Annotated in this window: 44 protein-coding genes and 2 riboswitches (1 of these 46 only partly in view); of the genes, 14 read left to right on the top strand and 30 right to left on the bottom strand. The window is 40.8% G+C overall.

What is annotated here, in order from left to right; all coding sequences use genetic code 11:
• Window positions 1–902: 902 nt before the first annotated feature.
• Together ACED20_RS08940 and ACED20_RS08935 are read right to left on the bottom strand one after the other, a co-directional pair.
• A complete protein-coding gene (locus ACED20_RS08940) occupies window positions 903–3,005 on the bottom strand; it encodes a TonB-dependent receptor (RefSeq protein ID WP_378104221.1) in 2,103 nt (700 codons plus the stop codon).
• 105 nt (window positions 3,006–3,110) lie between these two features.
• Window positions 3,111–3,201: riboswitch (TPP riboswitch) on the bottom strand.
• 345 nt (window positions 3,202–3,546) lie between these two features.
• The gene (locus ACED20_RS08935) at window positions 3,547–4,317 is read right to left on the bottom strand and encodes a WG repeat-containing protein (RefSeq protein ID WP_378104220.1); all 771 of its coding nucleotides are present in this window, start codon (window positions 4,315–4,317) and stop codon (window positions 3,547–3,549) included.
• Between the two features lie 323 nt (window positions 4,318–4,640).
• Here ACED20_RS08935 and ACED20_RS08930 point away from each other — a divergent pair, with 323 nt between their 5' ends.
• Together ACED20_RS08930 and ACED20_RS08925 are read left to right on the top strand one after the other, a co-directional pair.
• Window positions 4,641–7,424 carry a bifunctional aconitate hydratase 2/2-methylisocitrate dehydratase gene (locus tag ACED20_RS08930; protein ID WP_378104219.1) on the top strand — a complete coding sequence of 928 codons (2,784 nt, stop codon included), beginning with the start codon at window positions 4,641–4,643 and terminating at the stop codon, window positions 7,422–7,424.
• Window positions 7,425–7,735: 311 nt separating this feature from the next.
• Window positions 7,736–10,006 carry an aconitate hydratase gene (locus ACED20_RS08925; protein ID WP_294198256.1) on the top strand — a complete coding sequence of 757 codons (2,271 nt, stop codon included), beginning with the start codon at window positions 7,736–7,738 and terminating at the stop codon, window positions 10,004–10,006.
• A gap of 324 nt (window positions 10,007–10,330) precedes the next feature.
• On the opposite strand, the gene ACED20_RS08920 is transcribed toward ACED20_RS08925, so the two are convergent.
• Together ACED20_RS08920 and ACED20_RS08915 are read right to left on the bottom strand one after the other, a co-directional pair.
• Window positions 10,331–11,017, bottom strand: a complete 687-nt coding sequence (locus ACED20_RS08920) for a LytTR family DNA-binding domain-containing protein (protein WP_345766711.1) — start codon at window positions 11,015–11,017, stop codon at window positions 10,331–10,333.
• Window positions 11,004–12,032, bottom strand: coding sequence for a sensor histidine kinase (locus ACED20_RS08915; RefSeq protein ID WP_378104218.1), 1,029 nt, complete (start codon window positions 12,030–12,032; stop codon window positions 11,004–11,006). Before ACED20_RS08915 ends, ACED20_RS08920 begins: the two co-directional genes overlap by 14 nt.
• A 96-nt stretch (window positions 12,033–12,128) precedes the next feature.
• Between ACED20_RS08915 and ACED20_RS08910 the strand changes: the two genes are divergently transcribed.
• The 4 genes from ACED20_RS08910 to ACED20_RS08895 all read left to right on the top strand — a co-directional run bounded on the left by ACED20_RS08910 (window position 12,129) and on the right by ACED20_RS08895 (window position 19,105).
• Complete coding sequence (locus ACED20_RS08910) at window positions 12,129–14,318, top strand: TonB-dependent receptor domain-containing protein (RefSeq protein ID WP_378104217.1); 2,190 nt, start codon at window positions 12,129–12,131, stop codon at window positions 14,316–14,318.
• 192 nt (window positions 14,319–14,510) lie between these two features.
• Complete coding sequence (locus tag ACED20_RS08905; RefSeq protein WP_378104216.1) at window positions 14,511–16,748, top strand: outer membrane beta-barrel protein; 2,238 nt, start codon at window positions 14,511–14,513, stop codon at window positions 16,746–16,748.
• 163 nt (window positions 16,749–16,911) lie between these two features.
• On the top strand, window positions 16,912–17,601 hold the full coding sequence (locus tag ACED20_RS08900) for a DUF1345 domain-containing protein (RefSeq protein WP_378104215.1): 690 nt from the start codon (window positions 16,912–16,914) through the stop codon (window positions 17,599–17,601).
• 523 nt (window positions 17,602–18,124) lie between these two features.
• Complete coding sequence (locus ACED20_RS08895; RefSeq protein WP_378104214.1) at window positions 18,125–19,105, top strand: IS110 family transposase; 981 nt, start codon at window positions 18,125–18,127, stop codon at window positions 19,103–19,105.
• A gap of 106 nt (window positions 19,106–19,211) precedes the next feature.
• Here the strand turns inward: ACED20_RS08895 and ACED20_RS08890 are convergent, their stop codons facing one another.
• The 13 genes from ACED20_RS08890 to ACED20_RS08830 form a co-directional block, all read right to left on the bottom strand.
• Window positions 19,212–19,922: a HesA/MoeB/ThiF family protein gene (locus ACED20_RS08890; protein ID WP_345766721.1), complete on the bottom strand. Its 711-nt coding sequence runs from the start codon at window positions 19,920–19,922 to the stop codon at window positions 19,212–19,214.
• Window positions 19,923–20,216: 294 nt separating this feature from the next.
• A complete protein-coding gene (gene thiH / locus ACED20_RS08885; protein ID WP_378104213.1) occupies window positions 20,217–21,335 on the bottom strand; it encodes a 2-iminoacetate synthase ThiH in 1,119 nt (372 codons plus the stop codon).
• 9 nt (window positions 21,336–21,344) lie between these two features.
• Window positions 21,345–22,121 (bottom strand): thiazole synthase, encoded by a 777-nt coding sequence (locus ACED20_RS08880; protein WP_294198242.1) that lies wholly within the window; start codon window positions 22,119–22,121, stop codon window positions 21,345–21,347.
• A gap of 19 nt (window positions 22,122–22,140) precedes the next feature.
• Complete coding sequence (gene thiE / locus ACED20_RS08875; RefSeq protein WP_294323824.1) at window positions 22,141–22,773, bottom strand: thiamine phosphate synthase; 633 nt, start codon at window positions 22,771–22,773, stop codon at window positions 22,141–22,143.
• A gap of 27 nt (window positions 22,774–22,800) precedes the next feature.
• Complete coding sequence (locus ACED20_RS08870; RefSeq protein ID WP_345766722.1) at window positions 22,801–23,541, bottom strand: hydroxymethylpyrimidine/phosphomethylpyrimidine kinase; 741 nt, start codon at window positions 23,539–23,541, stop codon at window positions 22,801–22,803.
• On the bottom strand, window positions 23,514–24,101 hold the full coding sequence (locus ACED20_RS08865) for a thiamine phosphate synthase (protein WP_345766723.1): 588 nt from the start codon (window positions 24,099–24,101) through the stop codon (window positions 23,514–23,516). The genes ACED20_RS08870 and ACED20_RS08865 overlap by 28 nt, the downstream gene beginning before the upstream one ends.
• Entirely contained in the window at window positions 24,098–25,909 is a 1,812-nt protein-coding gene (thiC, locus tag ACED20_RS08860) for a phosphomethylpyrimidine synthase ThiC (protein WP_378104212.1), read from the bottom strand. The genes ACED20_RS08865 and thiC overlap by 4 nt, the downstream gene beginning before the upstream one ends.
• A 19-nt stretch (window positions 25,910–25,928) precedes the next feature.
• On the bottom strand, window positions 25,929–26,135 hold the full coding sequence (thiS, locus tag ACED20_RS08855; protein WP_294199388.1) for a sulfur carrier protein ThiS: 207 nt from the start codon (window positions 26,133–26,135) through the stop codon (window positions 25,929–25,931).
• 56 nt (window positions 26,136–26,191) lie between these two features.
• Window positions 26,192–26,289, bottom strand: a riboswitch (TPP riboswitch).
• A 202-nt stretch (window positions 26,290–26,491) separates the two neighbouring features.
• Window positions 26,492–27,079 (bottom strand): glycoside hydrolase family 19 protein, encoded by a 588-nt coding sequence (locus ACED20_RS08850; RefSeq protein ID WP_345766724.1) that lies wholly within the window; start codon window positions 27,077–27,079, stop codon window positions 26,492–26,494.
• Window positions 27,080–27,571: 492 nt separating this feature from the next.
• Window positions 27,572–28,249: an RluA family pseudouridine synthase gene (locus tag ACED20_RS08845; RefSeq protein ID WP_294236312.1), complete on the bottom strand. Its 678-nt coding sequence runs from the start codon at window positions 28,247–28,249 to the stop codon at window positions 27,572–27,574.
• Between the two features lie 3 nt (window positions 28,250–28,252).
• Window positions 28,253–28,579, bottom strand: a complete 327-nt coding sequence (locus ACED20_RS08840; RefSeq protein ID WP_378104211.1) for a hypothetical protein — start codon at window positions 28,577–28,579, stop codon at window positions 28,253–28,255.
• A gap of 3 nt (window positions 28,580–28,582) precedes the next feature.
• Window positions 28,583–29,398, bottom strand: a complete 816-nt coding sequence (panB, locus tag ACED20_RS08835) for a 3-methyl-2-oxobutanoate hydroxymethyltransferase (RefSeq protein ID WP_149247258.1) — start codon at window positions 29,396–29,398, stop codon at window positions 28,583–28,585.
• A 62-nt stretch (window positions 29,399–29,460) separates the two neighbouring features.
• Window positions 29,461–30,174, bottom strand: coding sequence for a Crp/Fnr family transcriptional regulator (locus ACED20_RS08830; protein ID WP_294201497.1), 714 nt, complete (start codon window positions 30,172–30,174; stop codon window positions 29,461–29,463).
• An 89-nt stretch (window positions 30,175–30,263) separates the two neighbouring features.
• Between ACED20_RS08830 and ACED20_RS08825 the strand changes: the two genes are divergently transcribed.
• From ACED20_RS08825 to ACED20_RS08790, 8 genes are all read left to right on the top strand, one after another.
• Window positions 30,264–32,639, top strand: a complete 2,376-nt coding sequence (locus ACED20_RS08825; protein ID WP_295213411.1) for a heavy metal translocating P-type ATPase metal-binding domain-containing protein — start codon at window positions 30,264–30,266, stop codon at window positions 32,637–32,639.
• 109 nt (window positions 32,640–32,748) lie between these two features.
• Window positions 32,749–32,973 (top strand): cbb3-type cytochrome oxidase assembly protein CcoS, encoded by a 225-nt coding sequence (gene ccoS, locus ACED20_RS08820; RefSeq protein WP_294201495.1) that lies wholly within the window; start codon window positions 32,749–32,751, stop codon window positions 32,971–32,973.
• Between the two features lie 5 nt (window positions 32,974–32,978).
• The gene (ccoN, locus tag ACED20_RS08815; RefSeq protein ID WP_294201494.1) at window positions 32,979–35,237 is read left to right on the top strand and encodes a cytochrome-c oxidase, cbb3-type subunit I; all 2,259 of its coding nucleotides are present in this window, start codon (window positions 32,979–32,981) and stop codon (window positions 35,235–35,237) included.
• Window positions 35,238–35,254: 17 nt separating this feature from the next.
• Complete coding sequence (locus ACED20_RS08810) at window positions 35,255–35,455, top strand: CcoQ/FixQ family Cbb3-type cytochrome c oxidase assembly chaperone (protein ID WP_146940745.1); 201 nt, start codon at window positions 35,255–35,257, stop codon at window positions 35,453–35,455.
• 7 nt (window positions 35,456–35,462) lie between these two features.
• Window positions 35,463–36,344 (top strand): cbb3-type cytochrome c oxidase N-terminal domain-containing protein, encoded by an 882-nt coding sequence (locus tag ACED20_RS08805; protein ID WP_294216219.1) that lies wholly within the window; start codon window positions 35,463–35,465, stop codon window positions 36,342–36,344.
• 96 nt (window positions 36,345–36,440) lie between these two features.
• Window positions 36,441–37,895 carry a cytochrome c oxidase accessory protein CcoG gene (gene ccoG, locus ACED20_RS08800; RefSeq protein ID WP_294231063.1) on the top strand — a complete coding sequence of 485 codons (1,455 nt, stop codon included), beginning with the start codon at window positions 36,441–36,443 and terminating at the stop codon, window positions 37,893–37,895.
• Window positions 37,896–37,960: 65 nt separating this feature from the next.
• Complete coding sequence (locus ACED20_RS08795; RefSeq protein ID WP_294312498.1) at window positions 37,961–38,413, top strand: FixH family protein; 453 nt, start codon at window positions 37,961–37,963, stop codon at window positions 38,411–38,413.
• A complete protein-coding gene (locus ACED20_RS08790) occupies window positions 38,404–39,171 on the top strand; it encodes a sulfite exporter TauE/SafE family protein (RefSeq protein WP_295213407.1) in 768 nt (255 codons plus the stop codon). Before ACED20_RS08795 ends, ACED20_RS08790 begins: the two co-directional genes overlap by 10 nt.
• Window positions 39,172–39,363: 192 nt before the next feature.
• Here ACED20_RS08790 and ACED20_RS08785 read toward each other — a convergent pair whose 3' ends face one another.
• The 13 genes from ACED20_RS08785 to ACED20_RS08725 all read right to left on the bottom strand — a co-directional run.
• Window positions 39,364–40,479 (bottom strand): CocE/NonD family hydrolase, encoded by a 1,116-nt coding sequence (locus ACED20_RS08785; RefSeq protein WP_378104210.1) that lies wholly within the window; start codon window positions 40,477–40,479, stop codon window positions 39,364–39,366.
• Entirely contained in the window at window positions 40,442–41,596 is a 1,155-nt protein-coding gene (locus ACED20_RS08780) for a CocE/NonD family hydrolase (RefSeq protein WP_378104209.1), read from the bottom strand. Before ACED20_RS08780 ends, ACED20_RS08785 begins: the two co-directional genes overlap by 38 nt.
• Window positions 41,597–41,749: 153 nt before the next feature.
• Entirely contained in the window at window positions 41,750–42,448 is a 699-nt protein-coding gene (locus ACED20_RS08775) for a hypothetical protein (protein ID WP_345766729.1), read from the bottom strand.
• Between the two features lie 63 nt (window positions 42,449–42,511).
• Complete coding sequence (serS, locus tag ACED20_RS08770; protein ID WP_294220847.1) at window positions 42,512–43,780, bottom strand: serine--tRNA ligase; 1,269 nt, start codon at window positions 43,778–43,780, stop codon at window positions 42,512–42,514.
• Window positions 43,781–43,848: 68 nt separating this feature from the next.
• Window positions 43,849–44,352, bottom strand: a complete 504-nt coding sequence (locus ACED20_RS08765) for a hypothetical protein (protein ID WP_294234329.1) — start codon at window positions 44,350–44,352, stop codon at window positions 43,849–43,851.
• A gap of 38 nt (window positions 44,353–44,390) precedes the next feature.
• A complete protein-coding gene (locus tag ACED20_RS08760; RefSeq protein WP_378104208.1) occupies window positions 44,391–45,647 on the bottom strand; it encodes a polysaccharide biosynthesis C-terminal domain-containing protein in 1,257 nt (418 codons plus the stop codon).
• A gap of 9 nt (window positions 45,648–45,656) precedes the next feature.
• Window positions 45,657–46,784 (bottom strand): glycosyltransferase, encoded by a 1,128-nt coding sequence (locus ACED20_RS08755; RefSeq protein ID WP_378104207.1) that lies wholly within the window; start codon window positions 46,782–46,784, stop codon window positions 45,657–45,659.
• Between the two features lie 111 nt (window positions 46,785–46,895).
• Window positions 46,896–47,384 carry a hypothetical protein gene (locus ACED20_RS08750; RefSeq protein ID WP_294203447.1) on the bottom strand — a complete coding sequence of 163 codons (489 nt, stop codon included), beginning with the start codon at window positions 47,382–47,384 and terminating at the stop codon, window positions 46,896–46,898.
• A gap of 25 nt (window positions 47,385–47,409) precedes the next feature.
• Entirely contained in the window at window positions 47,410–48,570 is a 1,161-nt protein-coding gene (locus tag ACED20_RS08745; RefSeq protein WP_294203446.1) for a hypothetical protein, read from the bottom strand.
• Window positions 48,571–48,584: 14 nt separating this feature from the next.
• Complete coding sequence (locus tag ACED20_RS08740; protein ID WP_378104206.1) at window positions 48,585–49,370, bottom strand: (Fe-S)-binding protein; 786 nt, start codon at window positions 49,368–49,370, stop codon at window positions 48,585–48,587.
• Between the two features lie 61 nt (window positions 49,371–49,431).
• Window positions 49,432–50,769 carry a (Fe-S)-binding protein gene (locus tag ACED20_RS08735; protein WP_294203444.1) on the bottom strand — a complete coding sequence of 446 codons (1,338 nt, stop codon included), beginning with the start codon at window positions 50,767–50,769 and terminating at the stop codon, window positions 49,432–49,434.
• Between the two features lie 9 nt (window positions 50,770–50,778).
• Window positions 50,779–51,729, bottom strand: coding sequence for an MlaD family protein (locus ACED20_RS08730; protein ID WP_378104205.1), 951 nt, complete (start codon window positions 51,727–51,729; stop codon window positions 50,779–50,781).
• Window positions 51,730–51,856: 127 nt separating this feature from the next.
• Window positions 51,857–53,047 carry the 3' portion of a peptidylprolyl isomerase gene (locus ACED20_RS08725; RefSeq protein WP_294234339.1) on the bottom strand. Its footprint extends 957 nt past the window's final position, so only the last 1,191 of its 2,148 coding nucleotides appear in the window; its start codon lies off the right edge, out of view — the gene reads right to left on this strand; the stop codon is at window positions 51,857–51,859.

Genomic DNA, 53,047 nt, shown 5'->3' with positions numbered 1-53,047 from the left:
AAGAAAATTTAACTCAAACAGCTTCTTAAATTTAATAATGACAGGAACCCGAATTACAAACCGTACTAAAAAAGGCTGGAAGATGGGTGCAGGATGCTGGAAGCAACTTCGGTTAATATATTACCACGAATTTTGAAGATCAACCATGATCTGTGAAAACCTGCGTAAACCTGCAGTTACTATTCAACCGCAAAAAATTTCACCACAAAAGGCACAAAAGATATGGATTCTNCATGATCTGTGAAAACCTGCGTAAACCTGCAGTTACTATTCAACCGCAAAAAATTTCACCACAAAAGGCACAAAAGATATGGATTCTGCTTAGAGCCTGTTTAAATTTACCTTTTATATTTTAACATTAAGAATTTAAGGTATTTTAGCTTAAAAAAATCAATATGCCGATTGCCCGGCGATATTCAATTAAATCAATTGAAATCATCATATTAAAGTGAAGAATAAACAAAGTTTATTTAATTCAGAAAATTAAGAGAAATGACGGAAAGTTTGCTGAATTAAAATTTAAACAGTCTCTTAGTAAAGTTTAATTCCCAGTGCTAAAATAAGTGCACAAAAGTCTTAAAAAATCAAAGATTTTATATAGTGCTATTAATCAAAAGCAATTACGGCGGCTGAGCGGAACCGAGACCGTCATCTGTGCAAATCTATGGTTACTATCGACTTTCTCCACCAAGCTAAAGTCAAACGACAATAAGGATCACCACTGCCCTAGCCGCGATAGCAACGGAATCCTTTTTTGTGGCGGATGGAGCAAAGCGGAGGCCGCCGCAAAAAAGATACAGTGGATAGCGCGATCAAGCTCCTGATAAAAATAAAAAAGACTGCCGGGGCAGCCTTGAAAAATCTAACTTTTTACTTACTATAATTTGTTTAAATATAGCCTTTTACCGGATGGTCCAGCTGATCCCGAACATAAAATTGGTCCCGGCCTGTGAGAAATAATACGGTTCGCCGTCCCACACCGCGCCGTTGTTCACATACTTTTTATTGAAAATGTTATTCACCAGAAGTTTCAGTGCGATATCGTTATTTTTGATTTTAAACTGATACTGCGCATTGAAATCGGTTAAAAAATAATCTTTCAGCTGAAGGTTTTCGTCTTCCGAGTTATCTAAATACTGTTTTCCTACATATTCGTTCATGAGGGAAAACTGGAAATTTTTATTCGGGTTGAATTTCAGGGCCAGGTTGGCGATGATGTCCGGCGAGAAAGAAATTTGGGTATTTCCGAGATCCTGGATGCCTTCCGTGTTTTCGATTTTAAAATCCAGGTTCCTATTGTTGCTGAAGCTCACATTTCCGTTGATCTCCCATTGCTTTGAAATTTTAGCCAATGCTCCCAGCTCGATCCCGCTCCGGTAGCTTTTCCCGGAATTGGTCCGGATGAAAGCGCCTACATTATTCAGCTCTCCGTTCAACACCAGCTGATTGACGTAATACATATAATAGAGGTTTGCCGTAAACGAAACGATGCCGAACTGTTTTTCCACTCCTGCTTCAAAATCATGGAGTTTCTCTGCCTTTACGTTGTTGTTGGCCAATAAATCGTCACGGTTCGGTTCACGTTGGGCGTGCGCGTAGGAAAGGAAGACCTTGCCATTTCCGATACGGTAGTTGATCCCGGCTTTCGGATTGAAAAACAGCCAGTTCTTTTTCAGGTCTGCTCCTTCACCGTCGCCGGCAGTGATAATTCTGGTATCATAGTCCACATTTCTGAGCTGAAGATCACCGAAGATCTCAAAATCGTTCAGTTTAACCAATGCTTTGGCAAATCCTGAGACTTCATTTTTCACGGAACGGTTTCTGTAATATTCGTATTCATTGATCTGCGGCAGGAAAACGCCGGTCACGTTCCCGAAATGCCTGCCGTAATACTGATTGGCCACAGCCCCGAAGTTAAGATCTACCATTCCCAATTTCCCGTATAATGTGGAAACGATGCCATAGAAATCATTATTCAGCCATTTTTTACGGATGAAATCGGAAGAATCGTCACCGTTCACATCCGGCAGATTATATCTTGAAAAAGGATCGCCCTGCTTGTAGTTTTCGTAATAGCCTTTTCCTTTGGTATAATGCAGCGTTGTCTCGAGGTTCCATTTCTCATTGAATTTCTGTTCCCAAAGCAATTGATAATGGTTCTGCCTGTAATTGTCCGTCTCATTGTTGTAAAAGCCGGAAATATTTCCGTCGGCATCATAGATCGCTCCTGAATAATTAAATTTCGGATCGGTTTCCCAAGTCTTGCGGTCGATCCCGTTCCAGGCCTGATAGGTTTTTTCCTTTCCGCCAAAAGCCATGAGCCGGATTCTTGTTTTTCCTTCCTCAAATAAAGCCGTGAAATTATAAGAATTCAGTTTTGAAAAGGCCCTGTCGATGTAACCGTCGGAATTGATGTGCGTATATCTTCCCATCACCGACAGCCGGTTGCCCCAGAACTTCCCGGAGCCTACCTCAGCAGAATATTTGTACGTATTGAATGAACCGTAGCTATCATCGGTTTTCACATAAAACTTTTCTTCAGGATCTTTGGAAAGCACATTAACACTCGCTCCGAATGCTGCTGCTCCGTTATTGGAAGTTCCAACACCTCTCTGAATTAAAATCTGTGAAGCGGAACTCGTAAGGTCCGGCACGTTTACGAAGAAGGTCCCCTGACTTTCAGAATCGTTGTAAGGAACGCCGTTCATCATCACATTAATCGCCGTTCCCGAAACACCCCGGATCCTGAATCCGGTATATCCTACCCCGTTTCCGGCATCGGAAGTGGAAATGACGGAAGTCTGGTTTTTCAGTAAGATCGGAAGATCCTGCCCCAGGTTCCGGCTGTCGATATCTTTCCGGACATTAATGATTTCTTTGGCAACGGGAAGCCTTTTGGTAAAATTGACGGCTTCAATCGGCCTTGTCTGTATGGAATCGGTATCCTGAGCCTGTACGAAGGCAAATGCGCCGACGGTAAGCCCTAAAAAAAATAATCCTTTCATTCTATAAATTTTAACATTTAATGAATAAAAGGGGCGGATTAATAATGTAACAATGTATTCGGTTTACCAATTTAACAATAAGCATTGGCACATTGCTAGATTTTCACATTGGTACATTTAAATTCCCTAAACGGCATTACCCGTTCCAGGTTCATTGGGTATAATCTCAGCTTGTGACAGCACCCCTTTATTTCAGCGGCAAAATTAAGAAAAATTTATGAGATTTATGGCTTATGGCTTATGGCTTATGGCTTATGGCTTATGGCTTATGGCTTATGGCTTATGGCTTAAATTTACGATGCAATTAAATGACAAACAAAATTTTTGTTTCAATATGATCTGTAAAAACCGGTGAGCCCCAACGGGGCGGCTTAAATCAGCATCGGGTGCAACCCGATGTGATGCAGTCCGAATGAGACAAAAGACCTGAATCGATGAATGAACGTGCGTCAATAAATCCCGGTAAAATTAAGCACAAACGGGATGGCTTAAACCATTATCGGCGCAACCTAATTTCACATAAATCCTATAAATATTAAATTTAATACGCTTTATTCCGCTGGTCGATGTAAAAATAGTTTTTCCCATCTTTGGAAACCTCGAACATCCGGCCGAGCTTCCAGCTGAAATTCCTTTTGATGTCGGCATACTCAAATGGAATGATGACATTTCCATTGATATCGATGACTCCGAATACATTATTTTTAGAAGCAACAATCATCGGATTGGCAACATCATCGCCTTCCAGGATAAACAGGTAATCGTATTGCGGATAAATTTTGAACTGCTTATAATCCTGCGGATTCGTGAATGTCGATTTTTCGATCAGTCCGAAAAACCCGTTCATCGTGTAGACCTGAAAAAGCTGCTGTACATATTCCTTATGGAAACACTTTCCAAGATCGGCCTGTTTGTATTGATAAACCCTTTTCCCTTTCTGATCGATCCGGTAGGAGATTTCGTTTTTTTCCACCGTTGCGTATTCGGCAGTACCAAATTTCCGGAGCTTTTCGTTGGGTGAATTTAATAGATTGCAATCCTCATAAAAAAATACGGCGATATGATATTCAGGCTGAATGATGAATTTCCCTTTCTGGTTGACATACCCGAAATCTCCGTTGTTCTTTTTGGGAATTAAAAGGGGCAGCTCTTCATAAATAACCGGTAAAGTTTGTACTGCCTTTGGTTTTTGTGTAGTATTTACGGCTGTTGTTCGGGTAATATTTTTTACCGGAACCCTCTTTACCGCTTTAGTCTGGGAAAAGACGGAAGCTGAAATCAAAAGACATACAATCGGAACAACCTTTTTCATAATCACCATAAGTCTGCAAAATTCAGGCAAAAATAGAAAATATAAAATACATATTTATAAAGAATCTAAATAATTTATTTATAAAAAATACGAAAAATCCGTAAATTTGGGAACATTTTCAGGGGTTATAGGTAATAAAACCATTTTTGAAACAGATTCTGGATATGATCATGTTCAGATTTTCTTAGATCAGGATCCGGAAAAGCTTTATTATTGAGCACCTTCTGAAATAATTACGGATTATAGCCCATTCTTCTCCCTGCTTTTACGGATACCGGAATACCGTTATAATCTCTTTTAAGATTGAAAAGACTTCTATTATTATGAACATTTATCAGGATTACATCCAAGAAATTGAAGAAAGGAAAAATCAGGGACTTCACCCAAAACCTATTGACAGTGCTGAATTATTAAGCGAGATCATCGCTCAGATTAAAGATAAGGCCAATGAGTACAGGGCCGATTCTCTTAAATTTTTTATTTACAATACTTTACCCGGAACGACTAGTGCCGCTAGCGTAAAAGCTGAATTTTTAAAAGAAATCATTCTTGGTGAATCTGTAGTAGAAGAAATTTCCCCGGCTTTTGCCTTTGAGCTTTTATCCCATATGAAAGGTGGTAAATCCATCGAAGTACTATTGGATCTGGCTCTTGGAAACGATGAAGCCATCGCACGGGAAGCTGCCGAGGTTCTTAAAACACAGGTTTTCCTTTACGAAGCGGATACCAACCGCTTAAAAGAATCCTACCACAACGGTAATGCAATTGCAAAAGAAATCCTTGAAAGCTATGCCCAGGCGGAATTCTTTACGAAGCTTCCGGAAGTAGCTGAAGAAATAAAAGTCGTAACCTACATCGCCGGAGAAGGTGATATTTCCACCGACCTTTTGTCTCCGGGAAACCAGGCGCACTCCAGATCAGATCGTGAGCTTCACGGAAAATGCATGATCACTCCTGAAGCGCAGGAAGAAATCAAAATGCTGCAGACCCAGCATCCTGATGCCAGCGTTATGCTGATCGCTGAAAAAGGTACAATGGGTGTAGGATCATCCAGGATGTCCGGAGTAAACAACGTAGCGTTGTGGACCGGTAAGCAGGCCAGTCCTTACGTACCCTTTGTTAATATCGCTCCGATCGTAGGAGGAACCAACGGAATTTCCCCGATCTTCCTTACGACCGTAGACGTAACGGGAGGAATCGGGATCGACCTTAAAAACTGGGTTAAAAAAACAGACGAAAACGGGAACCCGGTTCGCAACGAAAACGGGGAAATCGTTTTAGAGGAAGCCTATTCAGTAGCTACCGGAACGATTTTAACCATCAATACCAAAGAAAAGAAACTTTATAAAGGAAATGAAGAACTGATCGATCTTACCCGATCGTTCACGCCGCAAAAGATGGAATTCATTAAAGCAGGAGGTTCTTATGCCATCGTTTTCGGTAAAAAGCTGCAGACTTTTGCGGCTCAGGTTTTAGGAACAGACGCTCCTCAGGTTTTTGCTCCGTCAAAAGAAATTTCTCACGACGGACAGGGCTTAACGGCTGTTGAAAAAATCTTCAACAGAAATGCCGTAGGGGTAACCCCGGGTAAAGTTCTTCATGCCGGTTCAGACGTAAGAGTACAGGTAAACATTGTAGGTTCCCAGGATACGACCGGTCTTATGACCGCGCAGGAACTGGAATCCATGGCTGCCACGGTAATTTCTCCGGTGGTGGACGGCGCTTACCAGTCAGGATGCCACACAGCTTCCGTATGGGATAAAAAAGCACAGGCGAATATCCCTAAATTAATGAAATTCATGAACGATTTCGGACTGATCACCGCCCGTGACCCGAAAGGTGAATACCATTCCATGACGGATGTGATCCACAAAGTTCTTAACGATATTACCATCGACGAATGGGCCATCATCATCGGGGGAGATTCCCATACGAGAATGTCCAAAGGGGTAGCTTTCGGAGCTGATTCCGGAACCGTAGCCCTTGCACTGGCTACCGGTGAAGCTTCCATGCCGATCCCTGAATCCGTAAAAGTGACCTTCAAAGGAAACATGAAAGAGCACATGGATTTCCGTGATGTGGTTCATGCAACCCAGGCACAGATGCTGAAACAGTTCGGCGGGGAAAACGTATTCCAGGGAAGAATCATCGAGGTACATATCGGAACGCTTCCTGCTGACCAGGCCTTTACCTTTACCGACTGGACTGCCGAAATGAAAGCAAAAGCTTCGATCTGTATTTCCGAAGATGATACGCTGATCGAATCACTGGAAATTGCCAAAGGAAGAATCCAGATCATGATCGATAAAGGAATGGATAACAGAAACCAGGTTCTTCAGGGACTTATCGACAAAGCCAACAAGAGAATCGCCGAGATCAGATCAGGAGAAAAACCGGCTTTAACTCCGGATGACAATGCTCAATATTATGCTGAAGTTGTGGTAGACCTTGACGCGATCACAGAACCGATGATTGCCGATCCGGACGTAAACAACGACGACGTTTCCAAAAGATATACCCACGATACCATCCGGGATCTGACGTTCTACGGAGGAGAGAAAAAAGTAGATCTTGGATTCGTAGGATCATGTATGGTTCATAAAGGTGACCTTAAGATCGTTTCCCAGATGCTTAAAAACATTGAAAAGAAAAACGGAACGGTAGAATTTAAGGCACCGCTTGTCGTAGCTGCCCCTACGTATAACATCATTGATGAACTGAAAGCGGAAGGCGATTGGGAATTCCTTGAGAAATACTCCGGTTTTGAATTTGATGACAATGCACCGAAAGGAGAAGCCCGTGTTGAATATAAGAATATGATGTACCTTGAGCGTCCGGGATGTAACCTTTGTATGGGGAACCAGGAAAAAGCTGAAAAAGGAGATACCGTTTTAGCGACTTCCACCCGTCTGTTCCAGGGAAGAGTCGTAGAAGATTCCGAGCGTAAAAAAGGAGAATCTTTACTGGCTTCCACGCCGGTTGTTGTACTTTCTGCGATCATGGGAAGAATTCCAAGCATCGATGAATACAAAACGGCTGTAGAAGGCATCGACCTTACTACTTTTGTGCCTTCCATCAAAGAGCTTACCAGTACAAGCGCTCATTAATTATTTACAATCATAAACAGCTAAACTGTTTACATAAATAACTGAAAGATTCTGATCCGTATGGATTGGAATCTTTCTTTTTTGTTTAGAATAATTCTATTTAAGACTGCGGAATTATTATTTTATCCTAAATCAACGATCAGCCTTTTATTTTTTCTTAAATTAATGGCTACTAATATTTTTAGTCACCAGCATATTTAATTCTTTTTAACATCATGGAGGAATAGATTTTGCTGAACTAAAGACACTGTATTTCCGCTTTGAAACAAATGAAAGCGGAGAAATCTATAAAAGAAAAAAATAAATTAGATATGACTTTTGATATTGACATGATCAAAAAAGTGTACGAGCGTTATCCTGAAAGAATTGCTGCGGCAAGAAAAATTACGGGAAAACCACTAACACTTTCAGAGAAGATTCTTTACACCCACTTATGGGAAGGAAATGCAACACAGGAATATGAAAGAGGAAATTCGTATGTGGATTTTGCTCCGGACCGGGTGGCAATGCAGGATGCTACGGCACAGATGGCGCTTCTTCAGTTTATGCAGGCCGGAAAGGCTAAAGTGGCGGTTCCTTCAACGGCTCACGCCGATCACCTGATCCAGGCAAGAGTGGGCGCAGAATCCGATTTGCAGGAAGGAATCAACAAAAACTCAGAAGTTTTCAATTTTCTCAGCTCTGTCTGTGACAAATACGGAATCGGTTTCTGGAAACCGGGAGCAGGGATTATCCATCAGGTAGTGCTGGAAAATTACGCCTTTCCGGGAGGAATGATGATCGGTACCGATTCCCATACGGTGAATGCCGGGGGCCTGGGGATGGTTGCCATTGGTGTCGGTGGTGCGGATGCCGTAGACGTTATGGCCGGAATGGCCTGGGAGCTTAAAATGCCAAAACTGATCGGGGTAAAATTAACCGGTAAAATGAGCGGCTGGACGGCTCCGAAAGATGTGATCTTAAAAGTAGCGGGAATTCTTACCGTAAAAGGAGGAACCGGCTGCATCGTAGAATATTTCGGCGAAGGGGCGGAATCGCTTTCCGCTACCGGAAAAGGAACGATCTGTAATATGGGGGCCGAAATCGGGGCAACCACTTCTACTTTCGGGTATGATGATTCGATGAGAAGGTATCTTGCCGCTACCGGCAGACAGGACGTGGTAGATGCTGCAGACCAGATTGCCGAGCATTTAACGGGAGATCCGGAAGTATATGCTAATCCGGAACAGTATTTTGACCAATTAATCGAAATCAACCTCTCCGAACTTACGCCTCACTTAAACGGGCCGTTTACACCGGATTTGGCAACGCCGGTTTCTGAATTCAGAGCCAAAGCGGAAGCTAACGGATGGCCGCTGGAAGTGGAATGGGCATTAATCGGTTCATGTACCAATTCATCCTATGAAGACCTTTCAAGAGCAGCTTCTATCGTAGAAGATGCCGTAGCGAAAGGCGTGAAACCAAAAGCAATCTTAGGAATCAACCCGGGTTCCGAACAGGTAAAATATACCGCAGAAAGAGACGGATTCCTGGATTCTTTCCGGAAATTTGAAAATGCCCGGATCTTTACCAATGCCTGCGGTCCTTGTATCGGGCAGTGGGACAGAGAAGGCGCTGAAAAAGGCGAGAAAAACTCCATCATTCACTCTTTCAACAGGAACTTTGCAAAAAGAGCGGACGGAAACCCGAATACCCATGCTTTCGTAGCTTCTCCCGAAATGGTAGCGGCCGTAGCGATTTCCGGAAGACTGGATTTCAATCCGATCACTGATACCTTAACCGCAGAAAACGGAGAACAGGTAAAACTGGACGAGCCAAAAGGTTCCGAGCTTCCGGCCAAAGGTTTTGCCGTAGAAGACAATGGCTATCAGGCACCCTCTGAAGACGGTTCCAGCGTAGTGGTGAATGTAAGCCCTACCTCAGACAGGCTTCAGCTGCTTGAAGAATTCCCGGCATGGGACGGGCAGAATATTACCGGAGCCAGAGTTTTAATTAAAGCTTTCGGAAAATGTACAACGGATCATATTTCTATGGCAGGACCGTGGCTGAAATACAGAGGCCATCTGGATAACATTTCCAACAACATGCTGATCGGTGCCGTAAACGCCTACAACATGGAAACCAATAAAGTGAAAAACCAGTTAAACGGTGAATATGGTGAAGTGCCTGCAGTACAAAGAGCATATAAAGCGGCCGGAATCCCTTCAATTGTTGTCGGAGATCAGAACTACGGAGAAGGATCTTCCAGGGAACATGCGGCAATGGAACCGAGACATCTTGGCGTAAAAGCGGTACTGGTAAAATCTTTCGCGAGAATCCACGAAACCAACCTGAAAAAGCAGGGAATGCTCGGACTGACATTTGCCGATGAAGCGGATTACGATAAAGTACTGGAAGATGACGTGGTCAACTTCTTAGATCTTGATCAGTTTGCTCCGGGGAAACAACTGACGCTGGAATTCATTCATACGGATGGCACCAAAGACATCATTATGGCCAACCATACCTATAATACCCAGCAAATCGACTGGTTTAAGGCAGGTTCAGCTTTAAATCTGATCAAACAGCAGGAAAAAAATTAATTGTTGGAATTAATTATAATAAGAAAAGAGACTGTCCAAAAAGGGCAGTCTTTTTTCTTAAAACTTTCTTCAGGTTTATTTCTATAGCATAGCGGGTGAAATTATCACTTAACTTGCTCCTTAGAAGCAGCATCTGTGTAGACCGGCATTCAGCATCTTGTAATACCAGAACTCCTTCGGAATTCTATCTTATCATAGCACACCGACGGCATGCTTACCATATTCTATTATTTTCTACACAGATATTGCTCCTCTGGAGCAAAAAAATTAGTTGTTCATTTTATTACAAAAAAAGACTATCTAAACTTTTAGGACAGATTCTTTTTATTTTATCCTGGTCAGAAGATTCATCCGGTAACTCTCCCCTACCGGAATTTCATTTCCTGAAATAAGCGTTACTTTCTTTCCGGCTACATTATTGATCTGGTGCAGATTAACAATAAACGATTTATGAATCCTGATAAAAGACATTCTGGGAAGCTGCTGTTCCATGGATTTCAACGTATCCAGCACAATATATTCCTGTTCCGCTATTTTGATGTTGATGTAATCTCTGATGCTTTCCACATACAGAATATCTTTAAAATTGATCCGGTACTGCTGGCCTGAAGACTTGACAAAAAAATGGGTATCTTCCTTATTTTCTGACATCATAAAACGTTCCTGGGCTTTCAGCGCACTTTTGTAAAACCGTTCAAACGGGACCGGCTTCAGCAGGTAATCGATCACATGATGCTCATAGCCTTCCAAAGCATATTCCGAATAGGCGGTGGTTAGAATATATTTCTTTTTGTCTCCTAGGATTTTCATGAAATTGATTCCGGTAAGTTCCGGCATCTGGATGTCCAGAAAAATCAGGTCGGATTCATTTTTCTGTACATATTCCAAGGCTTCAATCGGGTTCTCGGTAGAAAATACCAATTCTAAGAACGGAACCTTGCTTATATAATTTTCCAGCAGTGAAATAGCCAGCGGCTCGTCATCTACGACAATGCATTTAATTTTTTCCATCCTTTAAATCAATCATTAAATCTACAATAAATTCCGTTTCCGAATCTATAATATCGAGGGTATGCTTTTGAGGATACAGAAGTTCCAATCTTTTTCTTACATTCACGATTCCGATTCCCGAACCTTCATCTTTCATTTTCAACCCTTTGTAATTCATAAGGTAAAAATGAAGGACTTGATTTTCATCTGAAATTTTCATTTCAAATCCTTTATTCCGGAAATCTCCGTGCTTAAAAGCATTTTCAACAAACGGAACCAAAAGCATCGGCGAAATACGGAGATGAGGATATCTGATATTGTTTTCAATAACCAACAGTTCGGGATTCCTGATCCTGAGCTTTTCCAGTGCTGTAAGGCTGTCTATGTATCCAATCTCCTTATCCAAAGTAATAAAATCTTTTTCAAGATCTTTGGTACTATACCTCAACAAGCTTCCCAGCTCTTCGATTGCAGGTAAAGCTTTATCGGAATTTTGATATACAAGGGAATAAATATTATTTAAAGAATTAAAGATAAAATGAGGATTAATCTGCGTTTTCAGCGCATGGATTTTCGCCTGATTTCTTTCCAGTTCCAATGCTTTCTTTTCCGTCTCAATCACCCCAAATTTTTCCAGTAACCACAAGATGGCTGAAATGAAAACCGTGATACTGCCGTTGTAGATATTATCGAAAAAATAAAATGCCATTCCTGTTCCCTTGTCATAATTTCCAAATCCGAAAGTAGCAGGCAGAAGTACTTCTTCTATGAGATAACGCAAGGTTGTAAAACAGGTAATGGATAATAAAAACACCAGAATGGCCGTATAAAATTTTTTAGAATTGAAAATTTTAGGAATAATGACAAGATAACAGATATAAAATGTACTGATTCCAACAATAAAATAGGTAATTCTGAGAACGTCAATATGAAAATTATTTTTTTCAGGATAAAATATTCTTGGCGTTATAATCTTTCCTATGAAATTTAAACTCCAGTATAGGATCTGAAGCCAGATGATATGCTTTTTTTTCATTCTCAAATGTAAGTTTGTGTGTTTTCTTTTTCCAAATATTTTCCGACAAACTCCTTATTTTTCCCGACAAAATTATTTTAATCGGTTTTAAACCGGATGAAATCTAAACGCCGTTTCAGGAGAAAAGCGTTAGGAATACTTTTGTCTCAAGATAAATTCAACAAACCTATGAAACTGAAATACTTTTTCATCCTTTCGCTTCTCTCCGCCTCTACCGTGGCCAAAGCTCAAAAAGACAGCCTGAAAAATATAGAACAGGTAAACATCCTGATTAAGAAAAAGCTGCTGGAACGGAAAGCCGACCGGATGATCTTTAATGTGGAAGCTTCCATCGCTTCACAGGGAATGGACGGCTCCGAAACTTTGGCCAATGTTCCCATGATCAAAGTAGATGAAAATTTAGGATCCATATCAATCACAGGCAAAAGTAGCGTGAACGTGATGATCAACGGCAGGATGCTGAACCTTTCCGGTCAGGCTCTGCTGAATTACCTGAGATCCATCCGTTCCGAAAATATTGCCAAAATAGAAGTGATCACCACACCGCCGGCAAAATATGAAGCCCAAGGCAACAGCGGCCTGATCAACATCATCCTGAAGAAAAATCCGAACCTGGGATTCAGCGGCAACATCAGCTCCAACCTGATCCAGAGGACGTATTCCGGGTTCAGCGACAACGGTATGCTGAACTATCAGACCGAAAAATTCAGCAGCAGCCTGAAACTGGTCTATTACGACTCCGCCAAAAGGTCCGATGAAAATTACAGCATTATCGGCGCTACTCAAAATTACAGCAACTCCGTAAGAAGGGATATGTGGAACGAGCTGACTCCCAGTATCAGCATGTCGTATAAGATGAATAAAAATTCCGAAGCCGGATTTGAATATATTTATGCCCATCAGAAATCCGGAATGGATATCATTAACAGAACCCGGAACATTAGTCCGGCCGGACTGGAGGAAAACCTGCTCACCAACACCTTTCACCGGGAAAAAGAACCGACCCATACGATCAGTGCCTATTATGATCTGAAACTTGATTCACTGGGAAAGAAGCTAAGTATCCTGGGAAATTTTTACAAAAACAATTCCGATACGGAGGTAAATTTCGCTACCCAAAAGCTTTCCGACAACACGTTGCAGAATGTAAAAACTCTTTCCCTGGTTGCGCCGCAGATTTTTTCCGCACAGGCCGACCTGGAACTTCCCTTTTCTTTCGGAAACATTGAAACCGGAATCAAGTTTAATCAGTTTAAAAACAATTCCGACCTGAAGTATTTCAGTCTTACCGATAACGGGTACATTTCCGACGAAAACAGGGCCAATCTTTTCCGGTACAAAGAAGAGAACTATGCCGCCTATTTTAGTTATGCTAAAAATTTCGGAGAACATTGGGAGACCAAAGCCGGCCTCCGTTATGAAAATACGTCTGCGGAAAGTTACACGCCTTCCACAGGTTCCGGAAATTCGTACCGGTACGGACAGTGGTTCCCATCGGCGTATATTTCTTATAAAAAAGATAAAAATATTTTCAGCCTGGCCTATTCAAGAAGGATCAACCGTCCGGGAATGGGGAGCCTGAATCCGTTCCGGTGGTATTCCAACCCTTATTCTTATTCTTCCGGGAACCCTTTGCTTACACCGTCATACATTAATAACCTTGAATTGGGCTATACCTTTAATAACAAGCTGACGACAAGCCTTTATTACATGAGACTGAAAAATGCATTCGGACAGGTATCTTCCCAGAACGGCCTTTCGCAGATCTCAACGTATCTCAATTATTATAACAACAATTCCTTCGGGCTTACTATTTCCTATACCGACACTTTTTTTAAGTTCTGGGAATCGACTGTGGCCGTAAACGCAAGCAGACAGCGTTCGGAAATTTTCGGCGTGGATGCCCAGTCCCAGAAAGGAACTTCATTAAGCTACTCGATCAACAATACCGTTACTCTTAATAAAACCAAAACATTTGCTTTTTTCCTGAATTACGAACAAAGCCTGCCTTCCAGAAATGTAAATTATTATTATCATAATTTCTCCGATCTTTCATCGGGTCTTAAAGTCTCCCTGATGGAAAAGCAACTGCAGATCAATGCTACGGTAACCAATATTTTTGCCCAACGGTTCCGTGGTGATATTTATTTTACCGATAGTGTTCATCATATTAATAATTATTGGGACGGCAGAAGCTTCCGGCTGAGCGTGAACTATACTTTCGGAGGCCAGAAAAAAAAGATCCAGAAAAAGGCAATCAAATTTGAGGAAAAGGAAAGGGTTTAAACTTCATTTAAACTAAATTCTAACCCATTAAAAATATTATAAAAAGATAAAAACATGAATATCCATCATTTTGATTATTAAGCTTAGAGTAATCTTATCTTAATCATTTATTTAATCTTACGATTTAGAAATTCTTTGTATGCCTGTAACAAAGTTTGTTTTGCGGTGTCTAATCAATTGAATCGAAAGAGCATGAAAAAAACAATTATCACTTTATCTTTTCTGAGCATGGCTTTTATTTCTGCCCAGGAAAAAACCGGTAACCAGACGACTAAGGAAAAGCAGATTGAAGGCGTTGTCATTACTAAAACTAAAAAAGCCGTTGAGCAGAAGGCAGACCGTACGATCTTTGATTTTTCGGAACAGCCACAGCTGAACAACGGGAATGTGCTGGAAGGAATCAAGAAACTTCCCGGACTGGTGTCTACCGACATCGCCGGAATGATGTACCAGGGAAAGATGCTCGACGTTTACCTCAACGGAAGACCTCTGAATATTACCTCGAATGAGCTGAATTCTTTTCTTGAAGGAATGCCTGCCAATTCGGTAGACCGGATTGAAGTGATTACCCAGCCCGGCGCGGAATTCCCGGCCACTTCCGGCGGAGCCATCATGAACATCATCACGAACAAGAATGCCAATAAGTACTTAACCGCTACCTATTCCGGAAACTATTCTTTTACGAATTATAATAAATTCAGAAGCAGGACCAGTAATTCACTGAACCTGAATGCAAGAAATAAAATTTTCGGATGGCAGCTGAATGTAGGCCAGAATTACCGAGAGAGCATGCTGAACACAGATCAGGACGGCTTGCTGCGAAGTAATACCGACCGCTATGGCAGGGGATACTTTGCAAAATCGGGAATCACTTTTGATCTGGGACAGGACCGGTTGCTTTTGAATTACGACATTTACCATAACAATAACGACAATTACACGTTAAGCTCCGGCGAAGGACAGGAAAAAAGACAGATTCCAACGTTTGATCCGCCACAATATGTATTCAGGGATTTCAGTTTTGATGCGTCGGATGCTGCGCATACCCTGAGTACAAGACAGGAAGCCGTGGTAACCTATCAGAAACGCTTCTCCGAAAAGACGCAGAAACTTGATTTCCAATTCGGTTATACCAGGTCCGACAGTAAATTTGATCAGAATAATATTTACCGTGACGTAAGTTTTGATAACACCACCAATCCACCGATAAGATTTTCGTTAGGAAACCTCTTAAGCAATACTTCGGATATGAGGGTGGCCAATTTCAAAGTAGATTATTCCCAGCCGATTAAGCTTCTGGATGGTGGTAAAGTAAGCCTGGGCGGATTGTATGAACATCAGCGCTTCGATACGGAAAGCAAAGGTTTAACGAACCTTGAATACACGAGACAGACTACCGCTACCTATCTGGAGCTGCAGGCAAAGCTGAAAAAATTCGATTTCATTCTGGGAACCCGCGCCGAGAATTATGATATTTCAGGGATTACAAGATATTATGATACCGGCAACAATGTTGTTGAAGCAAACCTTCTTCCTTTCAATAAATTTAAGCTGTTCCCGAATGCCAGCGTCCAGTACAACCTGATGGAACAGGTGCACGTAACGGCCAATTACAACAAAAAGATCAGCCTGCCGGGCATTTCCGCCCTGAACCCGAACAACGTTACCTTCCAGGGTCCGAATACCCAGGTAACCGGAAACCCGAATCTGCAGCCGACGATCTTCGATAATTATGAAATTAAAATTTCAGCCTTTGATTATGCCTTCATCGGTTACAGCGTGAGTTCGGCAAAAAACCAGGTGGCCCAGATCATCCGTCGGGATGGGAAAAACCTCTTCAACGAGCAGATCAATATTTCGGAAATGAAAATCCATAACTTCAATGTGGGACTTCCGGTTCCGTTTATGATCTTCAGCAAACCGCTGAGCGAGATCATGAAATTTAATTTTAATCCGGACAAGATCAACTTTATGTACATCTATGCCGGTTACCAGAAACATGACATTGCCGATCTGGACAATAAAGGGTTCTGGATCTTCAACATCATGACGCAGGTTATTCTACCGAAAGACATTAAGCTGACGGCCAATTACAGTTATTTAACGCCCAGGGCCGGCTATTTCTATTTTACGGCGGAGAAACCGTTCAACAATTCATTCGACCTGACGCTGACGAAAAAATTTATGGATAACCGCCTGACAGTTTCCGTGTTTGCCAACGATATCTTCAACGGCCAGATCATGCAGGTACGGTCCAACCCGCCGCAGGGCCAATCGGTGTATATGCGAAACAAATACGATACAAGAAACTTCGGACTATCGGTAAATTATAAAATTCCAACCCGGAACAAACTGGCCAAAGAAGACCAGAGCATCCTGAAAGAAAGCAAAAAAGAGGATAATGGCGGAATGGTTCCGCAGGGACAGTAAGAGCCGAATTAAATAAAAAACCATAATCCTTTTAATGTCAGTTAAAAGGATTTTTTATGAACTCCGGATCCTGTTTTCCATTAAAAAAAACTTAATTTCCGTTTTGCCAGATGCGGCAGAAAATATTTTTATTTATTTTTAAAGAAAATTCCGAATGACAAAAATGAAAACACAGGACAGCTTTTTCTTAAAACTCAGCCCGGTGAAGAGAGGTCTCATCAGTCTGTTGGCTGCTGCTGTGGTTTTCTTTCTGATTTTCAGGCTGGACATGAAACCGCTGATTATTCTTATTTTCTGCTGGCTGGCCTTTTCTCTGGTTTTTCTTTTTCTGGACTGGCAGGTGATTCTCCACCGGAAGGTGGATGACATCCGTAAAAAGGCCAGAGCCGATGACGGAAATGCTGTTTTTGTGTTTGCTACCATCATTATTGCGTCCCTGGCAAGCATGTTTGCGATATTCTTTTTAATTACTTCCAAAGATAAAGGCATACAGAAAGAAATCTATTTCCTTCCCGCCGTTCTCGGGGCCATGATCTTATCGTGGATTATGGTGCAGACGCAATATATTTTTCATTACGCCCGGGAATATTACGACGAGGATCCTTCCGGCAAAAAAGAGGAAACCGGTGGCCTTAAATTCCCGACCGAGGATGAAAACGAAACCTATCATCCCGATTATCTGGATTTTGCCTACTATTCTTTCTGTATGGGTTGCACATTTCAGGTCTCCGATATCAGCATTACGTCTAAAAATTTAAGGAGAATTACCATGATCCATGGGCTGCTCGCTTTCTTCATGAACACTTTTGTCGTTGCGCTTACCATTAACCTGGTTGCCGGACTTAACGGATAAAGAAAGATAAAACTCCTCCGGAGTTTATATATTGCAGATTGTGATAATCTGCTACACAGATATTTCTCCTACGGAGCAAAGCTTAAAAAAATAAGGTGGGATTAATTAAGCCGTTTGGTTATGATATTGACTGGAAAAAGCTCCAGGCTCCAACTTCCAACACTTTAATCGAATAAATTGAAGCAAAGCTGATAATTGTTCTGCCCATTTATAAAAGGGGGGGCAAAGCGCAAGAGCCGCTGATTTATCTTTGCCTTCTTTTCATACATATCAGCAAAAGCAAACTTTGCGTGGTAAGTTTGTGGTAAGTTTGTAATAAATCAGAAAGACTTAATTTTAAGAATAACTTTTGGAAAAAGGAATAGGAAACAGATAGCCTTTGCGCTGATACTTACGATATCGATTTAAACGCTCCATCCCTATTCCTTGTTTTCTAAAAACCGAATAGAACGCTGTTTAGGTAAAATTCTCTTACCACGTTGGTTACAGGAAAACAGATTTCCAATAAATAAAGAAAACTCTTATGTCAAATTTAGAGAAAAAAGTAATTGGAGTAGATGTTAGCTTGAAAATGCTTACTCTTAATTACAAGGATTCAGAGGGAGTAATAATAACACGTAATATTCCTAATCTTAGAAAAGATATTTTAGGTAATCTTAATTTTTTTGATAAAGAAGAATATAAGATTATAGTAGAGGCCACAGGTGCTTATAGCAGCAAGATTTTATATTTTTCCCATGAATTGGGTTTCGAAGTAAGTATGGTAAATCCAGTAAGTATAAAAAGATATGGCGAATTAAAGAATCATATCAGTAAGACTGATGCTGAAGATTCCAGACTGATTCGGGAGTATGGTGAACAGGTAGAATTTAGACCGTATACTCCTAAAAGTAAGACTTTGGAATATCTTGATCAGGAATTAAATCTTTGGCATGATCTGGAACAGGCGAAAAAAAAGTATGGTCTTAAGCTTAAGGCTCTTCAACAAAAAGCAATGTGTAGCAAGGAAACGATAAAACATTATGAAAGACTTATCAGGAATCATGACTGCGAGATAGAAAAAGTAATCTCACGGATGTCAAGACTTCAGGATGAAGAATTAAAGCGAGATGTAGATTTATTAAGTAGTATTTCGGGCATTGGAGAAAAAACGGCTTTACTGTTGCTGGTAGCCACCAATGGATTTAAAAATTTCGCCAATGCTAAACAAATATCCAAATACTTTGGAGTAGCTCCTTGTCTTTATGAATCAGGAACCAAAAAGAAAAGTCTTTGCAAATGTAGGACCACAAAAAAGCATGTACGAAGTATTTTATATGTGTGTTCTTGGACAGCTATGAGATTTAACAGCCAATGTAGGGAACTATATGAAAGAATTTTGTCGAAAAATAAATCCAAAAAAGTCGCATTGATTGCTGTATGTAATAAATTACTCAGACAATGCTTTGGAATAATGCGAAACAAAATACCTTATCAGAAAAACTATTTACAAGTAGGCAATTAATTTTTTAGCATATTTATTTGCAAGTTAACATAGAACGTTAAAAATCGAATAAGAAATATGGCAAACAGAACCTCCTGTTTCCCTCTTGCGACCCTTCATATTTTATTTAAAAATCAACCGCCTGAAAAGTCCAGCTGAATGTATCAATCAAAGCCAGTTTATTTACAGGCACAGGAAGACCGGTGATGAGGTTGAGTGCTAAATGGGCCATCATGCTCCCCACAATCCCAGGCAAAGGACCCAGCACGCCCAGACTGTCACAGTCGGGAATATTTTCATCCAAAGGCGGTTCCGGGAAAATATCCCGTAGGTTCCGGCTTCCCTGATAATTAAAAACCGCAACCTGGCCCGAAAAGCTGAGAATGCTTCCATAAACCAATGGTTTTCCTAATTTTACACAAGTGTCATTTACCAGATATCTTGTTGTAAAATTATCGGAGCCATCGATAATAATATCGTAATCCGAAATCAGTTCTTCCGCATTGGCAGCATCCATTTTCAGTTGATGTCCGGTAAAATTTACCTGATGATTTAGATTTTTAACGAACTGTTCTGCGCTTTCCACTTTGGAAATACCGACCGAACTTTCATTATGAATAACCTGACGGTTTAAATTATGCAGTTCCACCTCATCAAAATCCACTACACCCAACTTACCGACTCCCGCTGCTGCCAGATACTGAATCACAGGACTGCCTAACCCGCCGGCTCCGATAACCAAAACTTTGGCATTCATTATTTTCCGCTGGCCCTCAAGCCCGATCTCCTCTATGAAAATCTGACGGCTGTAACGGACAAAAATATCTTCACCTTTCATTTTTTATGATTTTAAACCATTAAGATTGATTTTATGGAGTGAGAATATTAAGTATTCGTAAGAGAATAAAACAAGCTCAATGCATAATTTTTTTAAAAGCCAGATTTCTGAATAAATATTTAAACAAAGTTGCCTTTAATAAAGTGAAAAATGTTTCATTTGATAATCAATACCTTTGATGTACTATTGACATAGGGAACTTCCATCATCCAGCTTCCTTCTTCCAGCCTATTACTTCGGGTTCACGCAAATTAAGCTTAACTCTCTAATAAAACCTTAATGGTCCAATTCGTTTTATACCCCACTGTAAACGGTATCCCAGTCTTTCATCACCGGATCGTAGCCGGCTTTTCTGATAATGCTTTTTATTTCTTCCATGCTTCTTTCATCGCTGGTCTCAAACTGTTCCAGGGATTGTCTGTCTACGGCATATCCGCCGGGATTCGTTTTGGAAGCTGCACTCATTGCCGTTGCACCCAATGAAATGATATGGTTCCTGAATGTTTCATTTTCCCTGGTAGAGATGGAAATTTCAAGATCCTCATTCCAGATTCGGTAAGCACAGATCAATTGCAGTAAATCTTTATCGGACATGATGAAATTCGGTTCAATGATTCCTTCCGCAGGCCGGAGCCTTGGGAATGAGACGGAAAATTTAGATTTCCAGTATTGCTTCTGAAGGTAATCGATATGAAGCGCGTTGAAAAAGCTGTCTACCCTCCAGTCTTCCAGTCCGAGCAGAACGCCGAGTCCTATTTTGTGGATTCCGGCACTGCCAATCCGGTCAGGAGTTTCCAGACGGAAACCGAAGTTTGATTTCCTGCCTTTCGGATGGTATTCTTTGTATACTTCCTGATGATAGGTTTCCTGATACACCAAAACGGCATTCACTCCCACTTCATGAAGCTGACCGTATTCGACCTCAGACAACGGCTGAACCTCAATGGAAATATTGGCGAAATGAGGCTTCAACAGCTTGACGGCATTCACAAAACAACTGATACCAACCGTTTTATTGGCTTCTCCGCTTACCAGCAATACATGATTTACACTCATCGATTTCAACACCGAGGCTTCGATCATGAGTTCCGTATCAGACAGTGTTTTCCGCTTAATCGGATTATCGAGACTGAATCCGCAATAGGTACAGATATTCTGGCATTCGTTGCTGAGGTACAGCGGCGCATACAGCTGAATGGTTTTTCCGAACCGTTTTTGGGTAAGACGCTGCGCCATTCCGGCCATCACCTCCAGTTTTCCGGCAGCGGCAGAAGAAATAAGATTCAGAAAATCATCGATCGTCCTGCTGGTTTTGTGTAGGCTTCTTTCAACATCGGCCGGCGTTACCGTTTCCAGCCTGGACTTTATGTCATTCCACCGGTACTGTTCAAAAACAGATGTAAAACTTTTCATCCTTCAGATTTAATCAAACAAAAAAGAAGTCAGCGGACTGGAAGCTTCGGCATGTTTTGAAATGGCTCCCAAGCCGGCTTCGTAGGCTCTTCTGCCGGCGGCCACCCCTTCTTTAAAGGCTTGAGCCATACTTACCGGATCTCCGGCAACGGCAATCGCTGTATTTACCAACACAGCGTCTGCTCCCATTTCCATGGCTTTTGCCGCGTCGGAAGGTGCCCCGATTCCGGCATCCACGACAACAGGAACGTTGCTCTGGCTAATGATGATTTCTAAAAAGTCCAAGGTTTTCAGGCCTTTATTCGTTCCGATCGGTGCACCCAAAGGCATCACAACCGCAGTGCCTGCATCTTCCAGGCGTTTACAAAGTACCGGATCAGCATGGATGTAAGGCATCACCACAAAACCTAATTTGGCAAGTTCTTCCGTAGCATATAGAGTCTCGATCGGATCCGGCAGCAGGTATTTCGGATCCGGGTGAATTTCCAGTTTTACCCAATTGGTTTCCAGGGCTTCCCTCGCCAACTGTGCAGCCAACACTGCTTCTTTAGCCGTTCTTGCGCCTGAAGTATTGGGTAAAAGATGAGATCCCGTGATTTTCAAGGCATTCAGCAGATCGTCTTCCGGAGATTGGGAATCAATCCTTTTTAAAGCCATGGTTACCAGCTCGCTTCCTGAAGCGATGATGGAATCCGTCATTTCCGATAGGTTCCCAAACTTTCCGGTTCCCAAAAACAGCCTTGACGCAAAGGTTCTGCCGGCTATTATTAAATTCTGATTATTCATAGGTAAATTTTTATCTGTTTCATAAAGTCACGGGATCCTGTTTTAATGCTTCTCTGAATGTTTTGATGACAGAAGGCCGTGCAGTGATCTGACCGGAAACAGCAACTCCGTAAATTCCTGTTTCCTGTAGTCTTTCAACATCGTCGAGAATCACTCCGCCGATCGCAAATATTTTAGGAATTTCAATTGAGTTTTCCTTCAGGCTCCGGATGATATTCTCATATCCATCAAAACCCAACACCGGACTCAGTTTTTCCTTGGTTGAGGTAAAGCGTAAAGGCCCCAAACCGATATAGTCACAGGATTCACTGATCCGCCGGAGGAGATCAGAAAAGGTATTCGCCGTCCCGCCGATAATTTTATTTTCTCCTAAAACAGATCTTGCGGCTTCAACGGAAGTATCCTGTAATCCTAAATGAACGCCATCAGCGTCGATGTCTTTCGCGATCTGCACATGGTCATTGATGATACAGACCGATTGGTATTCCGGACACCGCTTTTTTATATTTTCACAAAGCCTGATCAGTTCATTTTCAGGAGCATTTTTCCAGCGGATCTGTATCCATCGGGCACCGTTGTCTAAAGCGTTTTTAATATTACATTCCTGTTCGGCCTGTGTAAAGCCCTGCGAAATGTATTGTAGTTTTTCCATTTTTATTTTTAATTGAATTAAGAAATTTCAGGAATGGAATCCCAGCAGACCGGGAGTTCCCATTAAAAATTTTTCGATATATTCTTTTCCTTTCCGGCAGGCCGTTTCCATATCTTCTCCCCTCGCCAACTGTGCTGCAATCACGGACGACAGCACACAACCGGAACCATGCTTCGGATGATAGACTCCATCTTGATGATAAGGTGAAATAGGAATTTCTTTTCCTTTAATTCTTAGAATATCTGTCCCTAAACTGTATTCCCGGTGTCCGCCTTTAATGAGCACCGTACATGAGTTTTCACAATCAAACAAGATGTTTTTCTGTAAAACCTGATATTCGTGATAATTTGGAGTGATCAGATCAATTTCATTTAAAACATTTTTTAAGTCCGGAATGGTATTCAGATCAAAAAAGGTAAACTCAGAAGTACTTTTCAACACCGGATCCCAGATGATCTTCGCTTCAGGAGCATGGAGTTTAACGGTTTTCATAATTTCATGTAAAAATTCAGAATCCTTTACCACTCCGATTTTGACCGCTCTCACAGGATACTTCTCCATTAAAATGCTGATAGCTGATGTAACCTTGTCTAACGGCTGCCATTCCAGGCTCAGGCACTGAGAGTCAGTCTGAATTGTAATGGCCGTACATACGCCTAATCCCTGAACTTTCAGCTGTTCAAAAGTTTTACAGTCTGCCAGGATACCTGCCCCGCCACTTGGGTCGAAGCCGGCAATGGTCATAACAAAAGGACGTTCTGTCTGCATTGGATATATGTTTTTAAAGGTTCTTCACTTTCCCAGATGGCTCCCAGCAAAGCGGCTCCGTCCACATCTTCTGAAAAAACCATATTAATATTATGCGGATTGATCCCGCCCAAAGCGATAAGTTTGGAATCATCATTTTCCCGCTGCCGGATACTTTTCAGAATTTTCGAGCCATTTCCATAACCTTTCTTGGAAATACTCGGAAACACAGGACCCAGAAATACATACTCCCAGCGTGAATCCAGCGTATTGAAGTCATCAATATGGTGTACTGAAGTCGATACAATATATTCGTCAAAAAAATGTTCCGGGATATTCGGTCTTTCCACTTCTTTAAAGTGGAGCCTGGAAGTCCCGAATTCTTCAGCCAGGATATAATGGCTGTGCAGAGCCAGCCTTTCATGAAAGCCGGAATCAATATTTTTTATATAATTTCGCATGGTTGCGGCATTCATTACCGGTTTTCTCACATGAAGCAATTCCAGTCCTTCCCGAAACAATTCATTTATGACTTCAGTTTCATTCCGCACGGATTGTTCAGGCGTGATGACGATGATCATATATAAATCTCCTTCCCTTTTTCGATGAATTCCTGGGATTTATCTAACATTCCCTGTTCGGCAGACTCACGGATTTCTTGGGTGATTTTCATCGAGCAGAATTTCGGTCCGCACATCGAGCAGAAATGGGCCACTTTGGCTCCGTCAGCCGGAAGGGTTTCATCATGGTAAGAACTTGCCGTCTCCGGATCGAGCGAAAGGTTGAACTGGTCTTCCCAACGGAATTCAAATCTTGCTTTGCTTAAAGCATTGTCCCTATACTGGGCGCCGGGATGGCCTTTTGCCAAGTCTGCTGCATGGGCTGCCAGCTTGTACGTAATTACGCCAACTTTTACATCGTCTCTGTTCGGAAGCCCAAGATGCTCCTTCGGAGTTACATAGCAAAGCATCGCACAGCCGAACCAGCCGATCATCGCCGCACCGATCCCGGAAGTAATATGGTCATAGCCAGGCGCAATGTCCGTTGTAAGTGGCCCTAAGGTATAAAAAGGCGCTTCGTGGCACTCTTCCAGCTGCTTGTCCATATTTTCCTTGATCATGTGCATCGGGACGTGGCCCGGGCCTTCGATCATCACCTGGACATTATGTTTCCACGCAATTTTTGTGAGTTCCCCTAAAGTTTCCAGTTCTGCAAACTGCGCTTCGTCATTGGCATCAGCGATAGAGCCTGGACGAAGACCATCGCCTAAGGAAAAAGCCACATCATATTTTTTCATGATCTCGCAGATCTCTTCAAAATGCGTATACAGAAAGTTTTCTTTATGATGGAACAGGCACCATTTGGCCATAATCGATCCTCCCCTGGAAACTATTCCGGTTACCCGTTTTGCCGTCAGGTGGATATACCTCAGCAAAACACCGGCATGAATGGTAAAATAGGAAACGCCCTGCTCCGCCTGCTCGATCAAAGTATCTTTAAAAATTTCCCAGGTTAAGTCTTCTGCGACGCCTTTTGCTTTTTCCAGTGCCTGATAGATCGGAACGGTACCAATCGGAACCGGACTGTTTCTGATGATCCACTCCCTTGTTTCATGGATATTTTTCCCTGTTGACAGGTCCATGATCGTATCGGCACCCCAGCGGCAGGCCCAGACTGCTTTTTCCACTTCCTCTTCAATGCTTGAGGAAACGGCACTGTTCCCGATGTTGGCATTGATCTTCACTAAAAAGTTTCGTCCGATGATCATCGGTTCGCTTTCCGGATGGTTGATGTTATTGGGAATGATCGCTCTCCCTGCGGCAATTTCGTCCCGTACAAATTCAGGTGTAATTTTGCCTTTAGGCGTTCTTGCCCCGAAGCTGTTTCCGGTATGCTGGGAAGCCATTTCTTTGGAAACAGTCTCCAACTCCTCGATGCGCAGGTTTTCCCGGATGGCGATGTACTCCATTTCGGGGGTGATAATTCCCTGTCTGGCGTAGTATAGTTGGGTAACTTCTTTTCCTTCTTTGGCTACTTTCGGCTTGTGATTGTATGAAAACCGGAGTTGATCCAGCTTTGAATCGGCAAGCCTGGCTTTTCCGTATTCGGAGGTAATCCCCTCCAGGATTTCTACGTCGTTGCGGTCCAGGATCCACTGTTCACGGATTCTCGGCAGGCCTTTTTCGATATCAATTTCAGAATTTTCGTCGGTATAGGGTCCGGAAGTATCGTAAACAGTAACCGGCGGGTTGTGTTCCAACGTTCCATTGGAAAGTTTGGTCGGACTGAGCTCTATTTCGCGCATTGCGACCTGGATGGGATGAATTTTTCCTTCCACATAGATCTTTTTTGAGTTCGGGAAAGGCAAACGGGTGATGTTATGAGCCATACAATTTGTTTTTATGGGATTAACCGCCCTGAGTGGCGGTGATGATTAAAACGGAGTCTTTGTCGTTGAGTAATGTTTCCGCCCAGGAATGTTGAGGGATAATACGGTTGTTGAGGGCTACGGCGATACCTTTTCGCTTTTGGGGAAATTCCATAGCCAGCAATGCTTCCAGCGTGGCAGGAAGTACATTAAAAGTTTTCCGGGTGTGGTTGATTGTGAGTTCCATTCCTAAATTTTATATCTGCTTTAGGAATGCCCATGACGGTACAAAAGAATGTACAGCAAAGTCATTGCACTTTTCCCTACGCCGGTATGATCCGGATCAGGTTCAAAGGGTAATTCTCAGCCTGTTTTTTCAACAGACACCCCTAAAGTCTGAGACGAAGGTAGCCATTTTTTTTGAACGGGCAATTTTTTTTTTAAGGCGGAAGTTGGGTAATGGATGATAGAAGTCTGATATTGGAATCCATAAGCCAGATGTTTGAAACCGTAAAATTCAGACCAATAAAAAAGATTATCCCGTTGAGATAATCTTTTTAAATTTACATATTATTGAGGGATAAATAGCTGCACATCTACCTTTTAAAGAAAATAAGTCAGCCCCGTTTTATATCGGTTCAGCCGGTCCGGCAATCCGTTATAGCCGCCGTTAATAGCTTTTGTAATTTTTTTGAAAATTACCAGGTTGTTTCCGGTATCGATACCTTTGGTAAGATCAATCTGATCGGCAAGATCGTTCAGTTTACGGGTGTTCCAGAACCATCCGGCGCTTTTAGCTGCATTTTCCAGCTGGGCATTGCTGCATTTCGTCACATTTTTTCCGCCTAAAAGAGTCGGGTTTGCAATAAAATCGGCCCCCAGTGCTTTGGAAACAGCCAGGTAATTAGCTCTCCCGGTAATCTGAATAAGGCCCCGGCCCTTGAATTTTACACCGTCACCTTTCTGGGTGTTTCCCAGATCTTTTCTGCCTTCATAAGCACTTCCGCTGGCCAGTTCCTCCGTATAAAAAAGACCGCCGCTCTCGTGCCCGACCTGTGCCAGGAAATTAAGCATTCTTGCGGGTGTATTGATTGAAAATTTGTTGCATGTTTCGACAACATAGGGTAAAAACTTGGAAGCATAATCCGATTTGGAACAGGTGGCTTCTTTTAATTGTCCGAGTGTAAGCATGGTATTGTTTTTTAAATTTATCCCGTAAAATTATTAAAAAAACCAATGCGTTGCTCAGGAAAATCCTGTCTTTTCAGCAGGTATTTATACGGATGTATTTTACAATTAACACATTATAGACAGAAGACTGCACGAGGAAAGCCGTATGCCGGAAATTTTTTGCTAACATCGTAGCCGAAGTAGTAGCCAGCGAATCGGCATTGTTTCTAATGAATAGGATAGCTGAATTAAATACGGTTAATACTTCTGATAGGCTTTTATCCTAACCTACAAAAAGCCATCCCTTTGGGACTTTAAAATAATATAAATTCAACCTTAGCTGAAAAATAAAACCAAGCTATTTATTTAGTATTAAATTAGAACTTTGCAAGAAATCGACAAAATATCCAGTTTGATTATCAAAACCTTTGATCCTATCTTTGACAAGAGAAACCTCCAGCATCCGGCTTCCCTCTTCCAGCCTGTCCGATTTCTACTCCGAGTTAAATTAAATTAATCTTCACAAGCCCTCCAGACCGCATCATTCTGCGGAACCGGGGCTATGATTTCTATATTTTCCTTGGTAACAGGATGGATGAATTCCAGCTTCCGGGCGTGAAGGTTGATTCCGCCGTCGGGGTTTGAACGCGGAGCGCCGTATTTGAGATCCCCTTTGATGGGAACGCCGATTTTGGATAACTGGGCCCTGATCTGATGATGTCTTCCGGTCTCAAGATCGATTTCAAGCAAAAGATAGTTCTCCAGAGCTTTGATCACGTTGTAAGTAAGAATTGCTTCTTTAGCACCGTCCGTCACTTTAGGAAAAACAATGGCTTTGTTGTTCTTTTCGTTTTTCTTTAAATAATGTACCAGCCTCTGGGTTTTGGGAATCATTTCTTTAGCGACTACCGCCCAGTAGGTTTTCTTAACTTCGCGATTTTTTACCATCTGCGTCAGACGCGACAAAGCCTTTGAGGTTTTGGCATAAATCACCAAACCTGAAGTCGGCCGGTCAATACGGTGAACCAAGCCGAGAAATACATTCCCCGGCTTGTTGTCCCTTTTTTTTATAAAATCCTTAATGGTTTCCAATAAGGATTCGTCGCCGGTTTTGTCGCCCTGTACGAGCTGCCCGACTTTCTTATTGATCACCAGAAGATGGTTATCTTCATATACAATCTGATCCTTCATACTTTATTGACGATAACTTTGCCGGCCTGAAAATGTTATAATAAGCCCTACAAAAACGGCAAGGGTTTTTAGTGATTCCATTCCTGAGCCCACCGGGATCAGCAAACCTCCCAGCACACAGACTGCTGCAACTGCATACATTCCATAGCTAAAATTCTTATTCTTTAAAAAAGGGGCCTGCAGAAAGAAGCTGATCCCGATGAGAACGTAAAAAATTTTCCGTGATAATAAATTGTTGATTTCCGGGGAAAAGAGGTTAAACCATCCCACCACAAGGCAGAACAACGCAATGATGGATATAATCCCCTGAGTTTGCTGTTGGTTTCTCATGAATTAATAACTTTCACTTTCATTAGGGAAATCCTGTCCTTTTACATCTTTTACATACTGCGCCACGGCACCGGTAATTTCAGTGTACAGATCCAGGTATCTTCTTAAAAATTTCGGGCTGAAGCCTTTGTTCATTCCCACCATATCATGATATACCAGCACCTGACCGTCACAATGGGCTCCTGCTCCGATTCCGATGGTCGGAATGGAAACGGCTTCCGTTACTTTCTTGGCCAGATCCGCAGGGATTTTTTCCAAAACCACGGCAAAGCACCCTAATTCTTCCAACAGCTGCGCATCGGCAATCAGTTTTTCCGCTTCCGCTTCTTCTTTGGCCCTGACTTTATAGGTCCCGAACTTGTAAATCGATTGTGGGGTTAATCCCAAGTGTCCCATCACAGGAATTCCGGCATTGATGATTTTCTTGATTGATTTTGAAATTTCCTTTCCGCCTTCGATCTTCACGGCATGCGCTCCGCCTTCCTTCATCATCCTCACTGCGGATTCCAGGGCTTTTTCAGGATTGCTCTGGTACGTTCCGAAAGGTAAATCGGCTACAACCAATGCCCTGTCGGTTCCTCTGACCACGCTCTGAGAGTGGTAGATCATCTGATCCAGGGTAATCGGCAGTGTCGTTTCAAAACCCGCCATTACATTGGCCGCAGAATCCCCGATCAGGACCGCATCAATTCCTCCTGCATCCACCATTTTCGCAGTGGTATAATCGTACGCCGTAAGCATTGTTATTTTTTCCTTGTCGAATTTCATTTTACGCAAGGTTTCTGTAGTAACTTTTTTAATTTCAGAATGAACAGACATAATGTATCTATTTTTTAAAAGTTAAAAAGTCGGCACTGAGCCGACTTAAAGTTTTGTATGATTTATAAAACTACGTGACCGAGTTTCATTAATTTGTCGTGGTTGAGAATTTTGATGTTCCGCCCGTCTACTTCGATGAGCTGGTCACCTTTGAATTCGGAGATCAGACGGATGGCACTTTCGGTAGCCGTCCCGATGATGTTGGCAATTTCTTCTCTTGTCAAAGAAATTTTGATGAAGCCTTCCGGATCAACACCTAATTTCTGCTCTAAAAGCAATAAAATTTCAGCGAGTCTTTCGCGGACGGTTTTCTGTGCCAGGAAAGTGATGGTGTTGGAAGATTCTCCCAGCTCGTAGGCGATTTTCTGAAGCATTACAAAAGAAAGCTGAGGATCTACTTCCAGAAGATACATAAAAATGTCGGCCGGTAAAAAAGTCGCTTCGATATCGGTCATCGCTTCGGCTTTGGCCTGGAAATTTTCACCGCAAAGCAAAGAGCGGTAACCGATGATATCGCCCTCTTTGATGAACCGTAAAATCTGGTCTTTTCCGAAAGCTCCTGATTTGGAAAGCTTAGCTGCCCCTTTTTCCAATACAAAAACGCCTTTCGGTGTTTCGCCGTCCTCGAAAATAGTATCATGCTTCTGAAAAGAAAATTTCTTTTTACCATTGATATATTTTTCAAAATCGGCGCTGGAAAGTCTTTCCTTAAACGATTTATCACTAAAAACTCTGGCAAATCTCTCTTCAATTGCAATCTGTTGTTCCTGCGACATTCTATATGACATTTATCACAAAAATAGAACTTTTTAATCCGATAAACAAAAAAAATTGTTATAATTTTGTAGTTCAATAATTTATGGAGGTGAGCGAGAACTGTTTTCATTGTGGTCAAGAGATCGAAAAGGAAAGAATTCTGTTTGATGAAAAGACTTTCTGCTGCAATGGTTGTAAGTCTGTTTACGAAATTCTGAATACCAACAATTTAAGTAATTTTTACGAATTAAACAAGAGGGCAGGCATCCGGCCGGATGAAAGCTCATCACAGTTTGAATATCTTGATGCTCAGGAAATTTTCGATAAGGTAACGGATTTTTCGGAAGGAGGTACAAGTTTAGTGACTTTCAAGATTCCCGTCATTCACTGTTCGTCGTGTATCTGGCTGCTGGAAAGCCTGCATACTTTGAACAAGAGCATTAAATATTCCCAGGTTAACTTCACCAGAAAGACCTTACAAATTTCTTTTAACCATAACGAACTTAAATTAAGCGAATTAGCTAACTTTTTAACCAATTTAGGTTACAAGCCGGTCATTAGCCTTGAAACAGCGGACAAAAATGTGGAACATCTTGACAAATCGCTGCTGGTAAAGTTTGCCATAGCCGCTTTTGCCTTCGGAAACGGAATGTTTCTGGCATTTCCGGAATACATCGGCGGCGAAGATTACTGGATGGAACATTACAAAGGGCTTTTCAGGGCTCTGATGTGTTTACTGGCGATTCCAGTGGTGGTCTATTCCGCATCGGATTATTATAAATCGGCCTGGTACGGCCTTAAAAACAGGATCGTGAATATCGACGTTCCGATTGTGCTGGGAATTATCGTTCTTTTCGGACGAAGTCTGTACGAAGTGGCGACCAATTACGGTCCGGGCTATTTTGATACACTCTGCGGACTTCTGTTCTTCATGCTCCTGGGTAAGATTTTCCAGAAGAGGACTTACAACGCGCTTTCGTACGACCGGGATTACAAATCGTTTTACCCTATTGCCGTAACGAAGGTTGATTTTGAAGGGAAGCAGGAAAATATTTTGCTTTCAGATGTTAAGGTTGGAGACCGGATTTTAGTGAGAAACCAGGAAATCATTCCGGTGGACGCTATTCTGATCAGCGGAGAAGGAAACATCGACAACAGTTTTATCACGGGGGAAAGCGAAAGCATCAGCAAACAGCCGGGTGATAAGATCTTCGCCGGAGGCAAGCAGATCGGCTCTTCGCTGGAACTGGAAGTAATTAAGGATGTAGATCAGAGTTACCTGACACAACTGTGGAACAAAGAAGCCTTTAAAAAGCACGAGACCGGACTGGATACATTGACGAACACCATCAGTAAATATTTCACATTCATAATTTTAGGCATTGCCCTTGTTGCTGGAATTTACTGGGCAACAGTTGATATGGAGAAAATGTTCCAGGTTATTTCCGCCATCCTGATCATTGCGTGCCCTTGTGCGCTTGCGCTTTCGGCTCCGTTCACGTTCGGTCACATTATGAGGATTTTAGGCAGGAATAAATTCTATGTAAAAGATACCTTAACGATTGAGAAAATTGCAAAACTGGATACGATTGTTTTTGACAAGACAGGAACCATCACCCACCGCAAAAAGTCAAATATAAGATATGAAGGTGCTGAGATTTCAGAATTTGATTCATTGAATATCAAGACCCTGCTTAAAAATTCCAACCATCCGCTTTCCAAATCGCTGTATGAATTCATCGAGGTTAAGGATGAATATTTCCCGGCGGAACATTTCAGGGAGATTTCAGGAAAGGGGTATGAGGCAAGCGTAAGAGGAAATATTTACAAAATCGGATCGGCAAAATACAACAATCAGGAATCCAAAAACCTTGAGACTGCCGTATATGTGAGTAAGAATAATGAGTTTTTAGGAAAATTTATCTTTAAAAATGAATACCGTGAGAACCTGAAAGACCTTTTCAGAAAGCTGACAAATTATAAAGTTTATATTCTGAGCGGCGACAATTCTTCGGAGGAAGATCAGCTTAAAGAACTGATTCCGAACTACAAATCCATGGCATTCAACCAAAATCCTGAGGATAAACTGAACTACATCCAGAATCTTCAGAGTCAAAATATGAAAGTCGTTATGCTCGGCGATGGACTAAACGATGCAGGTGCGCTGAAACAGAGTAATGTGGGAATTGCAATTGCCGATGATTCCAACAGTTTTACCCCATCTTCAGATGTGATTATGAACGGTGAAAAAGTAGTAACGCTGGATCGCTACCTGAATGTATGCAAAGGTTCGATCAAGATTGTGAAAATCACATTTATAATTAGTTTTCTTTACAATATCGTCGGTTTAAGTTACGCAGTTACAGGTCATATGCATCCTCTTTTTGCCGCTTTGATCATGCCGGCAAGTTCGATTACGGTAGTTTCATTTACGACACTTTCAACCTGGATTCTTGGCAGAAAATATTTCAAAAACCAGGCATAAACAGGCTTATTTAGACTGATTTTAAATTATCCAAAACCCGTATTTCGTGATGAAAGTCATTATTTTTCATTAAATTTGAACCCCGAAAATAGGTTAATTTTGTTGTCTAATGGATATTCTGTATTTAATGATCCTTTGCAGTGTTTCTTTAGCTGCTGTTTTCCTGGTCGTGTTTATTATCTACGCGAGAAAAGGGCAGTTTGAGGATGATGAATCCCCTGCTGTAAGAATTCTGTTCGACTCCGATGAAATCAAGGAAAAGGAAGAATCCGACGACAAAGAAGACACGAAAGAAAAAGGAGAAAATAATAAAATTGAAGATAAAAGTGAATAGTTGATATGGAAACACAAAAGTTTAGTTATGACAACAGTATTGTCCGGGCATTCCTCTATGCGACCGTAGCTTTCGGGATCATAGGGTTTTTATTCGGGCTTACGGCGGCATTGATGCTTTTTTATCCTGAGCTTCCGGAATTTATTTTCGGAACTGATGATACTACCATTAAAAGTTTAGGTGGCGGTATCGACGGATTGATAAAAACGCATGGTGCATTCGGGTTCGGAAGAATCAGGATGTTGCACACGACCACTGTAATTTTTGCATTCGTAATGAATGTGGTTTATGTAGGGGTGTACTACTCTTTACAGAGATTATTAAAAACAAGAATGTACAGCGATACCTTATCCTGGATCCATTTCTGGACATGGCAGATTATGATCCTTGTAACGTACGTAACGTTCTTCATGGGAATTAACACTTCTAAAGAATACGCAGAGCACGAATGGCCAATCGATATTCTGATCGCCTTCTCATGGATCATTTTCGGAGCGAATATGTTCCTGACTATTGCCAAAAGAAGGGTAAGACACCTTTACGTAGCGATCTGGTTCTATGTAGGTACATGGATTGCAGTAGCGATGCTGCACATCTTCAACAACCTTGAGGTGCCTCTTTCTTTTACAGGATGGAAGTCTTATTCAGCTTATGCAGGGGTAAAAGACGCTATCGTACAATGGTGGTACGGACACAATGCCGTAGCATTCGTTCTTACAACGCCGGTACTTGGTCTGATGTATTATTTCTTACCGAAAGCAGCAGACAGACCTGTATTCTCTTATAAATTATCGATCATTCACTTCTGGTCTTTGATCTTCGTGTACATCTGGGCTGGCCCTCACCACCTTCAGTATACTGCTCTTCCGGCCTGGGCTCAGGCTGTAGGAACAGGATTTTCGATCATGCTGATCGCACCGTCATGGGGAGGAATGCTGAACGGACTTCTTACCTTAAGAGGTGCCTGGGATAAAGTAAGGGAAAATCCTATTCTTAAATTTTTCGTTGTAGCTGTAACTTGTTATGGGATGGCAACGTTTGAAGGACCATTATTGGCAACAAAAAACATCAATAAAATCGGTCACTTTACAGACTGGGTTATCGGACACGTACACTTAGGTGCCCTTGGATGGAATGGTTTCATGGCATTCGGGGTAATCTATTATCTGATCCCAATTCTTTGGAGAACGAAATTATATTCTGTGAAACTGGCTAACTGGCATTTCTGGTTAGGTACTTTGGGTATCATTTTCTATGCGGTACCGATGTATATTTCAGGTTTTACGCAAGGGTTAATGTGGAAGCAGTTCAACCCGGACGGAACATTGGTTTGGAAAAACTGGCTGGACACTGTAACAGCAATCATTCCTTACTTTAAAATGAGATTTGTAGGAGGATTGTTCTACCTTTCAGGAGCTATCCTGATGGTTGTAAACCTGGTAGCAACGGTAAGAAAAGGATCATTCCAGAAAGATGTACCGGCAGAAGCACCTGCTTTGGCTAACATCAGCAAAAAACGTAAAGAGGGAGAAGGAACCCACCTTTGGCTGGAAAGAACTCCTGTGTTGATGGGTATTTTATCCTTACTAACAATATCTATCGGTAGTATGGTGGAAATTATCCCTACCCTTTCCCTTAAGAAAAGTGTACCGACGATTTCAGCAGTAAAACCTTATTCACCTCTTGAACTGGAAGGTAGAGATATTTATATCAGAGAAGGATGTAACGCCTGTCACTCACAGATGGTAAGACCATTCAGAGATGAGATCGTAAGATTCAACGGTAAGAACGGGCAGTATTCCAAAGCAGGGGAATTCGTTTACGACAGACCTTTCCTTTGGGGATCAAAAAGAACCGGACCGGATTTACATAGAGAAGGAGGTAAAAACCCAAGTTCCTGGCATTATAAGCACATGTATAACCCTAGATCCACTTCCGCAGGTTCTATCATGCCTCGTTACCCTTGGCTGATCGCTACCGATCTGGACCGATCTAAGATGGTAGACAAAATGAAGCTGATGAAGAGTGCTTTTGAAGTACCTTATACCAAAGCTGAAATCGACTCTGCTAACTCATGGGCTAACAACCAGGCTTCCAAAATCGTAAGAGACATCATGTCTGAAGCACCGGATTTGAAAAAGGCTTATGCACAAAAGCCTAAAGGAGAACTGGAGAAGAAAGAAGTGGTAGCACTGATCTCTTATCTTCAGAGATTAGGAACGGATATCAAGACAACTGAAATTAAAACAGCAAGTAATAACTAATATTAAAGGTTCACATCATGATCCCGCAGAATTTTAAAGACATCTTATCCAATACCGACAACGCTGGTTTTTACCAGACCTTGGCTCTGATTTTCTTTCTGCTGTTCTTCATTTCTTTAGTGATCTATGTTTTTAGCAAGCCTAAAAAATATTACAAGGAAGAAGAGGAAGCGCCTCTGCAGGATGATCAGGATGACGATTTTAATCTAAAAAATTAAATTTATTATGAAACAAAGAACACCGGTTGTTATCAACATACTCATCATAATCGTACTTTTAACTATTTTTTATTATTTGTTCGTACAAAGTTATGCGTTCTTAAGTTCTCCTTATTTCTGGGGAACGGTAATTATTGCAGGAATTCTGGCGTACATTCAAGGAGCGATCGGAGATCTTGTTGAAAACAACAAGTTCAAGAAATTATCTCCTGAAGAAAAGGCAGCTTATCTGGCTGAGAAAAAAGTACCGTATTTTAAAAGATTATACAACGCAGCATTCAAGAAGCAGTCTGCAGCTGAGGAAAAGGATATTCTTATTGACCATGGTTTCGACGGAATCATGGAATTGGATAACCAATTGCCGAAATGGTGGGTAGGCCTGTTCTACTTTGGGACCGCTTTTTGTATTCTTTATGTAGCAGCCTACTCTTTCACCGATTTTGCTCACCCGATCAACGAATACGAGCAGGAATATAAAGAGCAGATTGCAGCGATTGAAATATACAGCAAGTCACAACCTCCTGTAACGATTGAAACCGCTAAATATTCAGCAGATAATATTGCAGAAGGGAAGGAATTGTTTAAAACCAACTGTGCCTCTTGTCACAAGGAAGATGGTGGTGGCGGTATCGGACCAAACCTTACCGACAAATACTGGATCAACCAGCCGGAGAAAACGTTATTTAAAAACGTATTCCATATGGACTGGAACGGTTCTCCTAACAATCCTGCGATGAGAGCCTTCGGTAAAAACGGAGAAGTTTCCGGAGCTGAAATCGAAAAGATTGCAGCGTATGTATACCACATCAACCAGGAATTACCTCCGGTAACAGAAGCTCAGGGCGGTGCAGCTCCTCAGGGAACTGAAGCGCATTGGGAAAAAGAATAATTTTAAATAAAAATTAAGCATATGAGAAACATAATTTGTTATTAGATTAAAAAATAGTAACGAATTATGTTTTTCTTTTTTTAAATACTATTACAAATGTCAAACATAGAAGAAACGGAAGCACGCGGCGGACAGGGCCAGGTTCTGGACCCTGAAACTTACAGAGATTCTATAGGCACCATGGATCAGTCCGGGAAGAGGAAATGGGTATATCCCAGAAAACCCAGAGGGAAATTTACCAACTATAGACATATTGTAAGCTATATTTTATTACTGATTTATTTTGCGGTACCGTTTATCAAAATCAACGGCAATCCGCTGATCCTATTTAATGTGATCGACAGGGAGTTCTTTATTTTCGGACAGCCTTTCTATCCTCAGGATTTTTTCATCCTAACTTTGGGAGCTATTGCCTCTCTGATATTCATCATTGTATTTACGATTGCTTTCGGCAGAATTTTCTGCGGGTGGATCTGCCCTCAGACAATTTTCCTAGAAATGATTTTCCGTAAGATAGAATATGCGATCGAGGGAGACCGGAACAAGCAGATGAAGCTCGACCGACAGGAATGGAATACCGAAAAGATCTGGAAGAGAGGACTGAAATGGACAATCTACATTTTTATCTCCTTAATCATCACCCACTTTATGTTTATGTATATCGTGGGGTATAAAGAAGTGATCCGTATCGTTTCCGAAGGACCGTTTGCACATCCTACCAATTTTATCGTGATGGTCCTTCTTACGGCAGCCTTTTATTTTGTATTTGCCTGGTTCAGAGAGCAGGTTTGTACTTTAGTCTGCCCATACGGAAGATTACAGGGTGTACTGATTGATAAAGACACGGTAAATGTTTTCTACGATTTCAAAAGAGGGGAAAACAGAGCGAAATGGAGAAAGGGCGAAGACCGGAAAGCAGCTGGAAAAGGCGACTGTATCGACTGTCACCAATGCGTCGTAGTCTGCCCTACCGGGATCGACATCAGAGACGGGCAACAGCTGGAATGTGTCAACTGCACGGCCTGTATTGATGCCTGTGATGAAGTGATGGAAAAAGTAGGCTTACCAAAAGGACTTATCCGATATGCTACGGAAAATGAAATTGAAAAGCAGACCAAGTTTAAGTTTTCAGGAAGAATGAAAGGATTTGCCTTTATTCTAGTCTTTTTAACGGCATTCCTTGGCTATCTTCTCTACAACAGAGGGGAAATGGAAGCCAAGTTCATCAAGCCGGCAGGAAGCACCTTCTTTGTAAGGGATGGAAAAATTACCAATACTTACAATTATACCTTCCTCAATAAGACGAATGATAAAAAACTGGTGACCATTAAAGTGATTGAGCCTAAGCACGGCGAGGTCATTTACAGCGGATCAAGCAAAATTCCGGTGGAAAGGGATAAAATCACTAAAGGAACCGTAAATATCAGCTTCCCTGAAAGTGAAATGAACCTTTCCAAGCAGAACATTACGATCGGAGTCTACGACATGAATGGCAAGCTGATCGATTCTTACCAGACCTATTTTGAAGGTCCTTTTAAATTACAGTTTTAACCATCAGAAATCCTCACGGTCCAATACTGCATCGTGATGGTTTTTATCCATAACAAAGAAAAGAAATGAAAAATTTTAGTTGGGGACATGGCGTATTTATCGCTTTAGCAGCATTTATTATATTTATTCTATCGATGCTGTTTCTTTTCCCGAACGGACAGAAAAACTCCGAGATGGTAACGGACAATTACTATGAAGAAGAGCTGAAATACCAGGATGTCATCGATGCTAAAAAACGGGCCGATGAACTACAGGAAAAACCGGTATATAGCCAGGATAAATCCGGCATTAAAATTACTTTCCCTCAAGATTACAATAACTCCAATACTACCGTAAAATTCGTACTGAACAGAACCGACGACCAGAATCTCGACGTTCATAAAGCGGTACAACTGGATGCGAACCGATCTTTTATCATTCCCGCTCAGATCCTGAAAATGGGGAATTATACCTTAAGATTAAGCTGGACCAAAGATAAAACCGATTACCGACTGGATTATGATGTGATATGGAAATAGCCCTTATCATATCGGCCATCGGGCTGGGTTTTGCTTCAGGATTCCACTGTATTGGAATGTGCGGGCCTATTGCGCTGTCGATGGGATTAACGAAAAAACAGGCGACGAATTATTATATTCAGAACCTGACCTACCAGTTCGGAAGGATCTTTACCTATTCGTTTTTAGGAGCATTGCTGGGCATTATCGGGGAAGGATTTGAAATGGCCGGATTTCAGAAATACCTTACCATTGCCGTTGGGATATTGCTGATTATCATGGCCTTGTTTTCATTCGGGGGAAAGGATTTTGCGTCCAAAATTCCTTTTATTTCAAAGTTTTTATTTAAAGTAAAATCGAATCTTGGAAGACTGCTGCAAAAAGCGGATTACCGTTCCAGGTTTACCACCGGCTTGTTAAATGGATTTTTACCCTGCGGAATGGTCTACATGGCTTTAACGGCAAGCTTAGCAAGCGGAGGAATATGGCAGGGAGCTTCTTACATGGCCTTATTTGGATTGGGAACCCTTCCGTTCATGTTTACCGTCGTTTTGGTCGGAAACCTGATGAATCAAACCTTCAGAATAAAAGTTCTGAAAGTGATTCCGGTTGTCATGATTATTTTAGGAGGATTATTTATTGTGCGAGGTTTAGAATTAGGCATTCCCTACATTTCACCAAGAGCCGAAGCCATGACGATCTCTAAAGATAATCAAGGAGACTGCCATCTGCCGGGAGATCATAGCTCGCATAAGCACAGCAAGGTGAATTGCCATTAGATCCTTCAAATATAATTTAACAAAATTACGATAAACAAAACCGCCGGAACTTTCGGCGGTTTTGTTTTATAAATTTCAGTACTGCACAATCTCTGAGATTTCCTGCTATTGCTTGTCTTCGGAAAATCTTTGCACCAGGAAAGAGAAATGGAAACTTTTTGAAAATAAATACCAAAAACGAGGCCTATCAGTTTATATAACAGGAATTTCTATATAACTGTTATTATACCACTTTATTTCCAGAGGTTCTTTGGCGTCGGTAATGGTTTCTTCACTTATATCTTTTCCTGTACCGTAGTTAATTTGTACATCTGCACTTTTTCTAATGCCTAAAACCACAATAAGTTTACTCCCTTTTTCTACTTTTCTACTGGTGAAAAAAGTATTTTTTATTGGAATATTTTCTACAAGATTAGGCCGTAATAAATTTCTTTTAGTATTATCTTTTGAATAGCTTGCCCGTGCAAAATATTCATGTGATAGTTTAAGATATTGACCGGAAGATAATTTTTCGTAAACTGTTAGAATAACATCCATATCTTTTTTATTAATCGATACCTTTAAATTCCCTGTAAAACTGCCGTTTATTTCAAAAGAGTTTTCGAAAACATTACTTTCAAAAATTAGTCTGTCTTTTAAATATTCCGGAGATAATTTATTATCTAAGATTTTTTCATCACTAAAACTTTGTAAAGTATCTTTTCGCTCTAAAAAATTAACTGTTTGAGAAATATAAGCCAGCTTAGATTCTGTTTCTTCCAGTTTTGTTCTATTTAAAAATAATTTTAATTTTCCGTTACTTATTTTATTAATTTCCGGAGCACTTTTCCATTCGTTAGAGCCCATAACCTGATAATTTACTTTATCCTTTAAAAATTCCGGCTTTTTCTTTCCCTTCAAAATATAATCAAACCATTGAAAAGAAATTTCTTCGATATTAATTTTTGCAACAGAATCAATTTTATAACCATTATATTCTTCATCCACTCCTGATATGACCCCACTATGTCCATAAGGACCAATTACTAAATAATGGTTTGCATTTTTGTTGTATTTGTGATGTTCGTTATAATAGTACATCGCTCCCCTTTGATCAGCATCATAATAACCCGTAAGCGTTAAAACAGGAATATTAATTTTTGCAAAATCCTTTTTATCGGGCATTTTAGACCTCCAATATTTATCAAAAGAGGGATGTTTTAACCATTTTTGGAAAATAAAATTAGCCTTTCCATATATACTGTCTAATTTATTAAATGCAGTTCCATTTTTATAATAGGAATTGTATATCATCGTTGAAAATTCCATAATCTGTTTTCTTATCGACATAACTTAGCCAGCGTAACATATAAGGACTAAAACAATTATTGTACATTGGAAAATCTATTCCGAAGCCTACTGATGCGGAAGGAATTATTGTTTTTAAAGCAGGGTGAAGACTTTTTGCAGCAGCCCATTGACTAAAACCATCATAGCTTCCTCCAATCATTCCAACTTTGCCATTACTCCAGGATTGTTTTGTAATCCAGTCGATTACTTCATTTACATCTTCTATTTCAAATTCAAATGGTGTAATTTCATCATGACTTAAATAAACTCCCCTGCTATAAGCATTGACGATTGCGTATCCTCTCAAAGAATTGAGCTTTTCATTATTGTTAAACCTTCTTCTATTATAGATACTAAAGTTGAGTACTGTCGGAACTTTATTTTCTCCTTTTTTATATTTTAGAAAGCCTAATGATATCTCATTTCCACTTTTTGTTTTTATAATGACACTATCATTTACTGTGTATTCTTCACGATCTACTTTTTTTATTAAAGGAAGTGCAATATGATTGGTCTCTTTTGCAATAATGTAAGAAATATAATAACGGCATAGTTTAATTGCATTGGATTCTGAAATACTATCATTTACAATATCCGTCTTTATAAATTTAAGGATATCAGTTTTTAATGTCTCTTGTGTATATTTGAAAAATTCACTTAAATAAATTTTAGACCGATCTGATATAGAGTTTATTTTTTCATTAAATGTATTTTCAAATTTATCTCGATAAGGTTTATTTTCAGAACTTAATTTAGATAAGGCATATAATTCATACTGGATCCCTATGATCTCTTGATAATCCAAACCTTTGTACTTAGGAAATGTTTTTAATTCATTTAGATAAAATAGTCCTTTTTTATAATTTCCACTTAGGATATAAAGCCGAAATATATTATCATTAAATTTAATTTTATCACTGTTTTTATAGGTTCTTAGGATGTCATCATTTAGCCTTTTGATATTATCATCAAAAGAACGGTCCTCTATATTCCCAGGAAATTTAAAATAATAATTTTGTGATTGAAAATTTAATGAAAATAACACTAAAACTAATAGTGTTATTTTCATTAATAAAAAATTAATCTGGGTTTTCATAGTGTAAGATTAAACTGTATAATTAATTATCACTGTCATTTAAATAAAGATGACAGTTCGTTTTGTTGATGGACAGTTATTAATATTTAATTTAAAAAAAATAATTCTTTCTGTCAAAAAGGCAGCTTAAAATTCTTTCAAATTTTACAAATCTTACTTGGTATAAATTTCATAAGAATACTCCTTCGATTCCGAAGGGCTCATCCCTTTGATCTGTTTTCTTTTGATCACAGAGTTTATTTCGGAAGCCTTTACCGTTTGTTTTCCATCAATAGAAATAAGCTCATCCGGAGAAGCGATTTTTAGCCATCCGCCGTCGTTGATCAGATAATATTCAGAATCGATCTTAAAAAGCACCTGTTGGTTATCTTTTTTTGCCGTTTCAATTTTTTTGCTGAAATATGTTTTTTCCTTAACTTTAATCAAGCCTGCTATGACCGAATCTATTGAAAGATCTTTAGTGAAAACCATTTCAGAAAAGGATTTGCTGTCGTTTCTCGTTATTCCGAAATAATAGGCACACCGGATATTGTTCCCTAAATTTCCCCAGTTCTCGGTCTGCACGAAAGATTGATATCCACTTTTCTGCACTTTAATCTTAAAGTGAATTGCTCCATTACCCGGATATTCTATTTTTCCTTTAAAATAGCCTCTGGAATCGGTTGTTGCGATTAACAATCCTTTTTCATCATAGAGTTTTGCGTTTTCCAAAGCATTTAAGTTTCCGGCATCTGTAACAAGTCCTGCAATCTCTATAAATCCTGCTTCAATCCGTTTTTCTGTTTCCGAAGCGTTCAATGAGACAGAACAAACGACACATAGTAATACAATAAGCTTAAAAATTTTCTTCATAATGTTTTTTTTGGTTAATAATTTATAAATAAAAATGCCCTCTTAACAAGGGCACTTTTATAATTAATTGATCACATCAAATCTCGCATATTCAGCAATCTTCTTCGGAAGCTTTATGCCTTCCGCGGTCTGATTGTTTTCCAGCAAGGCGGCCACAATTCTCGGTAAGGCCATTGCAGAACCGTTCAGCGTGTGTACCAGCTGGGATTTTCCGTCCGTTTTGTAACGGCACTTCAGCCTGTTAGCCTGGAAGGTTTCAAAATTGGATACGGAACTTACTTCAAGCCACATTTCCTGGGCCGCACTCCATACTTCAAAATCGTAGGTCATGGCAGAGGCAAAGCCGGTATCACCGCCGCAAAGCCTTAATACCCGGTAAGGCAGCTCAAGATCGCTAAGGATTTCCTTGATGTGTTCCACCATTTCTTCGAGTACGGCATAAGAGTTTTCAGGTTTTTCAATCCTTACAATCTCTACTTTTTCAAACTGGTGAAGACGGTTCAGGCCTCTTACATGAGCTCCGTAACTTCCCGCTTCCCTTCTGTAACATTGAGAGAAAGCCGTATTTTTTATCGGTAAATCTTTTTCATCAAGCAAAACATCGCGGTAAAGATTGGTTACCGGAACTTCTGCTGTCGGGATCAGGTATAAATCATCTGCCTGGATGTAGTACATCTGTCCTTCTTTATCCGGAAGCTGACCTGTTCCATATCCTGAAGCTTCATTGACCACGTGAGGCGGATTGACTTCTGTGTATCCTTTTTCAACATTTTTGTCCAGAAAATACTGAACCAATGCCCGCTGCAATCTTGCGCCTTTTCCTAAATAAACTGGAAATCCTGCGCCGGCAATTTTTACCCCCAGCTCGAAATCGATCAGGTTATATTTTTTAGCCAGTTCCCAGTGCGGGATTGCTCCCTCACCAAGACCTTCCACATCATGAGACTGGTAAATGATCTCGTTGTCATCCGCAGAAGCACCGCTTTTTACCCGTTCATTTGGAATGTTCGGCAACTGGTACAGGATATTGACTAATTCTTTCTCCTTAACATCCAATTGAGATTTCAATTCCGACGTCGACTCTTTGTATTGTGCGGTTTTAGATTTTGCGGACTCTGCCTCCTCTTTCTTTCCTTCTTTCATTAAAAGCCCGATTTCTTTCGAGATTTTATTGATTTCGGCAAGCTGGGAATCCAATTCAAACTGAATTTTTTTTCTTTCTTCGTCAGTAGCAATAGCCTCGTCTACCAATCCAAGATTCTTGAATTGTCTTTTTTGAAGACCTTCTAAAACGCGCTCTTTATTGTCGCGCAAAAAATTGACTTGTAACATTTTATTTAGATGTTAGTTATTAGAATGCGGAGCATCGGAATGCCTGCAGTTTTGCAAATGTATAAAATTTATTTTACGATCGTTACCACGTTCGGGGAACCCGGTGTTTTGGTAAATCTCAGAGTATCGTTATAATAGACTTTCGAGACTTCAAAAACGGACGGCGTCATGCGGTATTGTATTTCCAACTTATCGTTAATTGTATCAAGGATTGTGTTATTAAGCCTTTTAATTAAAGAAACCGTTATTACGGAGTGATAGGTCTTATTATTAGGATCCAGAGTATCCATCCCTATTCTTCTTGCTCCGGCGATATATTCGATAAAAAGCGTGGAATCCGCAGTCGCCCGTAACGAACTGCTTACCGGTGAAATATCTTTAATCCCGAACACATCGTTCAGGGAATAGGTAAAATACGTCTGATCCTTTTTCTGGTGAAGCAGATCCCGCCCTGCACCATTTTTCATATAGATATCTAAAATCTGGTCGATCTGCTGCAGCTCATCATCGCCCGTTCTGCAGCTCAGAACAGCTAAAAATACCACCAGGATTCCGAAAACAATATTCCTCATTTCCAACAAAGATAAAAACTTATTTTTATTCCGTCGCCTTATTTTTTCTTTAAGACCTTATTTAAAAGTAAATTCATTTCGGTTCTGGACAACATAAAGTCGCTTACACGAAATTCTGTTATCTGATAGAACCGCCAGAATAAAATCCCGGACGAAAGACAGTACGAAACGGAAGTTACAATACAGGCTCCGTTGATACCCCATTTAGGAATCACATAATAAGAAGAAATTACGGTAAAAATCAAACCGATCAGAGATTTCACATTTAAAATCCTCAGCTTATTGATCCCTGCAAAATAATACCCGATGATATTGCTTACGGCAATCGCCAGAATCCCCGGAGAAAGCAGCAGAACGATTTCCTTCGTACGGCTGAAATCCTTACCGAAAATCCAGGCATAAACCTGTGCCGGAATAATCAGCATAATTATGATAAACAAGAGGGTAATCCAAAAACTGACCTTCAGGGATATTTTTGTTTTCTCAACCGCTTCATACGAATTTTTATTATTCACCACATCCGAATACAGCACCACCGAAAGGCTTCGGCTTACCGTCCAGACCGCCTCCGAAAAAGCAACCCCGACTGAAAAAATCCCAACACTGGTAATTCCTTTAAAATATTCGAGGAAGTAAAAGGACAGCCGATAATTAAGGAACTGCAGGAAAGCACTTACCTGGGTTTTCCATCCGTAATCGAAAAGCTTATATCCAACCGTTCTTGAGAAAGAAATATTTTTAAAGGTACAATGTTTCAGCACCTGGAAAGCACTTATGGCAAACAAAACACCGAAACAGCTGATTTGGGCAATAAAATAAGCATTAACGGAAGTAATTCTGAACAGATAAATTATAATAATGATAAAAACAATATGTACTACCTGTTGCAGAACTGTATAAAGATTGAACATCCTGATATTCTGCTGACCGACAAACAGGTTCACATTGGCCGACAAAAGGGATGACAGCACCGAAAGCGCTATTAAATAATTTGAATATTCAGGAGCGTGGGTAAAACTGAAAAAAAGCGGGATTGCCAGACCCATCAATAGGGACCAAAGGTAGGCGAACGGCAGAATTTCCTCCGTCCGGAATCTTTTGGCAAAATAACTCATGCTGCTCCCGACGAAAACATTGGCAAAGAAGCTGATCAATGTAAGGTCCGCGACCATCAGTGAAATGGTTCCTTTCCCTTCACTTCCCCACTGATTGGTTGTATAAATAACAAGACCGAAATTTAAGATCAGAATTAAAAATCGTGAGAAAAATGTTTTCAGAATGGTGCCCTGCTTCATCTTATTATCTTATGGATTAGCAATGAAGTTGACAAATACATCCTTAATAGCCGCCCAATTATATGTTTGCTCATACGCCAGCCTGGCATTTTTGGCGTGATTTGTATACAATTCAGGATTTTCGACATATTTTACAATGCAATCAGCTATTGTTTCAGGATCTTCCGGATCAACGAGGAAACCAAATCCGGAAACGTCTATATGCTGTCTGATGGCTTTCAGATCGGTATAGATTACCGGTTTTCCGGAAGCGGCATAGTAGAACAGTTTAATCGGAAGGCAATGATGGTTTTCATAATTCTTTGTTCTCAGGTCGAAACAGATGTCTGCCTCCGCGTATGCTTCCGTGAAGGTTTCAAAAGATGCGGATTTGCCTATTTTTATATTTTCAAAACGGTATTTTTCCAGCTGTTCCGCAAAATATCTTTCGTCTCTTTCTTTTCTTGCCCCTCCGATCAGCAAAATACGGATGTGCAGGCCGGGTTTCTTTTTTCTTAAACAGTCCGCCGCAGCAAAAAAATTACCGATTCCTTTTTCTGCTGAAAATTGCCCGGTGTAGCAAAGGGTAATCGTATTTTCTTGAAGTGCTTTAATGTTCGGATGAATGTAAATATCATCCGGGTAATAAGGCAGGACAATTTTCTTTTTAAACGGGAAAAAATAGGCCAGCGGGAACTTTTTCGTATCCTCCCCGAAAATATAATTCGTACTGATGAAGCCCGCATACAGCTGGATCAGGAAAAATTTAAAGGCATGAAAAATATTTAACGGAAAAGAAAACGGCTCGATCATTCTCAACGAAGGATACCATTCGGTTATATCGTAAACGATACGTACCTTTTTCTTCTGCTTTTTAAACTTTTTAGCAGCAATAACGGCCAGCGGTTCCGAACAGATGATGCTATCCGGCTGAAAATCCTGGCATACTTTTTCAAAAACTGCTTTTTTTTCCTCCGTGCTTTTATCCAGCACCGGATAGGATTCGATTTCGATGCCATCAGTTGTTCCCTGGAAATCTGAAGAAAGGCTGCAGATCTTAACCTGATAACCCTCATTTTTCAATGCTTTTGCCTGATGATAGAAGATCCTGTCATCATCGTGTCGGTGGGCAGTGGTTAAAAAAAGTATTTTAGGCATCAGCGTCCGGAACCTTTTGTTTAAATCTTTTAGAGATATTTCTGCAAATATACTTAAACCAAAAAAAGTGGAGATACTCCACTTTTTATATTCATCTTAATAATAATCTGTTTATTTAATTCCTGCAGCCCAGCTTCTATCAAAAGGCAAAAGGAAGTTTCCCAGAAATTCAAGATACGTATTTTTTGAAAAGTCGAATACCTGAATATCCCTGGAGATTTCCCCGTTTCGTACTTTTGATTTGAAATCATTAAGTTTCAATGTTTTTACTTCGCCATTCTCCACGAAACTGGCTTTCATCCTGTCGAAAAGCCCCAGTTGGTATTCTTCATCGATTTCCCTCATGACTTTCCCCAATGCATCGATGCTGCATCCCGAAGCCATTTCTTTTTCCTCATCCACACAGATGATAATAAACTGATTTTTTTCGATCTTAAAAGACGAAGAAAGCGGCTTTCCGTGTGCTGCCCAGGTGGCCAGGAAGTCAAACAGCTTTTCGGTAATCTGCTTCGCTTCTTTGGTCTCAAAAGGTCTTGAGGCCGGATAGATAATTACTCTGTAATCGTTCGCTTCTACTATATTGGATTCTTCAATCTTCATTGCTGATGTATTTTAAAGTTCAAAATTACGCAATTTTCCTGAGTCTGAAACCATTATATTTTGTGCTGAGCACCGATAAGAATATGAACAGCAACAGGATAATGTAGCCGAAGAAAAACCTTAATCCCGACGAATGCGGAAAAATGAGAAATTTAATGTAGATATTCACCAGAACAATGATTGAAAAAGCCCTGATCCACCGATCTTTTGAATAATAAAATATGAGCCCCGTTAGCCCTAAGGAAATTAAAGTGACTCTTTTGAAATATATAATTTTTGTGTAAATAATATGCAGATAATCCTGAAACGTGAAATCCGGCGGCAAACCCGAGATAAGCGGCCGTCTGTAAATAAAAGAATCATAAAAAAGATGTTTCCATCCCGGGTAGCCGGAAGCTTTAATGATGATAAAGTACAGAGCCAAAAGAATCATTCCCTGTATGACAAGATTGAGATCCCATTTTTTCTCTTTAAAATATCCGTACATACCTGTTAGTAACAGATAGCTTAAAGTAAGAGGCAGGTAGTCCGGTCTTGTAAAAGTAATCGCAAAAAGAATGGAAAACATAATCCAGCGATTCCATTTTTTTAGAAAACCCGCCATAAAAACCAGCAGAAATTGCAGGACAAAAAGATCCGGGGTCGATACCCTGGACATGTATGTCATCGGAGGCAAAAGTATAATTCCGACAGTTAAAAAGCCTGCGAGCAAATAGTTTTCAGGAAATATGAATTTCAGAATAAAAAAAATCAGCATTCCCGAAATAAAGTAAGAGAAAATACTGAGAAATGTGACGGCATCCGGTGATGAAAATCCCAATTGATACAGCACTAAAACAGCCAGATTGTAGCCGGCTTTGATTTTAAAATAAGGCAGCTGTTCCTTAAAAGCTTTTGTATTAAATGCAAAAGCCTGCCGTGCCGGATCCGGGGTTTTTAAAGTTCCGGTGATGTCTTTGTATTCGTAAGCCGGAGCCTTTTTTTTTATCTCCGAATAAGTAAGCTTATGGACTTTGTCCGGTTGATCCGGAAATTTCAGGGTATACATACAGCCGATATAACCCGGCATATCCCAGTCGTAAACCCTGTTTTTGTAATTCCAGAAACTAAGATATGCCAGAATACCAACGATTACAAAGAAAGAAATCCGCCATCCGGCTTTCATGGAAACATCCGCTGCTTTCAACTGCTGTAAAAAATTTACAGATCTTCCGCTTCTGCCAAAAGCTCCACGATATCTTTTACTGCAACTTCATGATTTTTATTGAAATGTTTCACGCCGTCCGTCATCATGGTATTACAGAACGGGCAGCCTGTAGCAATTACTTTAGGCTCGGTAGACAAAGCTTCTTCGGTTCGCTCGATATTAATGTCTTTTTTTCCTTTTTCAGGCTCTTTAAACATCTGTGCACCTCCGGCACCGCAGCAAAGACCATTGGTTTTGCAACGTTTCATCTCAACCAGCTCGGCGTCCAGTTTTTCAAGCAACATTCTTGGTGCTTCATATTCGCCATTGGCACGTCCCAAATAGCAAGGATCGTGAAAAGTGATTTTCTTCCCGCTGAAAGCACCTCCTTCAATTTTCAGGCGGCCTTCTTCCATAAGGTTTCTAAGAAACTGGGTATGATGGATAACCTCATAGTTTCCACCCAAGCTCGGATATTCATTTTTCAGGGTATTGAAACAGTGCGGACAGGCCGTCACGATTTTTTTTACCTCATACGCATTCAGCACTTCAATGTTTGTAAGGGCCATCATCTGGAAAACGAATTCGTTTCCGGCACGTTTTGCAGGATCTCCGGTACAGCTTTCTTCCTGTCCCAGAACCGCAAATTCAACCCCTATTTTATTCAGTATTTTGCAGAATGCTTTTGTAATTTTTTTGGCACGGTCGTCAAAGCTTCCCGCACAGCCCACCCAGAATAAAACTTCCGGTGATTTTCCTTCGGCAGCGTAATCTGCCATGGTTTTTATATTGAAGTCCATTTTAATTCAGTTTACCAATGAATGATTGTTACACCACTACACTTTTGCATTGTTAGCATAATTAGTCTTTTGCCCAGTTCAGGCGGTCTGCCTGATTGTACTGCCAGGGAGCGGCATTGTTTTCGACATTGGCCATCATCAGGTTGAGTTCCTGCGGTGCCGCCGATTGTTCCATTACCAGGAATCTTCTCATATCCATGATGATGGATAAAGGATCCAGCAGTACCGGACAGGCTTCCGTACAGGCGTTGCAGGTTGTACATGCCCAAAGCTCTTCTTTCGTGACATAATCATGCAGCAACTTTTTACCGTCATCTTCAAATTTACCGTTTTTGTCGATATTTCTTCCTACTTCTTCAAGACGGTCTCTGGTTTTCATCAGAATAAGTCTCGGTGAAAGTTTTTTACCGGTGATATTGGCCGGACAAACGGCTGTACACCGCCCACATTCCGTACATGAATAAGCATTTAACAGCTGAACCTGATTAAGGTCGAAAATATCTTCCGCCCCGAATTTTGACGGCGCTCCAGTTTCTCCTTCTGCCGGATCGGCATAAGGATCGGCATTCGGGTCCATCATAAGCTTAATTTCCTTGGTCACGGACTCAAGGTTGTTGAATTTCCCTTTCTTTTCCAGATTGGCGTACCAGGTACTTGGGAAAGCCAGGATTATATGTAAATGTTTTGAATAATAAAGGTAGTTCATAAAGAACAGAATACCTGCGAAATGGAACCACCAGGCCCCTCTTTCGATTCCGAACAGGAACCCGCTATCGAAGCTGAATGTCTCCAGAAACGGAACAAACGAAATATTACTGATAGGAAACGATCCTACATTTGCAAAATGACCATATCCCCTGCTCTGTAAAATAGAATCTGAAGCATTCATCATAAAGAAAGCCATCATTAGGGCAAATTCTATAATCAGGATCCAGTTGGCATCTTCTTTCGGCCATCCAAGAAGTTCTTTCATCGTCAGCCTTTTTACGCCGTAGAAATTTCTGCGGATAAAGAATGCCACCACTCCGATCACTACCAATAAAGCTAAAATTTCCAGTGTAGCCGTAAAGAAACTGTAAACACCGTTTCCTACGATGGCAGATAAAAACCGATGGGTTCCGAAAATTCCGTCTACTACGATTTCTATAAGTTCAATATTAATAATGATAAAACCCACGTATACGAAAAGGTGCAAAACTCCGGCAATCGGACGTTTCGTCATTTTGCTCTGTCCCATTGCCACTCTGGCCATAGTTTCCCAGCGCTCCCCTTTTCTGTCGTTTCGGTTGATTTCTCTTCCCAACCGGATATTCCGGTAAATTTTAAGCAGACTTTTGGCAAACAGCCCGAAACCTGCTACTAATAAGATAAAAAAAATAATATGAGGAATATACTGCATGGTTATATATTAGTCTTTACTATTCTTTCCGAACACGGAGAAATTAACATATTTTTTAGGATGTGCTTTAAGGTCTTCGATCAGACCATTAAGATTGCTGGAGGCTGTGTTAAGATTATTGTACAGCTGGTCATCTTTCATAATTTTCCCTAAGCTTCCTTCGCCTCTGTTGATTCCGGAAACCACTTTATTGAGTTGGCCAACGGTTTCATCAAGATTAGCAATGGTTGCATTGAGTTTCTTCGTGTCAATGCTTTCCGCTAAATTTCCGTATTTATCCAAAGTAACTTTACCGCTCTGCATCGTAAGGCTGGCATCATCCAGTACTTTCTGAAGTTTGGGATCGTTGTGTCCTACAAGAGAGTTTACGCTTGCTGCGGTGGTTTGCAAAGCACCTACGGTCTTATTAAGATTAACCAGTAATAATTTAATTTCCTGCCTGTTTTGAGCATCTACCAATTGATTAGCGTTGGTCATTAAAGAATCTACCCGGTGAAGAACCACCTGCAACTGATCTTTTACCGGCCCTACCTGAGAAGAAAGACTTCCCAAAGTTCCCAATTTGAAAGCACCTCTTAAAGTATCTCCGTCTTTTGCAGTAGGACCTCCGTACATAAGATTAATTCTCATTTCTTTCCCACCCATCAGGCTGGGTTCAAAAATTTCCAAAGTTGAATTTTTCGAGAACTCAAAATTATTATCTACGGTAATTTTTACAAGAAAATCGATTTTTCCGTCTTTGTTGGTATTTGGAATAATTTTGTCAACCTGTCCTACTTTTAGACCATTGATGGAAACAGGCGATGATTGGGCTAATCCCTCTACGTTATCATATTTTGCGTAAAATATATTGTCGGTAGTAAAAAGGCTACGGCCTTTCATAAATTGAAAAAGCACCACAAAACCAACGATGGCCAATAGTGCGATCACACCAGCTTTTAATTCTTTACTGAACTTCACTTGCTAAATTTTTTCTAATGAGCAAATATACTACATTTAAATTAATGTTTTTCTTCATTGCTCTGCGTTACACACAAAAAAAGCGGCAAAAACTTTGCCGCTTTTTATCCTTATGGAAATTATTTTTTTATTGTTGCTGAGAACCCAATTTGTTCCAGATTTCAATTCTGTAATCGTCGATCTTCGCATTATCCTGCAAGCTCTTTAACCAAGCCTGACCAAACATTCCGCCGTTTCTCTGGGTTACGGATTCCGTGAATTGTTTAAGGTCTCCAGGCTGTTTGTTTGTGGTTTCATTTTTCTTAACCAAAACATACACACCTGTTCCTCCTTCAACCGGATTGGAAACCTGTCCTTTCTTCACCCCGAATGCAGCTCCTGCCACTTTCGGTTCCATAGAACCTGCTACGGATGGATTCAACATATTAACCTGTGCAGACTGCTTGGTTGTTCCAAACTGTTTAGCTACCTGATCGAGACTTCCCGGTTTACCCATTTTCTCTACGATCTTTTTCGCAGCCAGCTTGTTCTTCACAACAACTTCGATCTGGTCTCTTACCGATTCAGGATCTGCAGTTCCTTTTTCCTGCTTACCATTTAAGTAAACAACAATTTTATCTCCTGTTCCGTCTACCGTAAATAATTCGGTATCTCCTTTTTCTCTTTTCTTATCAAATGCCCAAGAGAGGATATCCGCATCTTTTTCCGTTCCTAAGCCCTGAAGCTGCCCGTCGAATCTCTTCGCCTGTTTCGGATTGGAGAACTGGTAGTTTGCTTTTTTGGCAATGTTCACAAAATCGTTAAATGATTTACCCTGAACCTGCTGAACAAAACGGCTTGCCTTTTTGTTTACTTCCGCTTCCGTAGCATCGGAAGGTTTAACGGCTTTTACAAGGTTAGCTACTTTATAAGCCATTGCTCCCGGCTTTTTATCTTCAATGTTGATGATATGGTAACCGAACTGTGTTTCAACGACACCGGTTGCTCCTTTAGGATTTTCTGCAAGATACTTTAAGAATTCCGGTACGAAAGGCGTTTCCGGAGTTGTCCACCCTAAGCTTCCGCCCTGTGCGGCAGAATTCGGATCGTTGGATAACTTAAGGAATTCCGTGAATTTAGCCGGATTGGCTTTTACAATAGCTCCAATTGAATCCGCCAGTTTCTTAGCCTGTTCTTTGGATCTTGTAACGCCTTCTCCTGCCGGGCTTCCTTTGAAAGCGATAAGGATATGTCTTGATAATGTAGAATCCGAAGTCTTTTTATCCAAAAGCTTAGACACCACATAGAAATTCTGCTCTTTATAAGGACCGAAAGTCTG

This window comes from Chryseobacterium sp. sg2396, from assembly GCF_042610505.1.
Classification (GTDB): Bacteria; Bacteroidota; Bacteroidia; order Flavobacteriales; family Weeksellaceae; genus Chryseobacterium.
Note: the sequence above shows the minus strand (reverse complement) of the source record. Positions and strands in the feature narration are given on the sequence as shown.

Excerpts from the sequence above, each read along its gene's own strand:
- ACED20_RS08750 (WP_294203447.1), bottom strand. The coding sequence starts at position 47,384 with ATGAAGATTGAAGAATCCAATATAGTAGAAGCGAACGATTACAGAGTA.
- ACED20_RS08890 (WP_345766721.1), bottom strand. The coding sequence starts at position 19,922 with ATGAAAGGTGAAGATATTTTTGTCCGTTACAGCCGTCAGATTTTCATA.
- ACED20_RS08880 (WP_294198242.1), bottom strand. The coding sequence starts at position 22,121 with ATGAATAATCAGAATTTAATAATAGCCGGCAGAACCTTTGCGTCAAGG.
- ACED20_RS08735 (WP_294203444.1), bottom strand. The coding sequence starts at position 50,769 with ATGCAGTATATTCCTCATATTATTTTTTTTATCTTATTAGTAGCAGGT.
- thiE (WP_294323824.1), bottom strand. The coding sequence starts at position 22,773 with ATGGAAAAACTACAATACATTTCGCAGGGCTTTACACAGGCCGAACAG.
- serS (WP_294220847.1), bottom strand. The coding sequence starts at position 43,780 with ATGTTACAAGTCAATTTTTTGCGCGACAATAAAGAGCGCGTTTTAGAA.
- ACED20_RS08865 (WP_345766723.1), bottom strand. The coding sequence starts at position 24,101 with ATGATCATCGTCATCACGCCTGAACAATCCGTGCGGAATGAAACTGAA.
- ACED20_RS08915 (WP_378104218.1), bottom strand. The coding sequence starts at position 12,032 with ATGAAAAAAAAGCATATCATCTGGCTTCAGATCCTATACTGGAGTTTA.
- ACED20_RS08755 (WP_378104207.1), bottom strand. The coding sequence starts at position 46,784 with ATGCCTAAAATACTTTTTTTAACCACTGCCCACCGACACGATGATGAC.
- thiC (WP_378104212.1), bottom strand. The coding sequence starts at position 25,909 with ATGGCTCATAACATCACCCGTTTGCCTTTCCCGAACTCAAAAAAGATC.
- ACED20_RS08780 (WP_378104209.1), bottom strand. The coding sequence starts at position 41,596 with ATGAAAACCCAGATTAATTTTTTATTAATGAAAATAACACTATTAGTT.
- ccoG (WP_294231063.1), top strand. The coding sequence starts at position 36,441 with ATGTCAAACATAGAAGAAACGGAAGCACGCGGCGGACAGGGCCAGGTT.
- thiH (WP_378104213.1), bottom strand. The coding sequence starts at position 21,335 with ATGAAAAGTTTTACATCTGTTTTTGAACAGTACCGGTGGAATGACATA.
- ACED20_RS08840 (WP_378104211.1), bottom strand. The coding sequence starts at position 28,579 with ATGAGAAACCAACAGCAAACTCAGGGGATTATATCCATCATTGCGTTG.
- ccoS (WP_294201495.1), top strand. The coding sequence starts at position 32,749 with ATGGATATTCTGTATTTAATGATCCTTTGCAGTGTTTCTTTAGCTGCT.
- ACED20_RS08790 (WP_295213407.1), top strand. The coding sequence starts at position 38,404 with ATGGAAATAGCCCTTATCATATCGGCCATCGGGCTGGGTTTTGCTTCA.
- ACED20_RS08830 (WP_294201497.1), bottom strand. The coding sequence starts at position 30,174 with ATGTCGCAGGAACAACAGATTGCAATTGAAGAGAGATTTGCCAGAGTT.
- ccoN (WP_294201494.1), top strand. The coding sequence starts at position 32,979 with ATGGAAACACAAAAGTTTAGTTATGACAACAGTATTGTCCGGGCATTC.
- ACED20_RS08935 (WP_378104220.1), bottom strand. The coding sequence starts at position 4,317 with ATGAAAAAGGTTGTTCCGATTGTATGTCTTTTGATTTCAGCTTCCGTC.
- ACED20_RS08930 (WP_378104219.1), top strand. The coding sequence starts at position 4,641 with ATGAACATTTATCAGGATTACATCCAAGAAATTGAAGAAAGGAAAAAT.
- ACED20_RS08760 (WP_378104208.1), bottom strand. The coding sequence starts at position 45,647 with ATGAAGCAGGGCACCATTCTGAAAACATTTTTCTCACGATTTTTAATT.
- ACED20_RS08900 (WP_378104215.1), top strand. The coding sequence starts at position 16,912 with ATGAAAACACAGGACAGCTTTTTCTTAAAACTCAGCCCGGTGAAGAGA.
- ACED20_RS08765 (WP_294234329.1), bottom strand. The coding sequence starts at position 44,352 with ATGAGGAATATTGTTTTCGGAATCCTGGTGGTATTTTTAGCTGTTCTG.
- ACED20_RS08795 (WP_294312498.1), top strand. The coding sequence starts at position 37,961 with ATGAAAAATTTTAGTTGGGGACATGGCGTATTTATCGCTTTAGCAGCA.
- ACED20_RS08895 (WP_378104214.1), top strand. The coding sequence starts at position 18,125 with ATGTCAAATTTAGAGAAAAAAGTAATTGGAGTAGATGTTAGCTTGAAA.
- thiS (WP_294199388.1), bottom strand. The coding sequence starts at position 26,135 with ATGGAACTCACAATCAACCACACCCGGAAAACTTTTAATGTACTTCCT.
- ACED20_RS08740 (WP_378104206.1), bottom strand. The coding sequence starts at position 49,370 with ATGGACTTCAATATAAAAACCATGGCAGATTACGCTGCCGAAGGAAAA.
- ACED20_RS08775 (WP_345766729.1), bottom strand. The coding sequence starts at position 42,448 with ATGAAGAAAATTTTTAAGCTTATTGTATTACTATGTGTCGTTTGTTCT.
- ACED20_RS08905 (WP_378104216.1), top strand. The coding sequence starts at position 14,511 with ATGAAAAAAACAATTATCACTTTATCTTTTCTGAGCATGGCTTTTATT.
- ACED20_RS08850 (WP_345766724.1), bottom strand. The coding sequence starts at position 27,079 with ATGCTTACACTCGGACAATTAAAAGAAGCCACCTGTTCCAAATCGGAT.
- panB (WP_149247258.1), bottom strand. The coding sequence starts at position 29,398 with ATGTCTGTTCATTCTGAAATTAAAAAAGTTACTACAGAAACCTTGCGT.
- ACED20_RS08845 (WP_294236312.1), bottom strand. The coding sequence starts at position 28,249 with ATGAAGGATCAGATTGTATATGAAGATAACCATCTTCTGGTGATCAAT.
- ACED20_RS08785 (WP_378104210.1), bottom strand. The coding sequence starts at position 40,479 with ATGGAATTTTCAACGATGATATACAATTCCTATTATAAAAATGGAACT.
- ACED20_RS08910 (WP_378104217.1), top strand. The coding sequence starts at position 12,129 with ATGAAATCTAAACGCCGTTTCAGGAGAAAAGCGTTAGGAATACTTTTG.
- ACED20_RS08925 (WP_294198256.1), top strand. The coding sequence starts at position 7,736 with ATGACTTTTGATATTGACATGATCAAAAAAGTGTACGAGCGTTATCCT.
- ACED20_RS08805 (WP_294216219.1), top strand. The coding sequence starts at position 35,463 with ATGAAACAAAGAACACCGGTTGTTATCAACATACTCATCATAATCGTA.
- ACED20_RS08870 (WP_345766722.1), bottom strand. The coding sequence starts at position 23,541 with ATGCAGACAGAACGTCCTTTTGTTATGACCATTGCCGGCTTCGACCCA.
- ACED20_RS08920 (WP_345766711.1), bottom strand. The coding sequence starts at position 11,017 with ATGGAAAAAATTAAATGCATTGTCGTAGATGACGAGCCGCTGGCTATT.
- ACED20_RS08810 (WP_146940745.1), top strand. The coding sequence starts at position 35,255 with ATGATCCCGCAGAATTTTAAAGACATCTTATCCAATACCGACAACGCT.
- ACED20_RS08940 (WP_378104221.1), bottom strand. The coding sequence starts at position 3,005 with ATGAAAGGATTATTTTTTTTAGGGCTTACCGTCGGCGCATTTGCCTTC.